Here is a 42156-nt window from a genome sequence, read left to right on the forward strand (position 1 = left end):
ACAAGGAAATGGTCATGCCGGGCGACAACGTGTCGATCACGGTCAAGCTGATCGCCCCGATCGCCATGGAAGAAGGTCTGCGCTTCGCTATCCGTGAAGGCGGCCGTACCGTCGGCGCCGGCGTCGTGGCAAAGATCCTCGACTAAGCAGTAATACTGGCGAACACGGCACCAACCGGCCGTGGTCGTCTGCCAGAGGGGTTGGCGGAATCGTCGACCCCGAAGTTGTTTTTAGGGGTATAGCTCAACTGGCAGAGCGTCGGTCTCCAAAACCGAAGGTTGGGGGTTCGATTCCCTCTGCCCCTGCCAAATCAATCAGCCGCGTCGCGAGAATGAATCGTGACGCGGCTTAGTCTCGTTTGCGAAACATGGCCAATCCCAATGTCGAAACCGTAGGCGCCTCGAGCGGCAAATGGCTGCTCGTCGTCGCGGGGCTCCTGGTGGTTGCGGGAGTAATCGGCTTCTACGTACTCGCGCAGCAGCCGTCGTACGTGCGTGGCGCGGCGCTGTTCGCCGGTCTCGCACTGGGCGTCGTCGTGGCGCTCGTGTCCGCCCCCGGCAAGGATTTCGTGGGGTTCGCCAAGGAATCGTATCGGGAAGTCAAAAAGGTCGTCTGGCCGACGCGCAAGGAAGCCGGTCAGATGACCGGGCTCGTGTTTGCCTTTGTAGTGATCATGGCGTTGTTCCTGTGGTCGGCCGACAAGCTCATCGAGTGGGTGATTTTCTCCCTCGTGCTGGGCTGGAAATAAGAGGTAACACATGACGGATAACGCTCAGCAGGAAACCACGGCAGCCGAATCGCCTTCGTCGAAGAAGCGCTGGTATGTGGTGCACGCCTACTCCGGCATGGAAAAGAGCGTGCAGCGCGCGCTGCAGGAGCGCATCGAGCGCGCCGAGATGCAGGACAAGTTCGGCCGCATTCTGGTGCCCTCCGAGGAAGTCGTGGAAATCAAGGGTGGTCACAAGTCCGTGACCGAACGCCGTTTCTTCCCGGGCTACGTGCTCGTGGAAATGGAAATGACCGACGAGACGTGGCATCTGGTGAAGAACACCAGCAAGGTCACCGGCTTCGTGGGGGGCGCGCGTAACCGCCCGAGCCCGATTTCGCAGCGCGAAGTCGACAAGATCATGACCCAGATGCAGGAAGGGGTCGAGAAGCCGCGTCCCAAGACGCTGTTCGAAGTGGGCGAAATGGTGCGCGTCAAGGACGGCCCGTTCACCGACTTCAACGGCAACGTCGAGGAAGTGAACTACGAGAAGTCGCGCCTGCGCGTCTCGGTCACGATCTTCGGTCGCGCAACGCCGGTCGAGCTCGAGTTCGGCCAGGTCGAGAAGGTTTAAGGATTTGACCGCCGCGGCGCGCGAGTGCCGGGGCGGACAGAGAGGGCAGGCTGAGAGGTCCGCCCAAAGAGGAGCGTGAGGCTGTGCCGACAGGCATGGCGATAGCGCGTTACGACTCAACAGGATCCGTGTTCCCGAGGAATCCGGATCTGGATTGGAGTAGAAATGGCCAAGAAGATCATTGGCTTTATCAAGCTGCAAATTCCGGCTGGTAAGGCAAATCCCTCCCCGCCCGTTGGTCCCGCACTGGGTCAGCGTGGTCTGAACATCATGGAGTTCTGCAAGGCGTTCAACGCCCAGACCCAGGGCATGGAACCTGGTCTGCCGGTGCCGGTGGTGATTACCGCCTTCGCCGACAAGAGCTTCACCTTCGTGATGAAGTCGCCGCCCGCGACCGTGCTGATCAAGAAGGCAGCAGGCATCGCCAAGGGTTCGCCGAAGCCCCATACCGACAAGGTTGGCAAGATCACCCGCGCCCAGGCTGAAGACATCGCCAAGGCCAAGAACGCTGACCTGACCGCCGCCGATCTGGACGCCGCCGTGCGTACCATCGCCGGTTCGGCTCGCTCGATGGGCATCACCGTGGAGGGTCTGTAAATGGCTAAGGTTTCCAAGCGCGTCGCCGCCAACAAGGCGAAGATCGAGCGTACCAAGTTCTACCCGATCGACGAGGCCCTGGGCCTGGTGAAGAGCTGCGCTTCGGCGAAGTTCGACGAGTCGATCGACGTGGCCGTGCAACTGGGCATCGACGCCAAGAAGTCGGACCAAGTGGTGCGTGGTTCCGTGGTGCTGCCCGCCGGTACCGGCAAGTCGGTGCGCGTGGCCGTGTTCGCCCAGGGCGAAAAGGCCGAGGCCGCCAAGGCTGCTGGCGCTGACATCGTCGGCATGGAAGACCTGGCCGAGCAAGTTAAGGCCGGTAACCTGAATTTCGACGTCGTGATCGCTTCGCCGGACACGATGCGTATCGTCGGTACGCTGGGCCAGATCCTCGGCCCGCGTGGCCTGATGCCGAACCCGAAGGTTGGCACCGTGACGCCGGACGTGGCCCAGGCTGTGAAGAACGCCAAGGCTGGTCAGGTGCAATTCCGTGTCGACAAGGCCGGTATCATCCACGCCACCATCGGTCGCCGTTCGTTCGAAGACACCGCGCTGAAGAGCAACCTGTCCGCACTGCTGGACGCGCTGGTCAAGGCCAAGCCGGCCACTAGCAAGGGTGTGTACCTGCGCAAGATCGCCGTGTCGTCCACGATGGGCGTTGGCGTTCGCGTCGAACAGACCTCGCTGTCGGCCTAAGCCCGACGGCACTCACCTGACCGGTTCCCGATAACGCCGGCCAGGGCAGGAATGAAGGATCCCGGCATCGCCGGGGTCGGTTTCGGCGCCGAAGGGCGACGAAGCAAGGCTTTGGGCAGTGGTGCCCGCCAACCGCGCAGCGGCAACGCAGCGCGACGGCAGGTACCGCTGGTTATCAAAGACCGCTGGTGTTCATGCCGCAGCAATCAGGCAGCGTGGACTTAATCGGTCGGCACATGCGGGCATCGCCCGATGGCAGCCGTCCCGCCAGCGCAGATGGCGCACCCGAAGGGATTGATGAATCCGGGCATGTCCCGGGTGATTCGGGCCAATCGGACGCCGTTCGTTTGGACTGATGCGATTGCAGAGGAGATTTCCCGAGCACCGCATCGTTTTGGAGCTTAACCGTGCCACTCAATATTGAAGATAAGAAGGCCGTCGTTGCTGAGGTTTCGGCGCAAGTCGCCAAGGCCCAGACCATCGTCGTGGCCGAATATCGCGGCATTGCGGTTGGCGATCTGACCAAGCTGCGTGCCAACGCTCGTCAGCAAGGCGTGTACCTGCGCGTTCTGAAGAACACGCTGGCTCGCCGCGCCGTCGAAGGTACGCCGTTTGCAGGCCTCGCAGAGCAAATGACCGGTCCGCTGATCTACGGGATTTCCGAAGATGCAGTGGCCTCGGCCAAGGTTCTGAACGACTTTGCCAAGACCAACGACAAGCTGGTCCTGCGCGCTGGGTCGTATGACGGCAAGGTGCTCGATGCTGTGGCCGTCAAGGCACTGGCTTCGATCCCGGGCCGCGAAGAACTGATTGCTCAGCTGCTTGGTGTCATGCAGGCACCGGTGTCGGGCTTCGCCCGTCTGCTGGCCGCCCTGGCTGCCAAGAAGAGCGAAGGCGCTCCCGCGGAAGAAGCGGAAGCCCCTGCTGCTTAAGCTGTCGCAGGCCTCGCAAAGACAGATCGCATTACCGATACCGAATCACATCTAGTAGGAGTATTCCAAATGGCAATCACTAAAGACGACATCCTCGAAGCCGTAGGCTCGATGTCCGTGATGGAACTGAACGACCTGGTCAAGGCGTTCGAAGAGAAGTTCGGCGTGTCCGCCGCTGCTATGGCCGTGGCTGCTGCCCCGGGCGCTGGCGGTGCTGCTGCTGCTGAAGAGCAGACCGAATTCAACGTGATCCTGGCCGAAGTTGGCGCCAACAAGGTCGGCGTGATTAAGGCTGTTCGCGAAATCACCGGCCTGGGCCTGAAGGAAGCCAAGGATCTGGTTGACGGCGCTCCGAAGGCTGTCAAGGAAGGCGTGGACAAGGCTGCTGCTGCCGACGCCAAGAAGAAGCTGGAAGACGCAGGCGCAAAGGTCGACGTCAAGTAAGTGGTACCGCGCGTGCCCTCGTGGCACGCGGATGGGGCTGGCAAAGGGAAATCCCGGCGCCAGCCTTTTTGCGCTTCTGTGGGTGTGTTTGATTGGGCACCCGGCGGATCGAAGTACCGGCCAGGGCGCAAATAAAGTGATGGATAGACTGCTTGGCGAGCGAAATCATTCGCTGCCTTAGCAGAAGCCAAACATCAGTGGCACACTAAGTGGTTGCTGATGTTTGTCTTCTGAACCGACTGCAGAAGACAAGTTTGGTCGGGTGTCCCCCGGGCGAGTACAGGCATTGCGCCGTGCAATGACCACACCGCCCGCAGCGTGCGGACACCGTCAGCCAGAGGTTGGTAGCGGCCAACCGCCAAATCCCCTCCCAGTCGCTGAACACCTCAGGTGCCGGCCAGGTCCAGCCTGCCCTGCGATGATTCGGAGATCCCATGGCGTACAGCTTCACCGAAAAGAAGCGCATTCGCAAATCCTTTGCGAAGCGCGCGACGGTTCATCAGGTTCCATTCCTGCTTGCCACCCAGATTGAATCCTACACCCAGTTCTTGCAAGCGGAAACGCCGACCGCGCGTCGCAAAACAGAGGGTCTGCAGGCCGCTTTCAGCGCGATTTTCCCAATCTCCTCCCATAACGGGCTTGCCCGTATGGAGTTTGTCTCGTATCACCTGTCCAACCCGCCGTTCGACGTCAAGGAGTGCCAGCAGCGTGGCCTGACGTTCCACTCGGCGCTGCGTGCCAAGGTTCGCCTGATCATCAACGATCGCGAGAACCCGGGCAAGGTCAAGGAAGTGAAGGAGCAGGAAGTCTACATGGGCGAAATTCCGCTCATGACGTCGACCGGTTCTTTCGTGATTAACGGCACCGAGCGTGTCATCGTTAGCCAGCTGCACCGTTCGCCGGGCGTGTTCTTCGAGCACGACAAGGGCAAGACGCACAGCTCGGGCAAGCTGCTGTTCTCGGCACGGATTATTCCGTACCGTGGCTCGTGGCTGGACTTCGAATTCGATCCGAAGGACATCCTGTACTTCCGTGTGGACCGCCGCCGCAAGATGCCGGTGACGATCCTGCTGAAGTCGATCGGCCTGACGCCGGAGCAAATCCTGGCGCACTTCTTCGTGTTCGACAACTTCACGCTGCAGTCGGAAGGCGCGCAGCTGGAATTCGTGCCCGAGCGCCTGCGTGGCGAAGTGGCGCGTTTCGACATCGCGGACAAGAACGGTCGCGTGGTCGTGGAGAAGGACAAGCGGATCAACGCCAAGCACATCCGTGACCTGGACTCCGCCGGTACCAAGCTGATCAGCGTGCCGGAAGACTATCTGCTCGGCCGCGTGCTGGCCAAGAACATCATCGACCCGGACACGGGCGAGGTGATCGCCAACGCCAACGACGAGCTGACCGAGACGCTGCTGGAAAACCTGCGCGAAGCCGGTGTCAAGCAGATCCAGACGCTGTACACGAACGACCTGGACCAGGGCCCGTACATGTCGCAGACGCTGCGCGTGGACGAGACCGTCGACCAGACCGCCGCGCGTATCGCGATCTACCGCATGATGCGCCCGGGCGAGCCGCCCACCGAGGAAGCCGTGGAAGCGCTGTTCCAGCGCCTGTTCTACAGCGAAGAGTCGTACGATCTGTCGCGCGTTGGCCGCATGAAGGTCAACAGCCGTCTGTCGCGCCCGAGCGGCGAGGGCAGCATGGTGCTGCAGGACGAAGACATCCTCGAGACGATCAAGATCCTGGTGAACCTGCGTAACGGCAAGGGCGAGGTCGATGACATCGATCACCTGGGTAATCGTCGCGTGCGTTGCGTGGGCGAACTGGCGGAAAACCAATTCCGCGCCGGTCTGTCGCGCGTGGAGCGTGCCGTCAAGGAACGTCTGGGCCAGGCCGAGACCGAGAACCTGATGCCGCACGACCTGATCAACTCGAAGCCGATTTCGTCGGCGATTCGCGAGTTCTTCGGTTCGTCGCAGCTGTCGCAGTTCATGGACCAGACCAACCCGCTCTCGGAAATCACCCACAAGCGCCGTGTTTCCGCACTGGGCCCGGGTGGTCTGACGCGCGAGCGCGCCGGCTTTGAAGTCCGTGACGTGCACCCGACCCACTATGGCCGCGTGTGCCCGATCGAAACGCCGGAAGGCCCGAACATCGGCCTGATCAACTCGCTGGCACTGTACGCCCGCCTGAACGAATACGGCTTCCTGGAAACGCCGTACCGCAAGGTGGTGGACAGCAAGCTGACCGACCAGGTGGACTACCTGTCGGCCATCGAGGAAGGCAAGTACGTGGTGGCCCAGGCCAACGCGACCGTGGATGCCGATGGCACCCTGATCGATGAACTGGTCTCGTCCCGCGAAGGCTCCGAGCGCGAAACGCGCATGGTGACTCCGGACCGCGTGCAGTACATCGACGTGGCGCCGTCGCAGATCGTGTCGGCCGCTGCCTCGCTGGTGCCGTTCCTGGAACACGATGACGCGAACCGTGCACTGATGGGCGCGAACATGCAGCGTCAGGCCGTGCCTTGCCTGCGTCCGGACAAGCCGCTCGTGGGTACCGGCATCGAACGTACCGTGGCCGTTGACTCGGGTACCGCCGTGCAGGCCATGCGTGGCGGCGTGGTGGACTACGTCGATGCCATGCGTATCGTGATCCGTGTGAACGACGACGAAGCCGTTGCTGGCGAAGTCGGCGTGGACATCTACAACCTGATCAAGTACACGCGTTCCAACCAGAACACCAACATCAACCAGCGTCCGATGGTGAAGGTTGGCGATATCGTCGCGCGTAACGACGTGATCGCCGACGGCGCCTCGACCGACCTGGGCGAGCTGGCACTGGGCCAGAACATGCTGGTGGCGTTCATGCCGTGGAACGGCTACAACTTCGAAGATTCGATCCTGATCTCCGAACGCGTGGTGGCCGAAGACCGCTACACCTCGATCCACATCGAGGAACTGTCGGTCGTCGCCCGTGACACGAAGCTGGGACCGGAAGAAATCACGCGCGACATCTCGAACCTCGCCGAAGCGCAACTCGCGCGTCTGGACGAGTCCGGCATCACCTACATCGGTGCCGAAGTCGAGGCTGGCGACGTGCTGGTGGGCAAGGTCACGCCGAAGGGCGAGACCCAGCTGACCCCGGAAGAGAAGCTGCTGCGCGCCATCTTCGGCGAGAAGGCATCGGACGTGAAGGACACCTCGCTGCGCGTGCCGTCGGGCATGAGCGGCATCGTGATCGACGTCCAGGTCTTCACCCGCGAAGGCGTGACGCGCGACAAGCGTGCCCAGTCGATCATCGACGACGAACTGAAGCGCTACCGCCTGGACCTGAACGACCAGCTGCGTATCGTGGAAGGCGATGCATTCCAGCGTCTGGAACGCCTGCTGCTCGACAAGCCGGTCAACGGCGGTCCGAAGAAGCTGGCGAAGGGTGCCAAGCTGACCCGCGAGTACCTGGCCGATCTGGACAAGTACCACTGGTTCGACATCCGTCCGGCCGACGAAGAAGTGGCGGCCCAGCTCGAGGCAGTGAAGGAAGCCATCGAGCAGAAGCGTCACGAATTCGACCTGGCCTTCGAAGAGAAGCGCAAGAAGCTCACGCAGGGCGACGAACTGCCGCCGGGCGTGATCAAGATGGTCAAGGTGTACCTGGCCGTGAAGCGTCGCCTGCAGCCTGGCGACAAGATGGCAGGTCGTCACGGTAACAAGGGTGTGGTGTCGAAGATCGTGCCGATCGAAGACATGCCGTACATGGCGGACGGTACCCCGGCCGACATCGTGCTGAACCCGCTGGGCGTGCCGTCGCGGATGAACGTGGGCCAGATTCTGGAAACCCACCTGGGCTGGGCCGCGCGCGGTCTGGGCCAGCGCATCGGTGACATGCTCAAGGCGCAGACCAAGGCACAGGAGCTGCGCAAGCTGCTGGCCCAGGTCTACAACGAGAGCGGCAAGCCGGAAGACCTGGACAGCCTGACCGACGCCGAAGTGCTGGAACTGGCTTCGAACCTGAAGAAGGGCGTGCCGTTCGCAACGCCGGTGTTCGACGGTGCGCATGAGGATGAAATCCGCCGCATGCTGGACCTGGCCTACCCGGACGAGATCGCCAAGGAGAAGGGCCTGACCCCGTCGAAGCAGCAGGTCACGCTGTACGACGGCCGCACCGGCGAAGCGTTCGAGCGTCCGGTCACGCTGGGTGTGATGCACATGCTGAAGCTGCACCACTTGGTCGATGACAAGATGCACGCGCGCTCGACGGGTCCGTACTCGCTCGTGACGCAGCAGCCGCTGGGCGGTAAGGCCCAGTTCGGTGGCCAGCGTTTCGGTGAGATGGAAGTGTGGGCACTGGAAGCCTACGGCGCGTCGTACGTGCTGCAGGAAATGCTGACGGTCAAGTCCGATGACGTGAACGGCCGTACCAAGGTGTACGAAAACATCGTCAAGGGCGAGCACTCGATCGACGCCGGCATGCCGGAATCGTTCAACGTGCTGGTGAAGGAAATCCGCTCGTTGGGTATCGACATCGATCTCGATCGTTACTGATCGGCGCGATGACGGCGTCCCGCTGCGGCGGGCGCCGGCCCGGTAGACCCGGCAGAGAAGATTTCCCACAGGATGAATGCCGTGGCCCCGAACAGACTTCGGTGCCGCGGCGAAACAAGGAGTTGCAATGAAAGCATTGCTCGATCTCTTTAAGCAGGTTCAGCAGGAAGAGCAGTTCGACGCGATCAAGATCGGCCTCGCCTCGCCCGAGAAGATCCGTTCGTGGTCGTACGGTGAAGTGAAGAAGCCGGAAACGATCAACTACCGGACGTTCAAGCCGGAACGCGATGGCCTGTTCTGCGCCAAGATCTTTGGCCCGATCAAGGACTACGAGTGCCTGTGCGGCAAGTACAAGCGCCTGAAGCACCGTGGCGTGATCTGCGAGAAGTGCGGCGTCGAAGTCACGCTGGCCAAGGTGCGTCGCGAGCGCATGGGCCACATCGAACTGGCTGCGCCGACTGCGCACATCTGGTTCCTGAAGTCGCTGCCGTCGCGTCTGGGCATGGTCCTGGACATGACGCTGCGCGACATCGAACGCGTGCTGTATTTCGAGGCATTCGTGGTGCTGGAACCGGGCATGACCCCGCTCAAGAAGAGCCAGATCATGTCCGAGGACGACTACATCGCGAAGTGCGATGAGTACGGCGAGGGCGAGTTCGTCGCCATGATGGGCGCCGAAGGCATCCGTGAACTGCTGCGCGGCATCGACATCGAGAAGCAGATCGAACAGATCCGCGCCGAGCTGCAGGCCACCGGTTCCGAAGCCAAGATCAAGAAGTTCGCCAAGCGCCTGAAGGTGCTCGAGGCGTTCCAGCGTTCGGGCATCAAGCCCGAGTGGATGATCCTGGAAGTGCTGCCGGTGCTGCCGCCGGAACTGCGTCCGCTGGTACCGCTGGATGGCGGCCGTTTCGCCACCTCGGACCTGAACGACCTGTATCGTCGCGTCATCAACCGGAACAACCGCCTGAAGCGCCTGCTGGAACTGAAGGCGCCCGAGATCATCGTGCGCAACGAAAAGCGCATGCTGCAGGAAGCGGTGGATTCGCTGCTGGACAACGGCCGTCGCGGCAAGGCGATGACCGGCGCCAACAAGCGTCCGCTGAAGTCCCTGGCCGAGATGATCAAGGGTAAGGGCGGTCGTTTCCGTCAGAACCTGCTGGGCAAGCGCGTCGACTACTCGGGCCGTTCGGTCATCGTGGTGGGCCCGACGCTGAAGCTGCACCAGTGCGGCCTGCCCAAGCTGATGGCGCTCGAGCTGTTCAAGCCGTTCATCTTCCACAAGCTGGAAACGATGGGCATCGCCACCACGATCAAGGCGGCGAAGAAGGAAGTGGAAAGCCAGACGCCGGTGGTGTGGGACATCCTCGAAGAGGTGATCCGCGAGCACCCGGTGATGCTGAACCGTGCGCCGACGCTGCACCGCCTGGGGATCCAGGCGTTCGAGCCGGTGCTGATCGAAGGCAAGGCCATCCAGCTGCACCCGCTGGTATGCGCGGCATTCAACGCCGACTTCGACGGTGACCAGATGGCTGTTCACGTGCCGCTGTCGCTGGAAGCACAGATGGAAGCCCGCACGCTGATGCTGGCCTCCAACAACGTGCTGTTCCCGGCCAACGGCGATCCGTCGATCGTCCCGTCGCAAGACGTGGTGCTGGGTCTGTACTACACGACCCGCGACAAGATCAACGGCAAGGGTGAAGGCATGACGTTCGCTGACATCAGCGAAGTCATCCGCGCCTACGAGAACAAGGAAGTCGAACTCGCTTCGCGCGTGAACGTGCGGATCACCGAGTACGTGCTCGTCGACAAGGACGCCGTGGGCGATGCCCGCTTCGCGCCCAAGATCACGCTGCAGGCCACCACGGTCGGCCGCGCGATCCTGTCCGAGATCCTGCCGAAGGGCCTGCCGTTCTCAGTGCTGAACAAGCCGCTGAAGAAGAAGGAAATCTCGCGCCTGATCAACACCGCATTCCGCAAGTGCGGTCTGCGCGAGACCGTGATCTTCGCCGACAAGCTGCTGCAGTCGGGCTTCCGCCTGGCGACGCGCGCCGGTATCTCGATTGCCATCGACGACATGCTGGTGCCGCCGCAGAAGGAGAAGATCATCTCCGACGCCGCTGCCAAGGTGAAGGAATACGACAAGCAGTACATGTCGGGTCTGGTGACGGACCAGGAGCGTTACAACAACGTCGTGGACATCTGGGGCGCCGCCGGCGACCAGGTGGGCAAGGCGATGATGGAGCAGCTCCAGCACGAAGACGTGGTCGACCGCGAAGGCAATACGGTCAAGCAGGAATCGTTCAACTCCATCTACATGATGGCCGACTCGGGCGCGCGGGGTTCCGCAGCGCAGATCCGCCAGCTGGCCGGTATGCGTGGCCTGATGGCCAAGCCGGATGGCTCGATCATTGAAACGCCGATTACGGCGAACTTCCGTGAAGGCCTGAACGTTCTGCAGTACTTCATCTCGACCCACGGCGCGCGTAAGGGCCTGGCCGATACGGCACTGAAGACCGCGAACTCGGGTTACCTGACCCGTCGTCTGGTCGACGTGACGCAGGATCTGGTCGTGGTCGAAGACGATTGCGGCACCACCAACGGCGTGGCCATGAAGGCCCTGGTCGAAGGCGGTGAAGTGATCGAAGCGCTGCGCGACCGTATCCTCGGCCGTGTGACCGTGTCTGACGTGGTGAACCCGGAAACGCAGGAAACGGCGATCGAGACCGGCACGCTGCTGGACGAAGACCTCGTCGACCTGATCGACAACCTCGGCGTGGACGAAGTCAAGGTCCGCACCCCGCTGGCGTGCGACACGCGTTACGGCCTGTGCGGCAAGTGCTACGGCCGCGACCTGGGCCGCGGCGTGCTGGTGAACTCCGGCGAAGCGGTGGGCGTGATTGCCGCGCAGTCGATCGGTGAGCCGGGTACGCAGCTGACCATGCGGACGTTCCACATCGGTGGTGCGGCATCGCGTGCGGCAGTGGCCTCGAGCGTGGAAGCCAAGGCGACCGGTACGGTCCGCTTCACGGCGACCATGCGCTACGTGACGAACGCCAAGGGCGAACTGATCGTGATCTCGCGTTCGGGCGAGACGCTGATCACGGACGACCACGGCCGCGAGCGCGAGCGCCACAAGATCCCGTACGGCGCCACGCTGCTGGTGCAGGACGGCCAGGCCATCAAGGCTGGTACGCAGCTGGCCACGTGGGATGCGCTGACGCGCCCGATCGTGTCGGAATACACCGGCATGACGAAGTTCGAGAACGTCGAAGAGGGCGTGACCGTCGCCAAGCAGATGGACGAAGTCACCGGCCTGTCGACCCTCGTGGTGATCGATGCCAAGCGCCGTACGGCTGCCACCAAGGGCCTGCGCCCGCAGGTGAAGCTGCTCGACGCGAACGGCCAGGAAGTCAAGATTCCGGGCACGGACCACTCCGTGACCATCGGCTTCCAGGTGGGCGCGCTGATTACCGTGAAGGACGGCCAGCAGGTGCATGTGGGTGAAGTGCTCGCACGTATCCCGACCGAATCGCAGAAGACTCGCGACATTACCGGTGGTCTGCCGCGTGTGGCCGAACTGTTCGAAGCGCGTTCGCCGAAGGACGCCGCCGTGCTGGCGGAAGTCACCGGTACGACATCGTTCGGTAAGGACACCAAGGGCAAGCAGCGCCTGGTTATCACGGACCTGGACGGCAACGCCCACGAGTTCCTGATCGCCAAGGAAAAGCAGGTGCTGGTGCACGATGGCCAGGTGGTGAACAAGGGCGAAATGATCGTGGAAGGTCCGGCGGACCCGCACGACATCCTGCGCCTGAAGGGCATCGAGGAACTGGCGCACTACATCGTGGACGAAGTGCAGGACGTGTACCGTCTGCAGGGCGTGAAGATCAACGACAAGCACATCGAAGTGATTGTTCGTCAGATGCTGCGCCGCGTGCAGATCCAGGACGTGGGCGACACCCGCTTCATCCCTGGTGAGCAGGTGGAGCGTTCGGAACTGCTGGACGAGAACGACCGCATGATCGCGGACGGCAAGCGTCCGGCCACGCACGAGAACCTGTTGCTGGGTATCACGAAGGCGTCGCTGTCCACGGACAGCTTCATCTCGGCGGCATCGTTCCAGGAAACGACGCGCGTGCTGACCGAGGCCGCGATCATGGGCAAGACCGACGACCTGCGTGGTCTGAAGGAAAACGTGATCGTGGGTCGTCTGATCCCCGCCGGTACCGGCCTGGCCTACCACCGTGCCCGCAAGGCACGCGAGGCGGCCGAGCGCGAACGCGCCCAGGCGATCTCGGACGAAGAGCAATCGCTCTTCATCGAGCCGCCCGTGGTGCAGGCGACCGAAGGCGACGGCGACGCGGTCTGATCGCGATCGTTGCTGCACTGGAAGTGAAAAACCCGGCTTTCGAGCCGGGTTTTTTTTCGTCTGCGCGATCCGCAGCCATTGACTGCTCACGACAGGGCCAGCACGGCGGCCTCCATGCCTTGGGGCAGATGCAGGGGCAGTACGGACAACGCGGGAGCGACGCGCCGGCACAGATTCGTCAATACCTCCCCGGGTCCTGATTCCACGATGTGCGTGACGCCGTCGGCCTCGAGGTGCCGAACCATTGCCGTCCAGCGCACCGGGGCAGTCAGTTGCGCCACTAGCGCCGGCTTGATCGACGCCTCCGTGGCGACTTCAAGGCTATTGCCGTGCAGCACGCGCAACGAAGGGGCCGCGACGCGGATGTCGTCGAGGCACCGGGCGAGCGCCTCCGCCGCTGGCTGCATCAGCGAGCTATGGAACGGGCCACTGACTGGCAGCACGAACACCATCTTTGCGCCGGCCTCCCGGGTGGCCACCTTGAGACGCTCGATGGCCGGCATATGGCCGGCCACCACCACTTGCCCGGGCGCATTGAAATTCACCGGCTCAAGTACGCCGCCACCTCCGGCGCAGGCGGAACAGAGTCGTTCCACTGTCAGGTCATCGAGACCGATGACCGCTGCCATGCCCCCAACCCCGGGCGCTACCGCCGCCATCATCGCCAGCGCCCGTTGGCGCGCGATGTGCAGGGCATCCGGCAGCGCCAGGGCACCGGCGGCAACCAGCGCTGAAATTTCCCCAACACTGTGTCCGATCGCCCATGGCACGTCTACTGGAGACTGGGCCTGCCAGGTGCGATAGATCGCGATCGACGCCGCCACCACCAATGGCTGCGTGTTGACCGTGCGGGCGAGTTCCGCTGGATCGGCATGCTGGCTAAGGTGCCAGAGGTCCAGATCAAGCACATCCGAGGCTTCGTCGATCGTCTCGACGAACACACGCTCACCCCGCCACGCGGAAAGCATGCCGACGGATTGCGACCCCTGACCAGGAAACACGCAGGCGGGAACGATGCGAATCATTGCCGACGCCCCGTTAGCGCGCCGTCTCGACAGCATCGGTCGCTGCGAGCCAGCACCAGGCGGCCGCGCAGTGAAGGAGCCCGATAGCCAGAGATGCGAACGAGGATTGGATGTCGAACGTGGACAGGGGTTGCCGGAGCACCCATCCCACTACGATGAGGCCGCCCCGCAGCGTATAGATTGCTGCAATGCCGATCACCGCAATGCGCATCTGGGGGAGCGTCGGCAGCAACCCGGCCGCCGCCGCATAGTAGGCAGCAAAGACGAAGAACGCCCCCGTGATGCCCGCTGTCAGCAATCCCGGCACCCAGGAGCCGCGCTCCGCCATGCCTGCGAGGGCCTCGCCGGCGCCGAAGGCACGGTACGCCTGCGGCCCTTTGGCGATGATGTAGATATGCAGGAAGGCGACAAGCGCGCTGCAAGCTGCGGCGGAAGTGGCGAGAATTGGCGTGATCATCATGACCTCGGATAGGGTTGGGATCAAAAGCGTAGGGCTAAAAGTTGTGGGTCAGATTGACCTGCAACATGCTGTCGCGACACAGCGCCTCAAAAACGCTGTCGCCGTTGCAACTCGCCTTACGGGCTACCAGACGCAGCCGCGCGGATTTGCCGAACCGACGGCTGAACTCGAGTTTGTGCATCAGGATGCGGGTCGCACGGTCGTGCAGCACGCCGTATTGCAGTTCCGCATCACCGGACTCGTTGAGGCGAATACGCACGCCGGCGAAGGGGCCGTGTGTGAACGGCGTGAACGGCGCGCTGGCGTCGCGGTGGTCGCGCAGGTATTCGAACAGCAGTGAAAGGTCGCCGTCGGGCCTGGCGAATGTGTATTCCGCACCGACGATGTAGGCACCGAAAGGCGCACCCTGCCCCCAACGAAAGATCGCCTCGCCCTTCCACAGCATGCTGCCAGCGGGCAACACACCGGTCACCCCCAACTGTCGGATGCGCTGGTAGGCCGTCGTCAAGTCGGGGGCGATGGTGGGCTCGCGTGACAAGCCATCGAAGTAGTAGGCACCGACGTCGGCATCCGCGATGGTCCCCGACCAGCGTACGGCGATATCGTTGGTCCGCTGCCAGGGCGCCAGGCCGTGGGAGGGGGCCTCCGGTGCCAGCGGCCCCATGCGTTGCCGGCTTCGAAGGCCCAGTTGGGGGCGGGGCCGGAACCACGGCATCCAGTACACGGCGAGACGTCCGTACGCCTCGCTGAAGCGGGTGTAAGACAGCATCGGCTGGCCGAGTTTGGCCTCCAGATCGATGTCCGCGCGGGTATCGATCTGGTTGATGATGTTGACCGGATGGCGTGACTCCATCACGCTCCAGTCCAATGTCTCCATCCCGGCTTGCCAGAGGTTGTCGCCGCGCTCGGCACGGACGGTGGCTTCGCGAAAATCGAAGTAACGCATGTCCGGATCGGAAACGTCCAGGCGGACGTAAGGGGTCAGCCGGCCGGTGACGCCCGGGTACATGGGGTGTGTGACAACCCAGCCGAGATTGAGGACCAAGGCCGCGGCATGTTGGTGCTGTGCCTGAAATGCGGGGGGACGATTGAACAGCCAGACTTCCGGACCGATACTCCCGCTTGTCTCGACGACTGGCATCGCGTGGCCAGTGCCCGCATGCCAGACGAGACACAGGGTAGCGAGCCAACGGACGCATCCCCGTTTAGCGAACATACTCCAGCCGCTGCGGCTCGAAATCCCGCTTGTCGACGCCGCCATCCCGGAACTTGTAGCCAGACATATTGATGCGGGTCGACTTGCCGGTCTGATGGTTCACCATGTTCATCCACCCTGGCTTCAGCAACTGCTGTCCGTAGGCGGCAAAGTCGCCGCTCTCCAGCGTCTTCTGCAAGGCCCCGCGACGGTCGTACAGTTCCGCTTTCAATGTCACGTACCGCTCGCGGTCGATCCACAGCACCTGCTTCGTATAGCCGGAGCCCTCGTAGCGGGGCGTGCGCTCGACCTTGAAGCACGGTGTCCCGCCGGTGTCTTCGTCGCCCAGATAGCGGTGGCTGAACTTGCGCGGCAACTGCGAGGTCAGGTCTTCGAACGAGAACTCGCTGCCCATGAACGAGCCCGACTTGCTGTCCGAGGCGATGCGCCGCGTGCGCTTCAGGGCCGGCAGGTATAGCCACTGATCGTCGGGCTTATCGGCATGCGCAAAACTCAGGAAAGCCGTGTGCCGGATGTCGGCCGGAGACTCGAACAGCATCAGGTGCTTGTCACCGTCGCCGTCCGTCTCGAGCACGGCGCCACGCATCTTGCGCACGCTTTGCTGGCCATGCCGGTCACGCAGGATCATTTCCATATCCATGCGATAGCTGCTGAACCCGCGTTCGCGCGCGTACATCTCCGCGACGATGGCTTCGCCGCGGGTGGCGTCTTCCGCCGCCGCAGCCACGGGCGATACCGCGATCAGACAGAACACAAGCGCCACAAGGCGCATCCGGAGCTTCATCATGTCAAATGCCTTTCAACGGTTGGGAGTGGGGGGCGGAAGCCGGCTTCGGGGTGTCCCGGTCGATGGCAAATAGCAATGGCGGCAGCAGCACAAGGTCCACGATGGCGGCAATCGCGATCGTCAGCACGGACATGATTCCCATGTCGGCGTTCAGGTCGAAGTGCGAGAAGATCAGTACGCCGAAGCCGGCCACCAGGACCGAAGTGGTGAACAGCACCGCCATGCCGGAAATGCTGTACGCGTTCTCCACCGCCGCCCGGGGTGACAGACCCAGCACCGTGCGGGCGCGGTGGTACTTGAAGACGCTGTGAATCGTGTCGTCGACGATGATCCCGTAGGTCAGCACCCCCACCACCGCCACCGACAGGCCGACTTGCCCGACAAACGCTCCCCAAAGCCCGAAAGCCATCAAGGACGGCAGGACGTTCGGAAGCAGGCTGGCGAAGCCCAGTCGGACACTGCGCAACACCAGCCCGATGACGACGGAAACGAGCAGGATCTGCAGCACATACCCCTGCAGCGTACCGGCGACATTCATCTCGCCGATATGCGAGAACATGATGGACGGCCCAGCGCCAGACGCCTGCATGCCGGCCGGCAGGTTTGCGCGCATCCACGCCTGCACGCGCTGGTCGAAGGCCACCAATGCCGTGGACGTGATGTCGCGCAGGACCACGGTCAGCTTGCTGGCCGAGCGGTCGATCCGAATCTGATCGTTCAGATCCAGCCCGGGTGGCAGGGACAGCTCGTACACGAGTAATACCTGGGCCGCCGCCATGTCATCATCAGGCACGCGATATGCGGTCGACGCATCGCCATGCAGCGTGCGGTGAACGCGCTTGACCACGTCGGCGAGCGAGCTGACCTGGAAGACTTCGGGCTGCGCGCGTAGCCAGTCGGCAAGCCTGTCCAGATCCCGCAGGTACGCGGCCGAACCCACCGTACCCCCGACACCTGACGGCACCGCGTAGTACACGGTATGGACGCCGGATAGATGCGACTGGATGAAGTCCGTATCGCGGCGGAACTCGACGGCCGGACTGAAATAGTCGACGAAATTGTCCTCGAGTTGATTGCGCGTGACGAACCAGGCGGCAGCGAGGTTGAGCAGCGCCACCCCGATGAACACCGGCTTTCGCCACGCCACCAGGGCGCCCGCCATACGGCCGATGGCATGCCCCTGCCGCAGCATCCGCTGCTGCCCGGAGATCGGCAGCACGGCCAGGCACGCCGGGAGGAACGACGCTGACAACAGCAGCACCACGATGGCACCAATGCCCAGCATCACGCCGAAGTTGGCGACCGGTGGAACGTCCGACAGGCACATGCTGAAGAAGCCGAGCGCGTCCGTGCCACAGGCCACCAGCATGATGGGGGCGTTTGCTGCCACGGCATCCCGTACGGCCTCATGCCGTGACGCGCCGGCCCCCATCCGCCGGATCGTGTAGACAATTACGTGCAAGCAATTCGCGACGGCGATGGTGGTGAGGATGGTCGGCGTGGAGACGGAGATGGCCGTGAGCTTGACGCCAAGCCAGCCGACCATGCCGAGCGCGGCGAAGATCGCCAACGTCATCGTCAGCAACGCAGCCGCCACGCCGCACGCACTGCGCAACGCCACGAACATGACGACGAGAATCAGCGCGTACATCAGTGGCGTCAGCGTGGCCAGGTCGGCCTTCGCTTCCTCGTCGAAGGCGTTGTCGAGCAATATGCCGCCCGTGGCCATAACGCGGATATCGGGGTCCAGCGCGCGCGCCTGATCCATCAGGGCGCGCAGTGCATGCACGGCCTCCGGCAAGGCTGTCTCCGTTGGCGCGGGGAGTGTGAAGCTGATACTGATTCCCGCCACAGACCCATCGGGCGAGACCAACCGCTTTACCAATAGCGGCTCGCTGAGTGCGATGGCGCGGATGGCCGCGATCGCTTCGGGTGTCTGGCCCGTCCCCGGCTGGTATAGGGGGCGCACCCGGAGGTCATCGTCGTGGGCTTCGGCATGCTGATGGTTCGTGAGACTGTCCACGCGTCGCACATGGGGCAGCTGCCATGCCAGTTCGGTGAAGCGCGCCATTGCATCCAGCGCGCGAGGCGTAAACACCGTCCCGTCTCGGGGGACAAAGGCCACCAGCGCCTGGTTGTCGTCTGCATAGGCGTCCTGGAGTGCCTGATTGGCGAGCAGTTGCGGATCGTCCGAACGGAAGAAATCGCGATAGTCACTGCTGAAGGCGATGCGCTCGAGTCCCGCACTGGCCGCCACGCAAAGTAGCACCGTCGCGACGATCACCATCCATCGCCGCCTGACCAGCCATGCTGCATAGCGTATGGCCAAGGCGTGATGGGACGCGTCCGGGTCGCGCAGGCGGGGTTCAGTCGACGAAGAAGCCATCGCGTTTCATCTCGGTGAGTGATTGGCGGAACGCCTCGCAGACCTGTTCCAGATCGGCGGGCATGTGGGCGTCGCTCAGGGCGAGAAAGTGCAGCTCCGGCATATAGACGCCATGCGTGCGCATGTAATAGGCCAGTGCGATGCTGGCCTTGTAGTCGCTGCCGCCCTGGATCTCGCGATAGAAGCGCGTTTCCCGATGCGAAAAGCTCACCGTGAAGATCGAGCGCATGGATTTGATGCGGGCCGGCACTTGCAGCGCGCGGGCGATGCTTGTCAGCTGCTCGAGCAGCCATTCACTCTTCGCATGCAGCGTCTGATAGACCTCGGGATGGTCGCGGAGATATGTCAGCATCGCGGCGCCAGACGCGGCGCTCAATGAGTTGCCGCTCATGGTGCCGCCCAGGAAGACCCGCGTCTCGTAGTCGCGGAAGGGGTCGGCAGTACTGCGGGCGATCTCCATCAGCTTCCGGCTCCCCACCACGGCGCCGCACGGCATGCCGCCGCCAATGATCTTGCCCAGTACCGTCAGGTCCGGCGTGACGTTCGCCAGGGTTTGGGCGCCGCCGTAGCAGACGCGGAAGCCGCTCACGACCTCATCGAACACCAGCGGGATGTCGAGCTCGGAGCAGGCCGCACGCAATTGCTGGAGGAATTCGGTGTCGAGCCTCCCCACGGAAAACGGCAGGGGTTCGAGAATGACGCAGTCGATTTCCTCGGCACGCTCGCGCAGCACGCGCAGACTTTCTGGATGGCCGTACTGGAGGACAACGGTGTTGTTCACCGTTTCGTCCGGGGTGCCGGGACAGCCTGCAACCGGCTCGGGCCGCTCTACCGGCCCGCGTTGCTGAAACCACGAGCTGACCATGGCCTGGTCGGAGAAGCCGTGGTACTGGCCCTCGCATTTCGCCACCTTTCCGCGTTGCCGGTAGGCGCGGCAAATGCGCAGCGCCTGGATGACGGCCTCCGTTCCCGAATTCGAGAGGCAGGCGTAACCGCTACCCGGGAACGCATCCACCAGCAGCCGGGTAAGTTCAACCTCCGACGGGTTGCCGACAGCGTTCAGGCAACCGTCCGCCATGGCCGCCTGCTGTGCGGCGACAATTGCCGGATGCGCGTAGCCGAGGATGTGCGGCCCGTAGCCACCGGTGAGATCGATATAGCGATTGCCGTCGACGTCTTCGATCTGGCATCCCTGGGCCCGGCGCGCGAACATCGGATAGGTGCAGGGGAAGAAGTAACGGTTCATGTGGATGGACGCGATCATGAACCGCTGCGCGTCGTCACGCATCGCCAGTGTCTTTGGCGTTGCCCGGTGGAAATGGCCGTCGAAGCGCTGGCGCACATCGTCATTCATGTAGGGCGAGTATTTGTCCGAGAACCGTCGGGAATTGGCCCAGACGTCGATGTCCGGATCGATCTGCTTGCCGAAGCCCTCGCAGGTGGTTAACGTCAATTCGACCTTGGTGAAGTTCGGGGTGTAGTTGGCACCGTGGCGGCGCAGTGCCTGGCTGATGTCCCAGAAGAACTCGTCGGTCTTCCACTGATCCGCGATCTCGTAGAAGTGCCGCAGGATCACCGCCTTGACGTCCTCGAAGAACTGGCGATGGTCACGCACAGCCTCCTTGTCTACGACGAAGTGACTCAGGAAGCGGGTGGTGGCGAGGTCCCATTCATGCCGGATCGACGCGAAGAAGAACGACGCCAATCCCCATTTCTCTGCCTCCGTCACGTAGACCGTGATGCCGAAGTCGAGAAAGATGATCTTGCCGTCCGCCGTGAAACGCACGTTGCCGGGATGGGGGTCGCCATGGGCGACGCCATGCATGTAGAGCATGGTGTAGATGGCATCCTGGAAGCGGCGCGCCAGTTGCGCCCGGGGGATGCCCACTCGTTCGAAGTCCCGGCCCGGAATGCCCTCCATATATTCCATGGTCAGCACGCTCCGGCGGGTCAGTGCGGTGTGCACCCGTGGGATGATGACAAAGGGGTGATTGGCGAAATTCCGCGCGAGCGCCGTCATGTTGCGCGCCTCCACCTCCATGTCGACCTGTGGCAGCAGTAACTCGCGCAACTCGGCCACGCGTACCGGCATGTTGAAATGGCGCAACGAGGGCACCATGGCATGTGCCAGTGCCGCGAGCCGGGCAATCGATCGCAGGCTCTTGCGCAGGCGGCGCGAGACGCCAGGCTTGACCAGCTTCACCGCCGCGCGCTCGCCACCCTCGAGCCGCACTTCATGGACTTGCGCAATGGACGCGCTGGCAAGCGGAACATAGTTGAAGGATTCGAAGACGGATTCATACCCGCTGCCGAACGCCTCGGCGAGGAGCTTTCGCACGGCCGGCTCGTCAGCTGCCGGGACATCGTCCTGCAGCCGTTGCAGCGCGGCGATGGTGTCAGGCCCGAACAGGTCGGAGCGGGTCGAGAGGATCTGCCCGATCTTGATGTACAGCGGGCCCGAGGCGATGCAGAAGCGGGCGATGCATTCGCCAAGCAGGCTGGCCCGGTCGGCGGGAGGGCGGCGTGCGGCGCGAAGCCGGTACGAGGCGGCGAACCAGGCCATCGAAGGCAGCAGGGTCATGGCGTAGAGCATGGTCGGGCTCCGATCTAGTAGATGAACGTCGAGGATGCGAATGACATGCCGGCGCTGCCGATCCAGAATCCGATCCGGTCGCCGCGTGCCAGCGACCCATCGCCCGCGTGCAGGGCAATGGCGGCGGGAATGGAGCACGCGCCCACGTTGCCGTAGTCCGGAAAGATGTGGCGGATGCAGTGCCCGAACCCGGCCTCGTCCGCCCAGCCCTGGAATGCGGGGACAGAGCCGCCGGTATGCGGAAAAAGCAGGCGGATGCTGTCGCGATAGGGCGCAAGCAGTTTCAGCGAGTCCGTCATGTGCTGGCTATAGCCGAAGACCAGCGAGCTGAAGGATGTGAAGGCGCCAAGGCCATTGAGGCCGATGCGCTCGCTGGGCCGGGCGCGCCCGAGGTGGCCCGGCAGCGGAATGGTGCAGAGATCGACGCCCCGCTTCGTCGACAGGTAGTGAAAGACCCAGGGTTGTTCTGTATCGGCGCGCAGCAGCGTGGCGGTTGCCCCGTCCCCCCCGCAGTAAGCGGAGAAACAGTGCGCGATGTCGCGCAGGGAACCCAGCGTGAAGTTGCTCGGATACGAGACGCCGCCCGGTACGTAGTACGACTCGGCATTGACGATTAGTGCGGTGCGGTAACGGCCGGACAGGAAATGGCTCTGCGCCACGTCGCACGCGCGCGTCCAAGCCATGCAGGCGTCGACGATGTCGAAGCAGTCCACGCTGTCCATGCCCAGCGCGTCCGCAACGAAGTACGCATCGCCGGGCTCGATGAAGCCCCGGGTGTTGCCCGCGTAGATCAGCAGATCCACGTCATCCGGGCCGCAGCCGGCCTGCGCCATCGCCTGTTCGGCGGCACGGACCATGTGGTCCAGCGGCCGCTCGCCCTCGTCGAACCAGTAGCGCGTCTTCGCCTGCGTTTCATTGAGCTTCCAGCGGATGTAGGTAAGCGCGTGCTCGACGTTGCCGTCGAATCCGGGTGTGCTGTGACGGCGGATCTCATCCAGCACGGCCTCGTTGTCCATCCTGCGGGATGCCGGAAGAAAGGAAATGCCATCGATGCGCATGGTTGGGGCCTCCTGGTGAGCGCAGTCGGGAAAAGGGGGTCATGTCGGCGCGTGACGCGGGTCGATCATCGCGACCAGGCTGCCGACGCGAATCACCGGCGTGGGGCCAATACGGACTTCACCACCGAACACCACCGCATTGGGCAGTAGCCGGTCTATCCGGGCGTCCAGCGTCAGCACGGAGTCGAAGGGCACGTCGTGGATCAGTTCGATGCCGGTCATGGCGCCGAGTACCACCTCCCTCGGTGCCCCGCCGGCCTGGCCAAGGAAGAAGAGCGCGATGCCGGCTTGCCCGAGGGATTCGATAGCCAACCCCGCCGGGTACACGGCCGGTGCCTGTGCGGCGAACAGCGGTGATTGGCGGGTAGCGAGTTTGCACGCGCAGATCTGGGCGCCGGCGGTGTAGCTCTGGACCGCATCGACCAACAGGAAGGGGTAGCGATGCGGCAGCAGTGCCGCGACCTGGCGGTGTGTCAGGACCGGTGGCGCCTGAGACGGCGCCACGGCAGGATGTTCGATGGCGGCACACGGCGCGCCACAGGCGAAGCTGGCCCGCGCACAAGGCTTGCCGCGAACACTCGCGGTGGCTGCCAGGGAGAGTCCGTCCGGCCCGGACGTCCGGACAGTTGCCTCGAGGTTGACGACGTCACCGGGCAGGATCGCGTCGAGGTACTGCACCCGCGCCATCGTCCGGACGCGCATGGGATGCCCCGCCGTGCGCGTGGCGAGGCGTTCCGCCAGGACGAGCAACTGGTCCAGCAGCAGGACGCCGGGATAGATCGGGGCACCGGGATAGTGCCCCAGCGCGAAAAGGTCCGTGCCGCTGACCAGCAGCGCTTCGCCCAGTGTGGCGGAAGGGGAGGAGGGTGGCATCGTCACCAGTACCAGACGTTGTTGAAGTGATGAATGAGGGTCGGCATGTCCGCCTCGTCGACGGACTCGACGCCGTCGATGAGGTCCGCAGGAGAAAGACGCAGGCGGTGCAGGTCGGGTCGCCATGCGTACACCGGGACGTTGGCGGCGACCAACGCGGCGACGCCGGACTCGTGGTGGGAAAGTCCGTCTATCGTCAGGCCACCCAACGTCAACAACGGCGCCGGCTGGTCGCGTCGCGCGAACAACACGGTATCGGCCTTGAGCAGGAGGGCATGGTCGGCCCCCATCTGCCGCATGACCCGGCTCAGCCATACGATGTGCCCGTACTGCTCCTCCAGACTGCCGCGATAGGCTTGCTCGACAATGGCGAGTGAACTGCGGGAGCGGCGCCTGCCCCGGCCGGCGGTGGCCGTCATGACTTGACTCCGAGGACCATCGCGCTGTCTGCAGCGCTGAGGTAGTGCTGGAAGCTGAAGGGAATCTTCACCATCGCCTCGGGGATCTGCTGGGTGTTGCCGCGCTCTTCCATGCAATAGCGGCATACCAGCCACTCAAGCTGGTCGCCGTAGCGACGCTTCAGCGTCTGGACCAATGTGGCGGTTGTCGTGCCCGCCGGTGCGTCCGGCGCGAAGAGGTCCGGTGGGCGGCACAGCGAGATCTGCGACAGCCCGGTTGCGTGGCCGCAGTTCCACACAGTGACGTGACGGCCCTGCCGCAAGGCCGCATCCACCATCCGGAACAGGGAGGTCACGGTCTCGGACCGGAACGGTGTGCCCATCATGCCGAAGAAGACGGAGCCCGGCGCGGCGTCCGGGGGGAGAGATGCGGTCATGTCAGGAGTGCCAGATGGTCTTGGTCGACGGCTCGCAGATAGCGCGCACGAGGGTGTCTGCATCGATGACGGTGGCAACGCCACGGCTGACCGTCGCCGCCACGCCGCGCAGGGCCAGCGAGACATCGTCCACCGTGATGCGCAATTGCCCGCCATGCCGGCGGCTGAGTGTGCGGATCGTGTCCGGGTCCTGCTGCAGCCAGGTCGCGCCGTCCTGCATCAGGTGCAACTGCACCGAATCGCCGGCTTTCAGCAGCGCCTCGGCCAGGCGGATGCACTCCGTGCCGCCGGGGTTTGCGGGGGAGTGCGTCTCGATGAGCAGGACGGTAACGGTAGGGGTTGCTTCCATGACGAATGCTCCTAGCCGCAGCCGCCGGCATGGTCGAGGATTGCCGCCGGCGGGCTGTCCTCGCTGCACAACGGGTCGGACAGATCGATGGCAGGCATGCCCGTGGCGGCGGCCATGAAGTCCCGGAGGCGATCGACGCCCCAGAACTTCTCCCTGCCGACAGTGAAGAACGGCACGCCGAACACGCCCGTGTGGATGCAGTCCTGCAGCCGGGTCAGTCCGACCTCCCGGACGGCTGCATCCGTGTGGGCCGACGAGAGCGCGTTGGGGTCCAGCCCCAGCGCACTGCCCAGCCGTGCGATGACGTCGGGATCGCAGATGTCCGCGCCTTCCTGCCAGCGCGCCAGCGTGACCCGCTCGAGGAAGGCCAGCCCCTGCCCGTGCATGTCGGCGACGATCCATGCGAGGTGCGGCACCTCCCAGCGCGGCGCGCGATCCAGTGGCCACACCGGCCGGAGCCCGCGCCGCGCCGCAAGGCGCCGCACATCGGCGAGGATGTAGAGATGCTTCTCGCGCGACATCGGGTGATACAGGAACGTGCTGCCGACCATGCTCAGTTGCGCCTGGTAGTCCGCGTCCGGCTCCCAGAAAGGCACCAGTTGGACGGCGGCGAGAAGATCGGGCCGTGTCTGCCTGAGATCGTGCAAGGCCAGCCACGAGTAGGGGCTGCGCAGCGAGAAATAGAAGACGGGATGTGCTGCCTGCATGCCGCCTCCTTCAGTCCGCGCACTGCCTGCCGCGCAGGGCGGCCGAGACCTCGGCGTCGAAGGTCACGAGCGACCAGTCACGGCGGTTCTCGACCACCGCGTAGCCGTGGGTGATCAGGCCAGTCGCCGTATGAACCAGTCCGCCATGCCGTTCGACATAGCAATCCATGCGCGACCGATAGGTGGTGTCCTTGAAAATATCCTCGACGGTGAAGACGGTGTGGATGGTCTCCTCCATCATCGCTTCGTCGAGGATCTGGAGGCTCGCCTGCGGTACGACGGGAATCCACTTCTTGTTCTCCAGCAATGTGCGGATAGAGATTCCACGCTCGGCGACAAAGAGATCCAGCACCTCCTCCATCAGTCTCAGGTAGCCCGAATGCTGGAGGCGATCGTTGAAGTGGCAGTAGAAATAGGGCACCCGCCATTGCCAGACGAAGCGGTTGCCTTCATCGGCAGCCAGCGCGCGACGCACGTCCAGCGGCGGGTTACCGGCCTGGCGCGCCGTGGCCAGGCCGGCATCGGGAATGGAGCGCTGCGGCCCTCGCCGGATCCGGGTACAGGTGTATGGCGCGAGGCGCGGCTCCCCGCTGGCTGGCTGTGGGGTTACGACGCTGTCGTCCAGGCGGAACAGCACGTCCACGTAACCGGTGACGGCCTTCAATGGTTTGCCGTCGCGCGGCACCGTCAGTGTCACGGCGACGCGCAGCACCCCGTTCGGTGCCTTCGGCGACGGCACGACCTCGATATCTACCGTATCGTCAATGTGAAGCGCATGGAGGATCCGTACGCTCGAATCGACGATCTCGAGACAGAGACCTTTCTGCTCATAGAGTTCGCGCGGTCCGAAGCCGTGCGCGCGGAAATGATCGACAACGGCTTCCTCGATGCAATACATGACGTGCTTGAAGCCGATCCAGGTGCAGATGTTGCAGCCTTCGAAGCGGGGCCGGACCTTGGTGTGGGTGCGGTCGAAGCCAGTCGTGTCGGAGTGATGCAAGGTCATGGCGTGGATTCCGTGGAGTGGAAGGAAGGGGTGGCGCCAGCACAAGTCTGGCGAGGCGTGGCCGGCATTGGATCGCCGCGCACCTGCAGGAACTGCGCGATGGCGCCGACAGCGTCGTGCCGGAGATCGTTCAGCAGAAAATGGCCGGCATCGCGAAAGACACGGAGCCGGCCTGCCGGCAGGGTGTCGACCATCGCGCGGACGTCGGGCAATCGCGCAAACTGGTCATCGCCGCCGGCCAACACGAGAAGTGGCTGGCGCACCTCGTGCAGGGGAAGGAAGGGCATCCCGGAGTACAGGCGCCAGAACTCGGTCCAGACGTAGCAACCGAAGTGCTCGCAGGCAGTGCGTGTCATGCGCTGCAGGACGTCCGGCGCCAGCGGGCGCGCGGTGCGGGCGCGGATGCTCTGTTGGACAAAATCCGGGAATGCGTTGACGTGCTGCTGGAACAGGGACCAGGTCACCTCCCGGTGTAACGCCTTGTAGAACGGCGAGACCAGCGCGGCGGGCGCGGTGGCCCCGGGTGTGGCCGGGTGCTGGGCAAGCAGCGTCAGCACGGTGTTGGCGCCGAACGAGTGGGCAATCCAGACGTCCGGGCACAGTTGAAAGCGCTCAAGCGCAGCGGATAACCACCGCTCGGGTGGCAGCACCCGGCCCCAGAGGCCAGACTGCAACCCGTTCCAGGGCAGGTCCAGCACGACGCACCGATGCGTGGCGGCGAGGCGCGGCAGCAGCGGTTCCCAGACGCTGCCTGCTTCCATCATCCCGTGGACCAGCACGGCCAGCGGGGCGCCGACGGGCCCACACACCCGCGCCTGAAGCGTGTAGCCGCCCAGTGATGCCAGCAGCGTCGTCATTGCCCGACGCCGCCCGCTTCAATGACGATGGCTCCGGCGCGGCGGTCCCCCCAGCTGCCACCGCCGAGGACGACCGCCCCGCGAGCCGACTCCGGCTCCGCGGCGCGTGCCTGTTCGCAATGATGGATCAGCGCATACAGCGTGCCGGCCCCATAGGCCGGGCCGGACAATATGCCGAGATCGCGCTGCGCGCCCTCGCGCTGATGGAGTGCGGTGACCGCGTGGGCGGCAAAGCTGTCGCCGGCGACGTAACAAGGCTTGCTCGCATGATCGGTCAGCAGGGCGTCCAGGGCGGGCGAACGTGCCGCATCGGCATGGCAATAGGCGTAGCCGGCCAGGGCACCATGGTGGCGTGCGCCACGGGCGTTGGCATCATCGGTCCGCTCGAGCACCAAGGCGCCTGCGCCTTCCAGCAAGGCGGGCAGCCCGCCGCCTTCGGCAAGCCGGCGGCCGGCCAGCAGGCTGCGCGCCGCCGGGCCATCCACTTCCACCGCGACAACCACCATGCGCCGGGCGCGGCCGTTGCGGATGGCATTGGCGGCCAGCACGATGGCATCGAGCGACGACGAAGCCCCGGTACAGACGGTGAGGTTGAGCGCACGCAGTCCGAAGCGAATGGCGATGGCGGCCGAGACGACATTGCTGGAGGCGTTGGGTAGATCCATTGCGCTGGTGGCATTGACGTGCTGGCGATGGATGGTCTCCGCTGCCTGGCAGACCGTATCCAGATTGCACGTGTTGGTAGCGACCACCACACCGAACCCGTCATCGTGCAAGGACACGGTGTCCGCCTTCACGAAGCCGGCGTCGGCCAGCGCCTTGGATGCTGCGCAGAGGGCCAGCAACGTGGAGCGCTCCTTGTAGCGAAGCCCCTTCTTGCCCAGCAGTCGCTCGGGCGTGAAATGCGGCGCGGCGGGACCGGCCCGCAACCCCTCCGCGAGGCTGTCGTGGGCGGAGAAGGCCGGGATCTCCCAGCCATGACCCGAGATGAGGATGGCCTGCGTGCGGGGATTCATGATTCGCACTCCAGGATGGCCACGGCATTGACGCCGCCGAAGCCGAACGCATTCACCTGGGCCAGCCGCGCATTGACCGGGGTGGCCTCGTTGACGATATTCATGGCGCGCGCCTCCGGCATCAGGTGCTCGAGCCCGACGGTGGGCGGCAGCATGCCGCACTCGATGGCTTCGATCGCCGTGACCACGCCAACCAGCCCCGACGCCCCCGAGGTATGCCCAGTCATCGATTTCATCGCACAGATACGTGGATGCGAGACGTGCTGCCGCATCACGCGCTGCATGGCCTCGGCCTCGGCCTTGTCGTTGAGCGGCGTACCGGTGCCGTGGGCCATGATGATGTCGATGTCCTCCGGCGCCAGACCGGCGCGTTGGTAGGCATCCTCGATGGCACGGGCGATGCCCGCCGGATCCGGGGCCGTCTCGTGCGCCGCATCGCAGCTCGTGCCGACGGCCCGCAACGTTGCCAGCACCGGCGCGCCGCGCGCGTTGGCGCTCGCGCGGGATTCCAGTACGACGGCTGCGGCGCCATCGCCCATCAGTACGCCGCGCCGGTCTCGATCGAATGGCCGGACTGCGTCGGGGTGCGAGGGATTCACGCGATCCAGCAAGCCGAACATGCTCTTCGTGATGGTGTCGCAGCCGCCGACGATCGCGAAGTCGAAGGCGCCGTCGCGCAGGAAGTCCTCGGCAACCGCGAGTGCGAAGCTGGAGGCGGAGCAGGCATTGGCGAGCGTGATGACCGGAAAGCTGGTGTGCAGCCTTCGGTTCAGTGCGCGCTCGAAATGCAACTGGTCGATCGTCATCGGCGTGCCGACCGTCCAGAACAGTTCCAGCGTGCGTAGCTCCCGCAGGCCGGTTCCCACCACGACGACGCAACGGGCGTCCGGCGGCAGTGCGGCCTCCCGCACGGCGGCCTGTACCGCATCGCAGAGCAGTTCGGTGGCGCGCAGCGCCCGGTCGATGCCGCCGGGGCGGTCGTCAATCTCATAGGCGTTGCGCACGTTGAAATGGTCGGCGGTAAATGCTTGCAGGCGCTTGCGGCCGGAGTGCCCTGAGCACAGGCTCTCGAAACACGTGCATTTGTCTTCGCCGAGGCTGGTCTTCATGGCCGAGCCGGTGATCGCATATGTCATGGAAGTTCCTTAGCCGCAGGCGCGCGGCGCACGATGAGGCAGCCCGCGTGCCCGTCGTCGGTGGTGGCCAGGACCATGCCCGCCGCACCGGCGGGGGCCTGTTCGAGACAGGCAAGCAGATGGCAGAGCGCGAGCACGAAGGTGGCGCTGTAGGTGTCGCCGAACCGATCGACGAGCGCCGTCTGGTGGACGGTCATGCTGGCGCCGGGCAGCCGCGCGATGGCGCGCCGTTCGATGTCGGCAATGCGAGGCTCGGCCGCGCCGCACAGGCAACAAGCGACCACCTCGGACGCATCGAGGCCGGCTTGCGTCAGGGCTTCGCCGATGCAGGCCAGTGCGCCCTCCACCGCGTGGTCCAGCGCCAGATCCCCGGCCGGGCCGTCGACGGGTTCGCTGTAGCGCCCGTAACGCAAGGCCAGGATGGCCACCCCTTCATGCTGCGGCGTGGTGCGCTCGAGCGAGAACATCGCGCAGCCTTCGCCCAGGGGCACGGCTTGCCGCTTGCCCAGCTGGATCAGGCCGCGATGTGCCCAGGCCGTCTGCACGCAAAGCTCCTCGACGGCACCTGTCAGAAGCCGGTCCGCATAGCCCCGGCGCAGCATCTGCGAGGCGTACTGCAGCGCGAGCAGTCCGGACAGCCGCCCTCCCGAGATGGTTGCGTTCACCGCGCGCGCCTTGAAGCGAATGGCGCACTGGCCCGCCGCGCAGTTCATCACGGTGTTCGGGAAGTGGGCGGGATTGACCAGGAATGGCCGCTCCTGGACCAGCGAGTCGCGCGTGAAATCGCTGGTGCTGCGGATACTGCCGGTACTGGTGCCCAGCACGAAGCCGGTTCGTTCGGCTTGCTCCCCTTCATAAGGCGGCTGGTCGCCATGCAGCAGGCGCGCCGTGCAAAGCGCGAGCGCCGTGGTGCGGTCGATAGAACGGGTTCCCTTGGCGCCAATCAGTGCGGAGACGTCGAAGTGTGCCGGGCGATAGGCGACGTCCTGCGGATACGGGTCGGTCGATTGCGGCAGTTCAGTCACCGGGGGTGCCGTTGGGTCAGCCGTGCGCAACGCATCCGCCCCCACCCCCAGGGCCGATATCGCCTGCCAGCCAACAATCGAGATGCCGTGGGCGGTCATGCGCTGCTCCTCATTGGGGGTACCTCGCGTACACGGTGATGGCGTTGTTGCCGCCGAAGGCAAAGCCGTTGTTCTGCACCACGCGCAGGTCGGCGGCGCGCGAGTGGTTGGGTACGCAATCGAGCGGGCAGCGGGGGTCCGTCTCACCATGGTTGATGGTCGGCGGCAGGAATCCGTCCCGGACGGCCACCGCGCAGGCGATGCTGGCCAGTGCGCTGGCGGCGCCCATGGTGTGTCCGATCATCGACTTGATGGAGGAAACCGGCGGCTTGGTGGCGCCGAACACCTCGGCGATGGCACCGGATTCCGTGATGTCGTTGGCGATGGTGCCGGTGCCGTGGGCGCAGATGTACTGGATCTGCGCCGCGCTGACGCCCGCGTTACGGTGTGCGAGCCGGATGCAGCGCACGATGCTGTCCCGATTCGGCGCCACCATGTGGTCCGCGTCGCAGGTCAGTCCGTAGCCCAGGACCTCGGCGTAGATCCGCGCGCCACGGGCCAGGGCGCTGTCGAGCGACTCGAGCAGAAGCAGACCGGCCCCTTCGCCCGTCAGGATGCCCTTGCGGTCCTTGTCGAATGGCTGGCAGACCTGCGGCGCGATGGTGCCCAGCCGGTAGAAGCCGGCGAATGTCTTGCGGCATACCGAGTCCGCGCCGCCGCACAGCATGGCGTCCGCATCCCCGAGCCCGATGCAGTCATAGGCATAGCCGATGGCGTAGTTGCCGGCCGAGCATGCCGTGGGGAGGGTGATGGCGCCGCCGCGCAAGCCCAGCGCGCGCGCCACCGCGAATGAGATGTGGTGCGAAGGCACCTGCTGGAGCAGCGCGGGGTCAATGCCGGCATAGCCATGGCGTACCGCCTGCTCGGTGAGCTGGTCGATCACCTGCGATTCGCCGTCGGTCGTCCCGATGGACACGCCGCAGCGGGCCTGTTTGAGCTGGGCTGTATCGATCCCGCTGTCACGTATCGCCATGCCGGCCGCCGCGACCGCGAACTGTGCACTGCGGCCCAGTGTGCTCGGATCGATCCCGGCGGTCCAGGTGGCGGGGTCGAAATTCCGGACTTCGCATCCGCGATGGCTGGCGAAGCCCGACGTGTCGAAGGAGCGAATCTCGGACACGCCGCACGCCCCGGCACGGAGCGCGTCGGTGAACGCCTTCACGCCAAGACCTATGCTGCTCACGGCACCAATGCCGGTCACGACGACACGTCGCATGATGATGGCTCCGGTGCGTGACTCAGGACTTGACCGAGGCGGCTTCATCCACCACCTGGCAGACGCCCTCCAGGTTCACCATGCGAGCCAGCCCGTCCTGCGAGATGGTCACGCCGAAAGCCTTCTCCAGGCTGGCGAGGATTTCGATGGCGCGCAGCGAATCCGCGTCATGGTCTTCCTTGAAGCGGCTGGTCATGGTCATGTCGGTCGGCTCGATCTCAAGGATTTCGGAAACGATCTGCTTGATGGCGGCGATGCGGTCGGGGGAAGTCATGATGGATGTGCTCCTTCTTGGGTGGAAAGCGGTCGGCATTGGGAAACAAATGCCATGTAGCGGTGCTCGTGTATGGCGACGAGGATGAAGGGGGAGTCGTCACGCAGCGTCGGCAGGGCGCACAGCAGGGGTGCCAGGGCGCCTGCGTCGTCGCACGTGAGGATGTCTGGGGGCGGAAGGCCTTTGGGCCAGCTGAGCGGCGTGCGGGCCGGGACAACAAACCGCGTCGGTCCGGGAAACCCGGAGGCGGTGCGCGTCAGCGCGTGAACCAGCCGCTGCGGCAGTTGTCCGGTCGTTTCGACCCGACCCCAACCGAGGGGCCGCAGGCAATGACCGTTCTCCGTCGCGCGCCCGCCCAGCCGGAGCGCGACGGCGCCCGGCAGGATGGCTGCGCCGGCACCATCGGGGATCGCCTCTTCGGCGGCAATGACCAGCGATTGGTCGGCGCGCCCGGCCTGGATCGCCTGGATGCCCAGCATCAGGGCTTCGAAGCCGGCCAGGAACGGCGACGTGACGGTGCTGCATAGCGCGCGGGCCTGACAGTCGATGGCGACGTGGGCGGCGGCAATATTGGCCGAGATATTGGGTGCGCTGACGGTGCTGACGGCATCCAGTCCGCCGTGGGCCACGGCCTGATCGAACAGGTGCCGGACTGAGACATCCGCGACACTTGTACCGAAACAAAGCGCGAGCCGCTCAGGGGCGACGCGGCCATCCGTGCATGGATCGGGACACCGGCGCGCCGCGGCCAGCGCGTAGCGCGTGGTGTCGTTGAGGTAGCGGTGCCGCGTTCCCGGCAGCCACAGGGCCGGATCGAACCAGTCCGGGTCGACGATCGCAAGCGTGCCAGGCGAGCACGGGAGAGGATCTTCCCCGATGCCGGGCGCCACGGCCGCGCAGGTCAGGAGATTGACGGCGCTCATGGCGTCCCTTCCTGCAAGACCAGGGACACGTTGTTCCCACCGAATCCACAGGCATTGATGAGTGCCCGAAGCGGCCGTCTTGCCCGCAGTGGCGTTTCACGGCTGGGCAGCCGGATGCGCGTGGCCGGATCAGGGCGCTCGCAGTAGCCTGCCGGCACCTTCCGATGTGCCAGTGCAAGCGCGGCCGCGAGCAGGGAGAACATGCCGGACGCGCCTGCGGTGTGTCCGATATGCGCCTTGGCGGACAGCACCGGTGGCATGACGACGCTTGGGCCAAGCACTGCCGCCAGAATGTTGCCTTCGATGCGGTCGTTGGGGGGCGTGCCGGTGCCGTGTGGCACGATGACGTCGATGCCGTCGATGCCGACATTCGCATCGCGCAGCGCCTCGCGCAAGGCCCGGGAGATGTCCCGGCCGCCGGGTTCTGGGGCGGTCGGGTGGAAGGCGTCGCAGCTCACGCCGATGCCTCGGATGCGTCCGGCGGATCCGGCGTGCGCGGCAGCTTCGCTGTCGGCCACGAGTACCAGCGCGGCGGCGCCTTCGCCAAGCACGGTGCCCAGGCGGCGGACGTCGAAGGGCATGCACCGCTGCGGATCGAGCGCCGTCATGCGTTGAAAGCCCGCTTGGGTGACGTGGGAAAGCAGGTCGGCGCCGATCACGATCATCGCGTCGGCCATGCCGGCCCGGATGATGTCCACCGCATGGACCAGGGCATGAAGGCCAGCCGAGCAGGCGTTGGCGGCGACGAAAGCCGGTCCGGACACCTGGATGGGCAGCACGTGCGGCAGCGTGTCGATGGCGCGGTACGGGTGGCTCGCGGCATACGGCGCCACGGCGCCTTCTAGGCGGTGCCGTTCGGCACGGCGGCTGTCCCCGGCCGCCGTGCCAAGCACCAGACCGGTGTGCAGGGTGTCGAGTGCATGGCCGCGTCTGCGGGCGTCATCGAGGGCTTGCAGGGCAACATCTGCGATCAGGCTGTCGAAGTCGGCATGCACATGAGAGGCCGACGCGGGCAGGCAATGGCCATGGCGCCACGTCCGCCCATCGGTACTCCGCGGGACGATGGCGTTCGGTGACGGCGCCTCGGGTGCGCGTTGCAGGGCACGCCAGAAGGCTTCGACATCCGGACCTGCGGCGGAGCAGGCGCCAAATCCGGCCAGCAGGACATCGCGCCGCTGTGTCATCGCTGGCCTCCAGCGGCGCCGAGTGTCGTCGCGCCAATGGAGAAGGCCATCAGATCGTCGAACAGGGCGACAGTGCGTCCCCCGACGCTGGTCTGTCCCGCCAGGTGGGCCACGTTGCGCCCACATTCCAGGAGATGGACGTCGTGGCGAAGCTGGTCCCCCGGCAGGGCTCGGCCAAGCAGATGGATGCCGCGAAACTCGCCGAACACGGTCAGCGAGGCGGCGCCGCCAGCGTCCGCAAAGAAGCCGCGCCGGGATAGCAGCAGCCCCGCGCCCTGGGCGAAGGACTCCACCAGCAGCGCCAACGGATATGCCAGTTGCGCCTCGTCCATGCCGCGATGCGCGGCGCCGAAGCAAGGCTCATTGAGCGTGATGTTCTTGTAGGCGACTGCGCGAGCAGTGCCATCCAGCGCCACACGATCGATCAGCCGCATGGGATGACCATGCGGTAGCACCTTGAGGGCGACGGTCGGATCGCGCGGCAAATCCGCCGCGGATACTTCCGGGGCGCCTGCATGGCGTGGCACCGGGCCAGTGCCGAGGATGCCGTGGGCCACCGCGCTACCAGGCTTGGTAAAGCGGATCTGCACCGCATCGAGGTCATCCCAGGCAACCTGCAATGTGCAGGTGTCCCCCGGCAGGACCGGGTTCTGGAAGCGCAGGCGCGTCACACTGGTGACGCGGCGCCCCGTCTGGCCGCTCTGCGCGAGCGCATGGTTGGCGGCATGCTGCGCCATCTCCAGCAGGAATGCCCCGGGCAGGATAGGGTACGTCGGAAAGTGGCCCTGAAAGCTGTCGTCGTCGTCCGCAAAACGCCAGTCGAATTCCCATTCGCGGAGGCCGGGCCGGCGACAGTCCGAGAAGCCCCGGACGCTGCGGGCCATGATGAGAGGCGGGAGGATGTCGTCCACGATATCGCCCTGGCGCCTTAGAGGACGAGCCCGCCGTCGATCTGAAAGACCTGGCCCGTGACGTAGGCCGCGTCGGCGGAGGCCAGGAAGCGGACCAACGCCGCGACTTCCTCGGGCCTGCCAAAGCGGCGCAGCGGCACGCGGGCCAGTGCGGCCGACGCGACGCTGTCGGAAAGGCCTGCCGTCATGTCGGATTCGATGAAACCCGGCGCCACGGCATTGACGCGCACGCCGTAGGGCGCAACCTCCTTGGCCAGCGCCCGGGTGAAGCCGATCATGCCGGCCTTCGATGCCGAATAGTTGGTCTGGGTAGCGTTACCGTAGACGCCCGCAATGGACGCCACGTTGACGATGACGCCGGTGCGCCGCTTCATGAAGTGGAAGGCGGCGGACCGGCTCAAGTGGAAGGTGCCGGTGAGATTGGTGTCGATGACCGCGGCCCATGCATCGGGTCGCATTGTCGCCAGCGGCGCATCGCGGGTGATGCCGGCGTTGTTCACCAGCACGTCGACCTGGCCGAGATGTTCGATGGTCTCGGCAAAGAAGCGCTCGCAGGCGCCCGCGTCGGCAACGTTGCATTGCAGGGCCAGCGAGGGGATGCCTGCGGCGCGCAGCTGGGCGAGTGTCTCGAGGCCGGCATCGCCTGATGCGTGATGGCAGTAGGAGATTGCGTAGCCAGCGTCGGCCAGTGCCAGGCATATCGCCCGGCCGATCCCGCGTGAGCCGCCGCTGACCAGTGCAACCGGGCGCTGCGGCGATGCCATCGATGTCATCTGCCATTCCTCGCAATGTCGATGGCGCATTGCAACAGACATGGCGAAGTGCAGTAACTACCAAATCTGATAGGCGCGTGGGCTACGTTTGCGCCAAGTCAACTCACCCGTTGAGCCACCCCTGCAAGGCAGCGCACACGGCTGCCGCCGTCTTGTTCCTGGCCTGCAGCTTGAGCATTGCATTGCGAATGTGGAAGTTGACGGTGTTGCCGGAGACCATCAGCAATGCGGCGATTTCCGACGAGGTCTTGCCCTGGGCAGTCAGTTTCAGGACTTCGAGCTCGCGCTCGGTCAGGGGCGACTGTCCTTGCCCGGTGGGGCGCGCCATGCGTTGCTGGTCCAGCACGAGATGAACCACGAAGGCGAACCAGCGCATGCGAATTTCGCGACGGCCAAGCTTGCCGTTGACCGGCGGGGTTGGCGACGGGGCGGAGGGTAGGGGCCCACCGCGCATGGCCAGGGTGAAGTCCTCCTCCGACAGACCGTGGCACAGGCCCAGCAGCCTTGCCTCGCTCCACAGCTGGCTCGCCGAGAATGTCATGCTGCGGTTCCCCATATCGAAGCCGAGCATCGCGGCGGTCGTCTCGATGCTCTCGAGTACTTCACGCTCCGAGGCTGCCGGCTTGCTGATGCGATTGAGTCGATCCTGCCAATTGCCCATTGCATCGCCCCTTGTTGAGAGTCTGGCAATGCCCATGGAACTCTGCAACCGTCGAGAACGCAATCGCCGTTATCCGAAATAGCGATCTCGGCAGCATCGGCGCCGAGCCCGGGCGCCTTAGTGGTAAGGTTACGGCTTTCCCGAATTCCGCTGTCCATGTCGCGCGCACTGGCGATCCTCAAAGAAGTCTTCGGCTACCACGCCTTTCGCGGCCGGCAGGCAGAGATCATCGACCATGTGGCCGAGGGCGGCGATTGCCTGGTGCTTATGCCCACGGGCGGCGGGAAGTCGCTCTGCTACCAGATACCGGCGCTGCTGCGCCAGCAGGCGGGGCAGGGGGTCGGTATCGTCGTCTCGCCTCTGATCGCGCTGATGCAGGACCAGGTGGCGGCGCTGACCGAGGCCGGTGTGCGCGCCGCGGTGCTCAATTCCACGCTGACCAGCAGTGAAGCCTCCGCCGTGGAGCGCGACCTGCTCGCGGGGCGGCTGGAAATCCTCTATGTGGCGCCCGAGCGGCTGATGACGCCGCGCTTCCTCGACCTGCTCGAACGTACCCGCGTCGGGCTGTTCGCGATCGACGAGGCGCATTGTGTGTCGCAATGGGGCCACGACTTCCGGCCCGAGTACATCCAGCTGTCGGTGCTGCACGAGCGCTTCCCGCAGGTGCCGCGTATTGCACTCACGGCCACGGCGGACACGCAGACGCGCGAAGAGATCGTCGAGCGGCTGGCGCTGGACGACGCGCGCGTGTTCATCTCCAGCTTCGACCGGCCGAACATCCGCTACCGCATCGTCGAGAAAGACAATGCGCGCAACCAGCTGCTCGCCTTTATCAAGGCCGAACACATGAATGGCCACGGCGGGCACGACAGCGGCATCATCTATTGCCTGTCGCGCAAGAAGGTCGAGGATACCGCCGCCTGGCTGGCCGGCCACGGCATCCAGGCGCTGGGGTATCACGCCGGCATGGATGCCCAAGTGCGGCAGCGTCACCAGGCACGCTTCCGGGAAGAGGAGGGCATCGTGATGGTGGCGACGATTGCCTTCGGCATGGGCATTGACAAGCCGGACGTCCGGTTCGTCGCCCATATGGACCTGCCCAAGAGCATGGAAGGCTATTACCAGGAAACCGGTCGCGCTGGCCGCGACGGCCTGCCCGCCAATGCCTGGATGGCCTACGGCCTGGGCGACGTGGTGCAGCAGAAGCGGATGATCGACGAGTCCGAAGCGGACGATGCCCACAAGCGCGTGTCGTCCTCCAAGCTCGACGCCCTGCTGGGTTTGTGCGAGACGGCCGGCTGCCGGCGCGTGCGCATCCTGGCGTATTTCGACGAAAACGCTGAGCCGTGCGGCAATTGCGACACTTGCCTTGAGCCGCCAGCGACCTGGGACGGCACGCGCGAGGCGCAGATGGCCCTGTCCTGCGTCTACCGCACGGCCCAGGCGAGCCGCGTCCACTTCGGCGCGACCCATCTGATCGATATCCTGCGCGGCAACGCCAACGAGAAGATCCGGCAGTGGGGCCATGACAAGGTCTCGACCTTCGGCATCGGCAAGGACCGGTCGGTCTCGGAGTGGCATGCGATCTTCCGCCAGCTGATTGCCCACGGGCTGCTGGTGATCGACCATGGCGGCCATGGCGCGTTGCTGCTGGGCGAGTCGGCCCGGGCCGTGCTCAAGGGCGAGCAGCCGATCACGCTGCGCCGGCAGGTCAGCAAACCGGCCAAGTCCGGCGACCGCGCCGCACGTGGCACGCGTACCGACCATACCGCGACGATGGACCCCGACGCGCTGGCCCACTGGGAGGCGCTGCGCAGTTGGCGCACGGCCGCGGCGCGCGAGCACGGCGTGCCGGCCTACGTCATCTTCCATGACGCGACGCTGGCCGAACTGGCCCGCAGCGCGCCCGAATCGCTCGGCGAACTGGCTGAAGTGCCCGGTATCGGTGCATCGAAGCTCGAGCGCTACGGCGAGGAAATCCTCGAGACGCTGCGCGCGGTCCGAGTCTGACCGGGGCGCCCACCCAAGGCGTATACAGAGCGGGTATACCGCTTGACCATTGTCAACACCCCTGCTAGGATGCCAGATTCGAGTTTTTGGCTTTGGATTTCGCTCGTCCGTCGGACGCGCGCCCGCGGAGTGATCCTTGCGGCGCAGCCGGCAGGATAGCCAAGCGGGATCCGGGCGAGCTCGCGCTCTTTGGCAAGTCTGTCACTTCACAGCCCTTCCTTTCGAGCGCCCGCTCTCCATTCCCGTCCGAAACCCGTAGTTGCCCCTCAGGCCGAATTCATTGATATGGAGCCGGCGGAGGGGTGTTTTTGTAAAACCAAGCTGGATTGAACAATGCCAACTATCAACCAACTGGTTCGCAAGCCGCGTGTCTCTGAAGTCGTCAAGAGCAAGAGCCCTGCGCTTGAGAACTGCCCGCAGCGTCGCGGCGTGTGCACCCGTGTGTACACCACGACGCCGAAGAAGCCGAACTCGGCACTGCGTAAGGTCGCCAAGGTGCGCCTGACCAACGGTTTCGAGGTCATCTCGTACATCGGCGGTGAAGGCCACAACCTGCAGGAACACTCGGTCGTGCTGATCCGCGGCGGCCGTGTGAAGGATCTGCCGGGTGTGCGTTACCACATCGTCCGTGGCTCGCTCGACTTGCAAGGCGTGAAGGACCGCAAGCAAGCTCGTTCGAAGTACGGCGCGAAGCGTCCGAAGGCTGCCTGATCGTTTTCAGGGCAGCTGGGCAAGCGATTGCCCGCAGCAGCAACAAGAAGATGGCCTGTGGCGCGAGTCATGGTGCTGTCACCAGGCGGCGGTACAACGGAGAGTTATGCGCCGTGCCGTCGAGTAAGTGGTCACCCGGCGAATTTGCCATGCAGGCAAGCTAGTTGGTGGCCGGAGAGTCGCGATAAGTAACGCGCTCTCAACTGAATCTAAAAGGAAAGAAGATGCCACGTCGTCGTGAAGTCCCCAAGCGGGAAGTTCTGCCTGATCCGAAGTTCGGTAACGTTGAAGTTGCCAAGTTCATGAACGTGCTGATGCTGGACGGCAAGAAATCGGTTGCCGAACGCATTGTGTACGGCGCGTTCGACCAGATCGAAAAGAAGGCAGGCAAGGCCCCCATCGAAGTGTTTTCCGTTGCCATCAACAACGTGAAGCCGGTGGTGGAAGTGAAGAGCCGTCGCGTGGGCGGCGCTAACTATCAGGTTCCGGTCGAAGTCCGTCCGTCGCGTCGTTTGGCATTGGCGATGCGTTGGCTGCGCGAGGCCGCGAAGAAACGCAGCGAGAAGTCGATGGCGCTGCGCCTGGCAGGTGAGCTGCTGGAAGCATCGGAAGGCCGTGGCGGCGCGATGAAGAAGCGCGATGAAGTGCACCGCATGGCCGAAGCCAACAAGGCGTTCTCGCACTTCCGCTTCTAAAGCGAGCGAGACACGTTGTTGGTTGCCGGGCGGGCTGTGTTGCTACACATCTCGCCCGTTTGTGTTAGGGGCGCGGGCGATGAGATGCCGGCGCCTCACGGACGAATAGAGGATTAAAGTGGCTCGTAAGACTCCCATTGAGCGCTACCGCAATATCGGTATTTCGGCTCACATTGACGCGGGTAAAACCACCACGACCGAGCGGATCCTGTTCTACACCGGTGTGAACCACAAGATCGGTGAAGTGCACGATGGCGCGGCCACCATGGACTGGATGGAGCAGGAGCAGGAGCGTGGCATCACGATCACCTCCGCTGCCACCACCGCTTTCTGGAAGGGCATGGCCGGGAACTATCCCGAGCACCGCTTCAACATCATCGACACCCCGGGCCACGTGGACTTCACCATCGAGGTGGAGCGCTCCATGCGCGTGCTGGACGGTGCCTGCATGGTCTACTGCGCAGTGGGTGGCGTGCAGCCCCAGTCGGAAACCGTGTGGCGCCAGGCTAACAAGTACGGCGTGCCGCGTCTGGCCTTCGTGAACAAGATGGACCGTACCGGCGCCAACTTCTTCAAGGTCTACGACCAGCTGAAGAACCGCCTGAAGGCCAACCCGGTGCCCGTCGTGGTGCCGATCGGTGCTGAAGACGGCTTCCAGGGCGTCGTCGATCTGCTGGAAATGAAGGCGATCATTTGGGACGAAGCCAGCCAGGGCGTGAAGTTCGAATACCAGGACATCCCGGCCGAGCTGCAAGCTATCGCTGAAGAATGGCGCGAGAAGATGGTCGAGTCCGCCGCCGAAGCCAGCGAAGAGCTGATGGAAAAGTACCTGGGCGGCGAAGAGCTGACCCGTGCCGAGATCGTCAAGGCGCTGCGTGACCGTACCATCGCCTGCGAAATCCAGCCGATGCTGTGCGGCACCGCGTTCAAGAACAAGGGTGTGCAGCGTATGCTGGACGCCGTGATCGACTTCCTGCCGTCGCCGGTCGATATTCCGCCGGTCACCGGCGTGGACGAACGCGACGACGAAAAGAAGCTCGAGCGCAAGGCTGACGACAGCGAGAAGTTCTCGGCGCTGGCGTTCAAGATCATGACCGACCCGTTCGTTGGCCAGCTGATCTTCTTCCGCGTGTACTCGGGCAAGATCAATTCGGGCGACACCGTGTACAACCCGGTGAAGCAGAAGAAGGAGCGTCTGGGCCGTATTCTGCAGATGCACGCGAACCAGCGCGAAGAAATCAAGGAAGTGCTGGCCGGCGACATCGCCGCTGCGGTGGGCCTGAAGGACGCCACCACGGGCGATACGCTGTGCGATCCGGCTGCCCCGATCGTGCTCGAGCGCATGATCTTCCCGGAGCCGGTGATCTCGCAGGCTGTCGAGCCGAAGACCAAGGCTGACCAGGAAAAGATGGGCATCGCCCTGAACCGCCTGGCCGCTGAAGATCCGTCGTTCCGCGTGCGTACCGATGAAGAATCGGGCCAGACCATCATTTCGGGCATGGGCGAGCTCCACCTGGAAATTCTGGTCGACCGCATGAAGCGCGAATTCGGCGTGGAAGCAAACATCGGCGCGCCGCAGGTGGCTTACCGCGAAACCATTCGCAAGAAGGCCGAAGACGTCGAAGGCAAGTTCGTCAAGCAGTCGGGCGGCCGCGGCCAGTACGGTCACGCCGTGATCACGCTGGAACCGCAAGAGCCGGGCAAGGGCTTCGAGTTCATCGACGCCATCAAGGGCGGTGTGATTCCTCGCGAATACATCCCGGCAGTCGAGAAGGGTATCGTCGACACGCTGTCGGCCGGTATTCTGGCTGGCTTCCCGGTGGTGGACGTGAAGGTTACGCTGACGTTCGGTTCGTACCACGATGTGGACTCGAACGAAAACGCGTTCCGCATGGCCGGCTCGATGGCTTTCAAGGAAGCCATGCGCAAGGCCAGCCCGGTTCTGCTCGAGCCGATGATGGCCGTGGAAGTGGAAACGCCGGAAGACTACACGGGTACGGTGATGGGCGATCTGTCGTCCCGTCGCGGCATCGTGCAGGGCATGGACGACATGATTGGCGGCGGCAAGATCATCAAGGCCGAAGTCCCGCTGTCGGAAATGTTCGGTTATTCCACGTCGCTGCGCTCGGCCACGCAAGGTCGCGCCACGTACACCATGGAATTCAAGCATTACGCCGAGGCACCCAAGAACATCGCCGAAGCCGTGATCACGGCCAAGGGCAAGTAATTGGAAGTTTGCCGCCGCGCCTGCCGGTGCGGCGGCGCGATGAAACAACAAGATTGCATTCCATTAGGAGCTGAAAAATGGCAAAGGAAAAGTTCGAGCGGACCAAGCCGCACGTGAACGTAGGTACGATTGGTCACGTTGACCACGGCAAGACGACGCTGACGGCAGCAATCGCCACGGTGCTGGCTGCGAAGTTTGGCGGCTCGGCCAAGAAGTACGACGAA

At 64.5% G+C, this 42156-nt stretch carries 38 protein-coding genes and 1 tRNA gene; 15 read left to right on the top strand and 24 right to left on the bottom strand.

Annotated features, from left to right (window positions below):
• From AC1DFU_RS27010 to rpoC, 10 genes are all read left to right on the top strand, one after another.
• On the top strand, nucleotides 1-146 hold a 146-nt coding region (locus AC1DFU_RS27010), incomplete at its 5' end, for an EF-Tu C-terminal domain-related protein (protein WP_477101491.1).
• An 86-nt stretch (nucleotides 147-232) separates the two neighbouring features.
• A tRNA-Trp gene (locus AC1DFU_RS27015) sits at nucleotides 233-308 on the top strand.
• Nucleotides 309-367: 59 nt separating this feature from the next.
• Nucleotides 368-748 (top strand): preprotein translocase subunit SecE, encoded by a 381-nt coding sequence (gene secE, locus AC1DFU_RS27020; RefSeq protein ID WP_092301702.1) that lies wholly within the window; start codon nucleotides 368-370, stop codon nucleotides 746-748.
• A gap of 10 nt (nucleotides 749-758) precedes the next feature.
• A complete protein-coding gene (nusG, locus tag AC1DFU_RS27025) occupies nucleotides 759-1340 on the top strand; it encodes a transcription termination/antitermination protein NusG (RefSeq protein WP_017511590.1) in 582 nt (193 codons plus the stop codon).
• A gap of 165 nt (nucleotides 1341-1505) precedes the next feature.
• Nucleotides 1506-1937: a 50S ribosomal protein L11 gene (gene rplK, locus AC1DFU_RS27030; protein ID WP_092301705.1), complete on the top strand. Its 432-nt coding sequence runs from the start codon at nucleotides 1506-1508 to the stop codon at nucleotides 1935-1937.
• Nucleotides 1938-2633 (top strand): 50S ribosomal protein L1, encoded by a 696-nt coding sequence (gene rplA, locus AC1DFU_RS27035; RefSeq protein ID WP_092301708.1) that lies wholly within the window; start codon nucleotides 1938-1940, stop codon nucleotides 2631-2633.
• A gap of 407 nt (nucleotides 2634-3040) precedes the next feature.
• On the top strand, nucleotides 3041-3565 hold the full coding sequence (gene rplJ / locus AC1DFU_RS27040; protein ID WP_092301711.1) for a 50S ribosomal protein L10: 525 nt from the start codon (nucleotides 3041-3043) through the stop codon (nucleotides 3563-3565).
• 69 nt (nucleotides 3566-3634) lie between these two features.
• Nucleotides 3635-4009 (top strand): 50S ribosomal protein L7/L12, encoded by a 375-nt coding sequence (rplL, locus tag AC1DFU_RS27045; protein WP_092301713.1) that lies wholly within the window; start codon nucleotides 3635-3637, stop codon nucleotides 4007-4009.
• Nucleotides 4010-4443: 434 nt separating this feature from the next.
• Nucleotides 4444-8550, top strand: a complete 4107-nt coding sequence (gene rpoB, locus AC1DFU_RS27050; RefSeq protein ID WP_092301715.1) for a DNA-directed RNA polymerase subunit beta — start codon at nucleotides 4444-4446, stop codon at nucleotides 8548-8550.
• Nucleotides 8551-8677: 127 nt separating this feature from the next.
• Nucleotides 8678-12919, top strand: a complete 4242-nt coding sequence (gene rpoC / locus AC1DFU_RS27055; RefSeq protein ID WP_441593716.1) for a DNA-directed RNA polymerase subunit beta' — start codon at nucleotides 8678-8680, stop codon at nucleotides 12917-12919.
• An 86-nt stretch (nucleotides 12920-13005) separates the two neighbouring features.
• On the opposite strand, the gene fabD is transcribed toward rpoC, so the two are convergent.
• From fabD to AC1DFU_RS27175, 24 genes are all read right to left on the bottom strand, one after another.
• On the bottom strand, nucleotides 13006-13944 hold the full coding sequence (fabD, locus tag AC1DFU_RS27060) for an ACP S-malonyltransferase (protein WP_441593717.1): 939 nt from the start codon (nucleotides 13942-13944) through the stop codon (nucleotides 13006-13008).
• Between the two features lie 13 nt (nucleotides 13945-13957).
• A complete protein-coding gene (locus AC1DFU_RS27065) occupies nucleotides 13958-14404 on the bottom strand; it encodes a hypothetical protein (RefSeq protein ID WP_441593718.1) in 447 nt (148 codons plus the stop codon).
• A gap of 34 nt (nucleotides 14405-14438) precedes the next feature.
• A complete protein-coding gene (locus AC1DFU_RS27070) occupies nucleotides 14439-15545 on the bottom strand; it encodes a hypothetical protein (RefSeq protein ID WP_441593719.1) in 1107 nt (368 codons plus the stop codon).
• Nucleotides 15546-15609: 64 nt separating this feature from the next.
• Nucleotides 15610-16407: an outer membrane lipoprotein-sorting protein gene (locus AC1DFU_RS27075; protein ID WP_211942912.1), complete on the bottom strand. Its 798-nt coding sequence runs from the start codon at nucleotides 16405-16407 to the stop codon at nucleotides 15610-15612.
• Between the two features lies 1 nt (nucleotide 16408).
• Nucleotides 16409-18694, bottom strand: a complete 2286-nt coding sequence (locus AC1DFU_RS27080) for an efflux RND transporter permease subunit (protein WP_441593720.1) — start codon at nucleotides 18692-18694, stop codon at nucleotides 16409-16411.
• Nucleotides 18695-18773: 79 nt separating this feature from the next.
• Complete coding sequence (locus AC1DFU_RS27085; RefSeq protein ID WP_441593721.1) at nucleotides 18774-21386, bottom strand: aminotransferase class III-fold pyridoxal phosphate-dependent enzyme; 2613 nt, start codon at nucleotides 21384-21386, stop codon at nucleotides 18774-18776.
• A 14-nt stretch (nucleotides 21387-21400) separates the two neighbouring features.
• A complete protein-coding gene (locus AC1DFU_RS27090; protein ID WP_441593722.1) occupies nucleotides 21401-22444 on the bottom strand; it encodes a beta-ketoacyl-[acyl-carrier-protein] synthase family protein in 1044 nt (347 codons plus the stop codon).
• A gap of 39 nt (nucleotides 22445-22483) precedes the next feature.
• Entirely contained in the window at nucleotides 22484-23317 is an 834-nt protein-coding gene (locus AC1DFU_RS27095) for an ApeI family dehydratase (protein WP_441593723.1), read from the bottom strand.
• Nucleotides 23318-23319: 2 nt separating this feature from the next.
• A complete protein-coding gene (locus AC1DFU_RS27100) occupies nucleotides 23320-23736 on the bottom strand; it encodes a hypothetical protein (protein ID WP_092301740.1) in 417 nt (138 codons plus the stop codon).
• The gene (locus tag AC1DFU_RS27105) at nucleotides 23733-24152 is read right to left on the bottom strand and encodes a hypothetical protein (protein WP_092301743.1); all 420 of its coding nucleotides are present in this window, start codon (nucleotides 24150-24152) and stop codon (nucleotides 23733-23735) included. Before AC1DFU_RS27105 ends, AC1DFU_RS27100 begins: the two co-directional genes overlap by 4 nt.
• Nucleotide 24153: 1 nt before the next feature.
• A complete protein-coding gene (locus AC1DFU_RS27110) occupies nucleotides 24154-24501 on the bottom strand; it encodes a DsrE family protein (RefSeq protein WP_092301746.1) in 348 nt (115 codons plus the stop codon).
• Nucleotides 24502-24512: 11 nt separating this feature from the next.
• Nucleotides 24513-25208 (bottom strand): 2-hydroxychromene-2-carboxylate isomerase, encoded by a 696-nt coding sequence (locus tag AC1DFU_RS27115; RefSeq protein WP_441593724.1) that lies wholly within the window; start codon nucleotides 25206-25208, stop codon nucleotides 24513-24515.
• Between the two features lie 10 nt (nucleotides 25209-25218).
• Complete coding sequence (locus AC1DFU_RS27120) at nucleotides 25219-26214, bottom strand: hypothetical protein (RefSeq protein ID WP_441593725.1); 996 nt, start codon at nucleotides 26212-26214, stop codon at nucleotides 25219-25221.
• The gene (locus AC1DFU_RS27125) at nucleotides 26211-27071 is read right to left on the bottom strand and encodes an alpha/beta fold hydrolase (protein ID WP_092301754.1); all 861 of its coding nucleotides are present in this window, start codon (nucleotides 27069-27071) and stop codon (nucleotides 26211-26213) included. Before AC1DFU_RS27125 ends, AC1DFU_RS27120 begins: the two co-directional genes overlap by 4 nt.
• Nucleotides 27068-28087, bottom strand: a complete 1020-nt coding sequence (locus tag AC1DFU_RS27130; protein WP_441593726.1) for a beta-ketoacyl synthase N-terminal-like domain-containing protein — start codon at nucleotides 28085-28087, stop codon at nucleotides 27068-27070. Before AC1DFU_RS27130 ends, AC1DFU_RS27125 begins: the two co-directional genes overlap by 4 nt.
• Complete coding sequence (locus tag AC1DFU_RS27135; RefSeq protein WP_092301760.1) at nucleotides 28084-29223, bottom strand: beta-ketoacyl-[acyl-carrier-protein] synthase family protein; 1140 nt, start codon at nucleotides 29221-29223, stop codon at nucleotides 28084-28086. Before AC1DFU_RS27135 ends, AC1DFU_RS27130 begins: the two co-directional genes overlap by 4 nt.
• On the bottom strand, nucleotides 29220-30347 hold the full coding sequence (locus AC1DFU_RS27140) for a beta-ketoacyl synthase N-terminal-like domain-containing protein (RefSeq protein WP_092301763.1): 1128 nt from the start codon (nucleotides 30345-30347) through the stop codon (nucleotides 29220-29222). The genes AC1DFU_RS27135 and AC1DFU_RS27140 overlap by 4 nt, the downstream gene beginning before the upstream one ends.
• Before the next feature lie 10 nt (nucleotides 30348-30357).
• On the bottom strand, nucleotides 30358-31563 hold the full coding sequence (locus AC1DFU_RS27145) for a beta-ketoacyl-[acyl-carrier-protein] synthase family protein (protein ID WP_177220026.1): 1206 nt from the start codon (nucleotides 31561-31563) through the stop codon (nucleotides 30358-30360).
• Between the two features lie 22 nt (nucleotides 31564-31585).
• On the bottom strand, nucleotides 31586-31837 hold the full coding sequence (locus AC1DFU_RS27150) for an acyl carrier protein (RefSeq protein ID WP_092301769.1): 252 nt from the start codon (nucleotides 31835-31837) through the stop codon (nucleotides 31586-31588).
• Entirely contained in the window at nucleotides 31834-32760 is a 927-nt protein-coding gene (locus AC1DFU_RS27155; RefSeq protein ID WP_441593727.1) for a beta-ketoacyl synthase N-terminal-like domain-containing protein, read from the bottom strand. Before AC1DFU_RS27155 ends, AC1DFU_RS27150 begins: the two co-directional genes overlap by 4 nt.
• Nucleotides 32757-33944, bottom strand: coding sequence for a beta-ketoacyl synthase N-terminal-like domain-containing protein (locus AC1DFU_RS27160; RefSeq protein ID WP_441593729.1), 1188 nt, complete (start codon nucleotides 33942-33944; stop codon nucleotides 32757-32759). The genes AC1DFU_RS27155 and AC1DFU_RS27160 overlap by 4 nt, the downstream gene beginning before the upstream one ends.
• Nucleotides 33941-34855: an ApeI family dehydratase gene (locus AC1DFU_RS27165; RefSeq protein WP_143093949.1), complete on the bottom strand. Its 915-nt coding sequence runs from the start codon at nucleotides 34853-34855 to the stop codon at nucleotides 33941-33943. Before AC1DFU_RS27165 ends, AC1DFU_RS27160 begins: the two co-directional genes overlap by 4 nt.
• Nucleotides 34856-34872: 17 nt before the next feature.
• Complete coding sequence (gene fabG / locus AC1DFU_RS27170) at nucleotides 34873-35628, bottom strand: 3-oxoacyl-[acyl-carrier-protein] reductase (RefSeq protein WP_218158060.1); 756 nt, start codon at nucleotides 35626-35628, stop codon at nucleotides 34873-34875.
• A 103-nt stretch (nucleotides 35629-35731) separates the two neighbouring features.
• Nucleotides 35732-36325 (bottom strand): helix-turn-helix transcriptional regulator, encoded by a 594-nt coding sequence (locus AC1DFU_RS27175; RefSeq protein ID WP_092301781.1) that lies wholly within the window; start codon nucleotides 36323-36325, stop codon nucleotides 35732-35734.
• Nucleotides 36326-36445: 120 nt separating this feature from the next.
• Between AC1DFU_RS27175 and recQ the strand changes: the two genes are divergently transcribed.
• The 5 genes from recQ to AC1DFU_RS27200 all read left to right on the top strand — a co-directional run.
• A complete protein-coding gene (recQ, locus tag AC1DFU_RS27180; RefSeq protein WP_092301784.1) occupies nucleotides 36446-38299 on the top strand; it encodes a DNA helicase RecQ in 1854 nt (617 codons plus the stop codon).
• Nucleotides 38300-38632: 333 nt separating this feature from the next.
• On the top strand, nucleotides 38633-39010 hold the full coding sequence (gene rpsL / locus AC1DFU_RS27185; RefSeq protein WP_010810460.1) for a 30S ribosomal protein S12: 378 nt from the start codon (nucleotides 38633-38635) through the stop codon (nucleotides 39008-39010).
• Between the two features lie 224 nt (nucleotides 39011-39234).
• On the top strand, nucleotides 39235-39705 hold the full coding sequence (gene rpsG / locus AC1DFU_RS27190) for a 30S ribosomal protein S7 (RefSeq protein ID WP_092301786.1): 471 nt from the start codon (nucleotides 39235-39237) through the stop codon (nucleotides 39703-39705).
• Between the two features lie 118 nt (nucleotides 39706-39823).
• A complete protein-coding gene (gene fusA / locus AC1DFU_RS27195) occupies nucleotides 39824-41932 on the top strand; it encodes an elongation factor G (protein ID WP_092301789.1) in 2109 nt (702 codons plus the stop codon).
• A 77-nt stretch (nucleotides 41933-42009) separates the two neighbouring features.
• Nucleotides 42010-42156 (top strand): GTP-binding protein (locus AC1DFU_RS27200; protein WP_441593733.1); only part of this gene is annotated, 147 nt, incomplete at its 3' end.

The organism is Cupriavidus sp. 10L45 (genome assembly GCF_056395225.1).

Bases quoted from the DNA above. Each gene is read 5' to 3' on its own strand.
- AC1DFU_RS27120 (WP_441593725.1), bottom strand. From the start codon at position 26,214: ATGACCTTGCATCACTCCGACACGACTGGCTTCGACCGCACCCACACC.
- AC1DFU_RS27115 (WP_441593724.1), bottom strand. From the start codon at position 25,208: ATGCAGGCAGCACATCCCGTCTTCTATTTCTCGCTGCGCAGCCCCTAC.
- recQ (WP_092301784.1), top strand. From the start codon at position 36,446: ATGTCGCGCGCACTGGCGATCCTCAAAGAAGTCTTCGGCTACCACGCC.
- AC1DFU_RS27155 (WP_441593727.1), bottom strand. From the start codon at position 32,760: ATGAGCGCCGTCAATCTCCTGACCTGCGCGGCCGTGGCGCCCGGCATC.
- fabG (WP_218158060.1), bottom strand. From the start codon at position 35,628: ATGACATCGATGGCATCGCCGCAGCGCCCGGTTGCACTGGTCAGCGGC.
- secE (WP_092301702.1), top strand. From the start codon at position 368: ATGGCCAATCCCAATGTCGAAACCGTAGGCGCCTCGAGCGGCAAATGG.
- AC1DFU_RS27130 (WP_441593726.1), bottom strand. From the start codon at position 28,087: ATGAATCCCCGCACGCAGGCCATCCTCATCTCGGGTCATGGCTGGGAG.
- AC1DFU_RS27100 (WP_092301740.1), bottom strand. From the start codon at position 23,736: ATGACGGCCACCGCCGGCCGGGGCAGGCGCCGCTCCCGCAGTTCACTC.
- fabD (WP_441593717.1), bottom strand. From the start codon at position 13,944: ATGATTCGCATCGTTCCCGCCTGCGTGTTTCCTGGTCAGGGGTCGCAA.
- AC1DFU_RS27150 (WP_092301769.1), bottom strand. From the start codon at position 31,837: ATGACTTCCCCCGACCGCATCGCCGCCATCAAGCAGATCGTTTCCGAA.
- rplK (WP_092301705.1), top strand. From the start codon at position 1,506: ATGGCCAAGAAGATCATTGGCTTTATCAAGCTGCAAATTCCGGCTGGT.
- AC1DFU_RS27065 (WP_441593718.1), bottom strand. From the start codon at position 14,404: ATGATGATCACGCCAATTCTCGCCACTTCCGCCGCAGCTTGCAGCGCG.
- AC1DFU_RS27075 (WP_211942912.1), bottom strand. From the start codon at position 16,407: ATGATGAAGCTCCGGATGCGCCTTGTGGCGCTTGTGTTCTGTCTGATC.
- AC1DFU_RS27095 (WP_441593723.1), bottom strand. From the start codon at position 23,317: ATGCCACCCTCCTCCCCTTCCGCCACACTGGGCGAAGCGCTGCTGGTC.
- nusG (WP_017511590.1), top strand. From the start codon at position 759: ATGACGGATAACGCTCAGCAGGAAACCACGGCAGCCGAATCGCCTTCG.
- rplL (WP_092301713.1), top strand. From the start codon at position 3,635: ATGGCAATCACTAAAGACGACATCCTCGAAGCCGTAGGCTCGATGTCC.
- rpsG (WP_092301786.1), top strand. From the start codon at position 39,235: ATGCCACGTCGTCGTGAAGTCCCCAAGCGGGAAGTTCTGCCTGATCCG.
- AC1DFU_RS27085 (WP_441593721.1), bottom strand. From the start codon at position 21,386: ATGCTCTACGCCATGACCCTGCTGCCTTCGATGGCCTGGTTCGCCGCC.
- AC1DFU_RS27140 (WP_092301763.1), bottom strand. From the start codon at position 30,347: ATGACCGCCCACGGCATCTCGATTGTTGGCTGGCAGGCGATATCGGCC.
- AC1DFU_RS27145 (WP_177220026.1), bottom strand. From the start codon at position 31,563: ATGCGACGTGTCGTCGTGACCGGCATTGGTGCCGTGAGCAGCATAGGT.
- rpoC (WP_441593716.1), top strand. From the start codon at position 8,678: ATGAAAGCATTGCTCGATCTCTTTAAGCAGGTTCAGCAGGAAGAGCAG.
- AC1DFU_RS27125 (WP_092301754.1), bottom strand. From the start codon at position 27,071: ATGACGACGCTGCTGGCATCACTGGGCGGCTACACGCTTCAGGCGCGG.
- AC1DFU_RS27070 (WP_441593719.1), bottom strand. From the start codon at position 15,545: ATGCCAGTCGTCGAGACAAGCGGGAGTATCGGTCCGGAAGTCTGGCTG.
- AC1DFU_RS27090 (WP_441593722.1), bottom strand. From the start codon at position 22,444: ATGCGCATCGATGGCATTTCCTTTCTTCCGGCATCCCGCAGGATGGAC.
- AC1DFU_RS27160 (WP_441593729.1), bottom strand. From the start codon at position 33,944: ATGACACAGCGGCGCGATGTCCTGCTGGCCGGATTTGGCGCCTGCTCC.
- AC1DFU_RS27080 (WP_441593720.1), bottom strand. From the start codon at position 18,694: ATGGTGATCGTCGCGACGGTGCTACTTTGCGTGGCGGCCAGTGCGGGA.
- rpsL (WP_010810460.1), top strand. From the start codon at position 38,633: ATGCCAACTATCAACCAACTGGTTCGCAAGCCGCGTGTCTCTGAAGTC.
- AC1DFU_RS27135 (WP_092301760.1), bottom strand. From the start codon at position 29,223: ATGACATATGCGATCACCGGCTCGGCCATGAAGACCAGCCTCGGCGAA.
- AC1DFU_RS27175 (WP_092301781.1), bottom strand. From the start codon at position 36,325: ATGGGCATTGCCAGACTCTCAACAAGGGGCGATGCAATGGGCAATTGG.
- rplA (WP_092301708.1), top strand. From the start codon at position 1,938: ATGGCTAAGGTTTCCAAGCGCGTCGCCGCCAACAAGGCGAAGATCGAG.
- AC1DFU_RS27110 (WP_092301746.1), bottom strand. From the start codon at position 24,501: ATGGAAGCAACCCCTACCGTTACCGTCCTGCTCATCGAGACGCACTCC.
- AC1DFU_RS27105 (WP_092301743.1), bottom strand. From the start codon at position 24,152: ATGACCGCATCTCTCCCCCCGGACGCCGCGCCGGGCTCCGTCTTCTTC.
- rpoB (WP_092301715.1), top strand. From the start codon at position 4,444: ATGGCGTACAGCTTCACCGAAAAGAAGCGCATTCGCAAATCCTTTGCG.